This window comes from Defluviitalea raffinosedens, from assembly GCF_016908775.1.
Lineage (GTDB): Bacteria > Bacillota > Clostridia > Lachnospirales > Defluviitaleaceae > Defluviitalea > Defluviitalea raffinosedens.
Window position 1 is genome coordinate 1 of record NZ_JAFBEP010000019.1, and the last position, 57,671, is coordinate 57,671.

Here is a 57,671-nt window from a genome sequence, read left to right on the forward strand (position 1 = left end):
TAGTTTACTTATCGTTTACTTTTATATAATTGGGATTTAACATACCTCCTGTATATTTACAGGTGTGAAATGACTAATACATTTAGGAGGTATGAGTTTAAGCGATTACTACATAGAGACAATGGATTTTTCAGAGGAAATTAATAAAGGCATAGCTGGAATCTTTAAAGTGCCTTGACAAATCAGAGTTTATTTTTTAAAATGCTGTTGTAAACATTAGAATATTTACTATCATTTAACAAAACAGAGCTTAGGTAAAGTGTTTAAAAAACCTTTTACTTTTGTGATAAATATTTATAACGTAAGCCGTTATCAATATTTTATCCTGAAATATAAAAGGATTTTGAACACTTTTTTCTTTATGGGCAAATGGAATAATGAAAATAAAATGATGTTGCTTATGTAAAAGGAGTGAAAACTGATGGCAAGAAGATTTGAAACAAAACTTGTGGGTCCTGACAAGCATTTATACAGGGAGCTTTTTAAAAGAGCTTCCAATAACCCGATTCTCACAGTAAGGGATTGGCCTTATCCTGCAAACTCAGTTTTTAATCCTGCAGCAACAATGTACAAGGGAAAAGTACTGCTTTTGGCAAGGGTTGAGGACAGGAGAGGCTTTTCCCACCTGACAAAGGCTGTCAGCGATGACGGCATAAGTAATTGGGTTATAGACGAAAAACCCACACTTGAACCTGATCCGGACAGATTCCCTGAAGAAGAATGGGGAATTGAAGATCCGAGGATTACCTGGGTAGAGGAACTCGGAAAGTATGTTATTGTATATACCTCTTACTCTAAGGGTGGTCCTCTGGTATCAATGGCTCTGACAGAGGACTTTGAAAACTTTGAAAAACTTGGACCAATCATGCCGCCAGAAGATAAGGACGCTGCATTGTTTCCAAGAAAAATTAACGGTAAATGGCTGCTGATTCATAGACCTATTCCGGCGCATTCAGTGCCGGGAGCCCATATATGGATTTCAATGTCAGAAGATCTGAAATATTGGGGGCAACACCAAATACTCATTAATGCCAGAAAGGGCGGCTGGTGGGATGCAAACAAAGTAGGACTTAATGCTCCACCGCTGGAAACTCCTGAAGGTTGGCTGATCCTCTATCACGGTGTTAAACAAACTGCTGCCGGAGCTATATACAGACTTGGACTTGCTCTTTTGGACCTGGAAAATCCATTCAGAGTCTTGAGAAGAAGTGATGAGTGGGTATTTGGACCCTCTGAACTTTATGAAAGAGAAGGGGACGTTGATGATGTAGTATTCCCCTGCGGTTGGGTCCATAACGAAAAAACAGGAGAGATTAAGATGTACTATGGGGCGGCGGATACATGTATTGCCATGGCAACTACCAATATAAAGGATTTGCTGGAATATATCAAAAGATGCCCCGAACCTAAAATGAATTAAAAAAGACAGACAATGCTATGCGGAAGCTGGTAGCTTTATTACAGGTTGATAAAAAGTGAGCCAAAAAGCCTGCAGAAAAAAGAATCCGAGAATTCTGCTCATTTTGAGTAGTTTCTTCGGATTCTTTTTTGGTTTAATATAAATAAATGTTGTAACACAGGTCATACTATCTGGAAAATATAAAATTTAAGATAGTCCGTCTCAGGAACATTCCACAGGATAGGATGGTCTGGCGCTTGTTGACGGGCTTCAATCTGTCTGAGGGATACGGCTGCATCCTGTGCGGCGCTTGCCAGCATTTTGCGGAACAATTCATCCGTCATGAAGTGGCTGCAGCTGCAGGTAGCGAGATACCCTCCCCGAGGCAGTAGTTTCATGGCTTTTAAATTGATCTCCTTATATCCTCTGGCAGCAGACTGCACTGTTTTGCGTGATTTGGTGAAGGCAGGAGGATCAAGGATGATAAAGTCATAGTCCTTACATTTTTGATCTGCCAGTTTCGTCAGCAGATCAAACACATCTTCACATAGAAAATCCATTTTTCCATCCAATCCATTGCGTACAGCATTTGCTTTTGCCATTTCAATGGCTGATTCAGAGATATCTACTGAGGTCACATGCTCTGCTCCACCCAATGCTGCATTAAGACCGAAGGAACCGGTATGGGTAAAGCAGTCCAGCACCCTCTTGTCTTTGGAAATTCGGGCTACTGCGGCACGGTTATATTTTTGGTCAAGGAAAAAGCCGGTTTTTTGACCGTTTTCTACATCTACCAAATATTTTACACTGTTTTCGCATATTTCTGTCACGGCAGATTCCGGTACAGGGATACCATCGGATTGATACCAACCTTTATATTGTGGCAAGCCTTCTTTTGCACGCAGGGCAATATCATTGCGCTCATAAATACCGCTGATTGATTCGCCCATTTCAGTAAGTACATCCCATAGAGCCCGGTAAATCATTTCTTTGACAAATTCCATGCCAAGACTGGTAATTTGTACGGACAGAATACTGCCATAACGGTCCACTGTCAGTCCAGGCATCTGATCGGCTTCACCATGAATCAGGCGGCAACAAGAAAAGTCTATGCCGGGCATGACGGTTTTTCGGTAACGAACGGCATATTCCACACGGCGGCGCCAAAAGCGAATATCAAATACATCGTTGGCGTTGCGTGAAATAAGTCGAACGGTAATCTTACTGGCATTATTATAAAAACCCGTACCCATAAAAGCGTTTCCGGCAAATACATCTACCAGTTCGCCATTTTGAGGTACGCCTTCCGTTTTTAGAATTTCTTCTCCGTATATCCAAGGATGGCCATTTTGGATGCTGCGTTTTGCCTTGGGGGAGATCATGACTTTTGGATACTGCCGTTCTTGTTTCATCTGTGTCTTCCTTTCAAAATAGATTGAGTTATGCGTTGATTGTAGCATATTTATCTTTTGCCTTCAACAAGGGGATCACACCACCAGATCAGAGTAAAAGGAGTATTAACAGACTTTTCACAATATAATAAAATATATAAAAACAAAATTATTTAATGATTAAATAATTTTGTTCGTTATATAATATTCATTATAATTTATTTAATTATTGAATAATAAGCGAAAGCAACATTACAGCAAATCTACGCATTATGGAAGGGGTTGTGTTCATGAACATTTCACTATTAAAAAATCAGGAAAAGTACGCAAACACTATATCATTCTATAGTACTCTGTTTGGCAGTATATCTGTCGGATTAGGCTTTTTATTGTTGTTTAATAATCAGTTTGTTAATATGACCTTACTGACATGTGTTTTAGTTACGATAGCAGCAAGAGTTCTGGAAAAGAAAACGGCTTGGTTTGCTAATATTTCTAAATTTATTTATATGATCGTATTTTCTGTAGCTCCTTTTGCGTCTTTTTACTTGCTGGAGACAGCAGGGGCTTTTGGGGTCCCTTCGATTGCTTACTGTTTTACATATATATTTATCGCGAACATGTACTATAATTCCAAAATAGTTTGGTTATACTCAGGTACTACAATACTGATATATACCCTTGCGATTTTGATCTTTCCAAAGCAGTTTTTCGAAGGTCCCGGTAAGAGTCCCATTGCTTGGGTAACTTTTGGAACAGCCTTTCTCATTTCTGGGTTAGTTTCTGTTATTTTATCCAAACGATCAAAGAAAATGATTTTGGATATAGAAAATCAAAAAAATGAAAGCGAAAAGCTTACTCAATTATTGAATCAGTCTATAAATGATGCATTTGTTAACTCTGAAAATCTATATAATGTAGCAAAAAATTTAACTGAGGCTATCAGTGGATTTAATGAGTCTTCAGAGCAAACGATGTCATCTATTATTAACATTGCCAAAAGTACTTCTCTGCAACATGATTTGACGGTAAAATCTTATGATCATGTCAGTAGTATTTCCAATAAGCTGATGAATATTTCTGAAAGTATCTCGACGGTTTCTGGCTATGCTAAGGATTGTTCAAATCTGACAAGCGAAGGAAATCAGATTATATCTTCTGCTATAGAACAGATAGAATTGATCAACACAAATGCAGTCAGACTTACAAATGCAATAAATCTGCTGGCTGAAAAATCTGCTGAAATAGGCCAGATAACGGCCATGATCAGTTCGATTGCACAGCAAACCAATATGCTTTCGGTGAATGCTTCAATTGAAGCTGCAAAGGCTGGGGAAGTTGGTAAGGGATTTTCTGTTGTAGCATCAGAAATACGCTCATTGGCAGAACAGTCAAAGAATGCTACAGAAAAAATTAACGCTTTGATACATCAGGTTCAAAGTGAAATTGAGCATACAACGTCCATTACAAATGAAAGCAACCATTCTGTCAGCGAAGGCATTGACATCATTAAATCAGCCGGAGAAATCTTTGGAAGGATACATGCATCGGTCAGCGAGATTTCAACTTACTCAAATACTGTTTCTGAAAGTGTTCAGAACATTTATAGCAATTCTCAGGATGTTGTTTTATCCATCAGCGATATCAAACAGGCTTCTGAAGAAATCTCCCAATTCTCTACGCGTGTGGCAGCTGCTTCAGAACATCAAAATGCAAGACTGGGAGATATTCATTCTATTGCTGAAAAACTTTATCATATGTCTTCACAATTAAAGGATTCTATGAACTTGTCATCTTCCAAACAACTAAATTAAAAATTTAACCCTTCGATAGGTATTATGAGAGCTATCGAAGGGTTTTTTTTCGAGAAAAGGACAGGCAGAATTTAATTATGCAAAGTTGAAAAAATAAAAATGCATAAAGATTGAATATATTTTGAAATATTGATAATATTGGTATATAATGCTATTAAATTACTATATGAAAACGGTATGTGCTGCTTTTTATTCTATAGATTAAAATTGAATGAAAGGAGCAGAGATATGCATTATACGAAAATTGATATGGACGACTATTACAGAAAAGATGTATTCAGGCATTTTTCTGAGGATTGCAGATGTTCTGTTTCCATCACCAATAAAGTGGATGTTACGGAGTTATATAACTTTTCTAAAAAAACGGGTACTAAATTTTATATCAACTTTTTATATATTCTGGCGAAGGTTCTTAATTCCAGAGACGATTATAAACTGGCATGGCATGAAGGGGAATTGATCGTATATGATAAAATCCATCCAACACAGTACATTTTTCATGATGACACAGAAACATTCACTATAGCTTATACCGAGTATAATGAAAAATATGATGTGTTTTATAACAATGCTTTAAAAGATCTGTTAAATGCGAAAGAAACGAGAGAATACGGACTGGATCTGAAAAATCACCCAAATTGGTTTGATGCATCATATATTCCATGGATTTCCTATGAATCATTGCATATAGAATTACCTGACGGGCATTTGTATTTTAATCCTATTATTAACTGGGGAAAATTCAAAGAATCAGAGAGCAGGCTTTGGATGCCTGTAACAGTGAGACTTAATCATGCGGCGGCAGATGGATATTTGGTGGCACTTGTTTATAAATTAATGGAAAAGGAAATTAATTTGTTATGCAAATAATTGATTCACATACACATATAGGATGTTTTGAGAAATGGGATTGCAAACCTAGGTTTTGAGTAAAGAATAAAGAATTTTTAATATAGTGATATTTAGTCACATGATTATGGGAGATAAAATATGAAATATCTAGTGATCAATGGTAGTCCGCATAAGGGGAACACATGGAAAGTGGCAGAATCTTCCATGAAGAATATAAAGAAACTGGATTCGGATTCTACTTTTGAGGAAATACAATTACTGGATCTAAAGCTTCCTTTTTGCTTAGGATGTAGTAGGTGTTTTAGAAAAGGAGAACAGCATTATTAAAAAATTTCCTTGATCATTTAAATTATTTATTACATAGACGCGTTTGGTTTACGAAGAAAGCATTGGTAATAACCACTGTTGGAGGCGTTGGTGGCAATTCCACAATAAATAGTATTTCAGGAACACTAAAGGGGATGGGATTCAATAAATGTTATGGCTTATCCATTCGTTCTCTCAGTTGGAATTCATACAATATAACATCTGTAGATCAAAAGAAGATTGATCAGGTATCGTCTAAATTCTGTAAAGATGTTTTATCTGGTAAACTGCACTATCCCAGCACAGATGTTTTGATTCCATACAATCTTTTTCGTGGTATGGCATGGAATTATACAAAAGGAAGCGAGTTTGAAACAAAGGATGGAGAGTATTATAGCAATGCGTACAGGAAAAAGTATGTTTATGAGCGAAGCGTTCCTTTGTTATTTCATCAAAGAGTGATTGGCAGTATTTTTTATTTGATTGGGAAAATAGCATCAAAATATATTGTAGTAACTTATAAAAAATGAATTCAATTTTATGGAATGGTATATCTGGAGAACTTCGAAAAATTTTTTTGATCAAAAAGTATCTGACTTATGAATCTTTGAAAGAATATGTAAGAGTGATTTTATGGATCACAAGAAAGCAGTTTCATATTAGATGGAAAAGTATACGCCCATTGAATGCAACTATAAAGATGGAAAGTTCTGGCTGTTCTTCGGAAGGAGGGATGTAATATTAGAAAACCATGAAAGTCAGTAGCTATTCGATGTTAAAAAACCGGAAAAAACAGAAAGGGGAAAAAGTTATGAATTTAGAAATCAGAAGACTTAATGATAATGAAATTCCTGAAGCCTTATCGCTTGTATGGGAGGTTTTTGTCAGTTCGAAGCACCGGACTACTCTCAGGAAGGAATTGATGAATTCAGAAGGACAATTGATAGTCCTGAATTTATAGATGAATTGAAGTTTTATGGTGCTTTAGAAAATGATCAGATTGTTGGTGTTCTTGCAATGAGAGCTCCTCAGCATGTTAGTTTGTTTTTTGTAAAAGAAGGATATCATGGCAGAGGCATAGGGAAAACGCTGTTTAATACAATGAGGCAGGATTATGCATCTCAGAATTTCACTGTGAATTCATCGCCTTATGCGGTAGATATATACAGACACCTAGGCTTCATTCCTACTGATACGGAGCAGGTTACAAACGGTATTAGGTACACACCTATGGTATTTCGCCCATAATAAGACAGCAAAAGAGACATAAAAGTCCTCTGATGATTTGTTTGCTCTGAAATCATCATTAAGTAAGAATTTTGCCAAAATGACATATACCCTTGATATGTACTCATGGAAACATATCGAGGGTGTTTTTTTGGCTACTTCGCACATTTATTCATTCCATTACGTTATACATAGTAGAAAGGGGGAGATTATGTCTATAAGCATAGAAGATCAGTATGATCAAATATACAGATACTGTTATTTTAAAGTAAAAAACAAAGAAATAGCAGAAGACTTGACACAAGAAACCTTTCTTAAATATTTCAAGCAATCATCTTACATTAATAGAGGAAAACCCCTGGCTTATCTTTATACTATAGCCAAAAATCTTTGTATTGATTTTTATAGAAAAAGCAGTAGAGAGGAAGGACTTAGGGAGGAAATGGGGGAGAGTGATCATATTTCCCAGTTTGAAACTAATTTTGCTATAAAGCAGGCAGTGTCTAAATTACCAATCGACTTGCAAGAATTACTTTTACTTCGATTTGCAAATGAGCTAGGTATTAATGAAATAGCAAGTATCATGAAAATTTCGCGTTTTTCAGTTTATCGGAAGTTAAATAAGGCACTTGGTTTACTTAAGGCCAGTCTAGGAGAGGAGGATTTATTATGAGAAATAATTTAAAAGATTTAAAAAGAGAATTAAAAGCAGCCTTTGAAGCACCAACACCTACAAGAAAAAATGAATTTATAAACCAATTAAATGATCCCAAAGCAAGACAAATAGATTTTTTTATATCTCAGATAGGGTATATAAGAAAACGTGTTTGGATTTTATCGTCATTATTATTTTTAGGTACACTTGCAGGATTATATTTTTATAAAGTCTCAACTTCGTTTGTTTGGGTTCTGTCTTCAGTTTTGCCTTTTATTGCTCTTGTGAGTATAAGTGAAATTGTCAGAAGCATCACATATAACATGGAGGAGCTCGAAATGAGCTGTAAATATAACCTTTTGGAGATTAGCCTTGCTCGCTTGGGGATATTAGGAATAACGAATTTTACTGTTTTGATTGGGATTTTACTTGTATTCAATGGTAAAACGGATTTTGGCTGGATCCGATTAGGAATATACTTGATTACACCATATTTACTCAATTGCTATGGATCATTATTTGCAATTAATCGTTTAAAAAGCAGGGAAGCAATGTATATCTGTGGTGGTGTTACAGCACTTGTCTGTATTTTGAGTACTCTGCTTAAAGTAGGAATCAATGATATCTATACTGAAAGGTATTTGCTTTTCTGGGGTTTAACGTTTATTGTTTTAGCTGTTTTAAGTGCAAAAGAGATTGTGAAACTGATTAGAAGAACGGAGGAACTGGAATGGAACTCGTCATTGACCGCTTAACTAAGCAATATAAAAATAAGATTGCTGTTGACCGTATTTCATTGACACTAAAAGAAGGAGTCTATGGATTATTAGGGGCCAATGGCTCAGGAAAGACAAGCCTGATGAGAATGATCTGCGGCGTTTTAAAGCCCACAAGTGGTGAGGTAAAATTCAATGGCATTGATGTAAGTGAAGAAGAATACAGAGATTCATTAGGTTATTTACCACAGAATTTTGGATATTATCCTGAGTTTTCAGCTTATGATTTTTTACTCTATCTTGCAAGCTTAAAAGGTCTTACTAAGCATCAGGCAAAGCTTAAAGCAACTGAGCTGTTAGAGTTGGTGGGACTTTCAGAGTCAGCAAAAAAGAAAATCAAGACATTTTCTGGAGGGATGAAACAACGTTTAGGTATTGCCCAGGCAATGTTAAATGATCCAAAGATTTTGGTTTTGGATGAACCCACAGCAGGTCTTGATCCCAATGAACGTATACGTTTTCGCAATCTAATTTCCCGTTTGGGTAAAGATAAAATTGTTCTACTCTCTACCCATATTGTTTCAGATGTCGAATATATCGCTTCTACAATTTTGATGATGAAAGATGGACAGATTATACATAAAGGACGTCTTGATGAAATTATTGGCGTAATAGAAGGAAAAGTTTTTGAATGTTCAGTGGACAGTAAAAGAGTAAATTATTTAATTGACAATTATCCGATTATCAATATACGGGAAGAATCAGACAAAACATTTTTACGCCTTGTAGCAGAAAAACCTCCCTGTGAGACTGCTGTTACTGTACCAGCTGTATTAGAAGATTTATACTTATATTATTTTAACGAGGGGGGTAAGAAAAGGTGAGTAGTTATTGTGAATTAATTAAGTTTGAATACAGAAAAATTTTGTGTAAACGCAGTACGCTCATCACTTTACTGCTGGGCATTTTGCTGACTGCTCTTAGCTGTGTAGGACCCTTAATGGGTAATGACTACATCAATGGGGAAGTATTTGAAAGTAATTACGAAGCTATGAAAAAGGACAGGGAATATAATAGAAGGTTGTCAGGCAGAGAATTAAACAGTGAGCTTCTTTCGGAAACCATCAAAGCATATCGTCATATTCCATTGACGGAAGGGCAGTATTCAGATACGAATGAGTATCAGAAATATGCCCGTCCATATAGCGAAATTTTCTACCATATCAGAAAAGCATATAACATCAATAGTTTAAAGGAAATATCATCGATTACCAAAGAGAACCTGGATGATTTTTACACAATACGTCAAAGCAGGGTAGAAAATAACATAGACGATACTACAATGAGTTTTAAAGAAAAAGCAAACTCCATAAAATTAAGCAGAGCAGTAAAAACACCATTTATTTATTCATATATGGGTGGTTATTGGAGATTTTTTTCACAGATGCAAGTAACAGCTTTTTTAATCTGTTTTATCTGTTCTATATGTATTTCTCCTTTATTTGCAGGGGAATATATCGATGGAATGGATAGCCTGATCTTTTCGTCCAAATACGGTAAAAATAAAATCATTCGTGCAAAATTATTTACAGGCATCACATTTACTGTTTTATTAAGTATCTTACTTACAATTATTTCTTACGTTACAGTGATGATGTTTTACGGATGGGATGGAAGCAACGCTCCGATTCAGCTTTATATCCCATTGTCAATCATTCCATTAACTTTGGGACAAGTTGCAATGCTGTACTTTATTATAGTTTTATGTGGCAATATATTATCATCTGCATTAACAATGCTGCTATCCGCAAAATTAAAATCTCCATTCATAGTGCTTGTAATTATGACAGTAATTACGATTCTTCCGGTATTTGTGCGTGTGTCAGAAGATGTATTGTGGATCTATCATTTGATTAATCTTATTCCTGTAAAAATGTTTGATTTCTCAAATATCATAAGTATTTTTTCTATTGATTTGCTTGGGATAATCATGCAACCTTATGAACTTTTTATTTCTTTTTCAATTGTAGTAAGCATAATATTACTGCCACTAGCCTACAAAAGTTTTAAAAATCATAATTAAATAGCTTATTTAAGGGTTTATACACAATTTTTGATATTAATGATTGAAATATGAGTTCATCTGATCATAGAATTGTGGAAGAATGGTTATTGGACAACATATCATCTTCAATACTTTCTTTGACTCAAAACCAAAGGGTTTCCTGGCATTGATTTTTATTTGGCAGTTTATTCTGCCTAAAATTCAATGTCAGGAAACCCTTATTATATGCTTTCTATGCCAGTTATTTTTATATAAGACATAACATAGGAAACGAGACTTTCAGCGCCCATGTTTTTGTTCAATCCATGAGGTGTAAGGCCATCGTAGCAGCCTCCTGTCTCGTTATCGATCAGGCTGATGCCATGGGAATTTGACCCTATGTACCATTTATGGCATTGCTTTGCTTTTTGCAAGTAGTTGATATTTCCTGTTGCTTCATAGGCTGCCAGGTAAGTGAATACTCCTTCACAGGCTTCCACTGTTTGCTCATCAAATTCAGCCGGATTATTTCTTTTCACAAACCAGCCATTGCATCCGACAGGTTTGAAATATCCTCTTTTGAAGGTTATTTCACTTAGAAAATCAAGACTTTCTTTGGCGATATCAAAGAAGCTTTTTGTACCAGTAACCCTATAAGCTTCGATTAAAGCCCAGGGAATCACATAGTTGCAGTATGCCACGATATTCTCAAACCATTTCCATTCCCCGTCTTTGTAATCGTTATACTGGCTGCACAGGGAGTTGGATATTTCAGAAACAATTCTTTTGGCATCCTCATTATCAAGCTGGGCAAGACCCAGGATGGAATATGCCTTGGATCTGGGATAATGAAGAGCAGACACATGGGGTATTGCCTTTTGCAGCATATAGGAAAGGGCTCCTTTGATTCCAGCGGGAGTGATCTGATGGGAAAGGGCAAATCCCAAAGCCCACAGGCATCGTCCGAAACAGTCTTCCGAACCCTCATCTTCAAGCCATACCCTGTCGTATCGCATAAAGTTTCGAAACTTGCCATTTTCATTTTGCGCGTTCAGCAAAAAGGAAGCATAGCGGCAAGCAAGATTGAGATATTCTTTCTTTCTGTATCGTTCGTAAAGCATCAACGCCATGATCAAAGCCCTGGCATTGTCGTCTGTGGTATAGCCGTGGTTTGGATCAGGCAGACCATATTTTGAATGCTGCAACATCCCTGTATCGTCTGTCAGCAGGAAGATATAGTCGTCTCTGAATGGATTATTGCAGTAGGATGCAGCCGTTGACATTATATCACCATACTGTCTGTGATATGTATTTTGTCTAATATATTGATGAACAACTTTGTGTATTGCTTAGCAATATTTTCCCATGTCATTGTCCTGCCGACGCGTAAAGTTCTGTTTTCCATCTCTTTTTTTGCTTTGGGGTTTTCCAGGATATATTCGATATGTTTTGCGAGGGAATCAGCATCGGAAAACTCTGCTAAAAGTCCTCTGCCATCGGCGAGCATTTCTTTGGCATAGCTGTATGGTGTTGAGACGATTGCCTTGCCATATCCCACAGCATAGGCCAGTGTTCCGCTGACTGCCTGATCTTTTCCAAGATAGGGCGTCATGTAGATGTCTGATAATTGCAGATAGTATATGATTTCATCTTTAGAAAGATATTTATTCACAAACTGTACATGATCTCTGATGCCAAGGGCATCCACCATATTAACAAGCTTTTCCCTGTATGCTTCCCCAGATTCTTTTTTGACACATGGATGTGTCTGACCAAGGATCAGATAAACGACTTCTTTATGCTTCTTTGCAACTTTTGCAATAGCTTCTATACCATATTCCAGACCTTTTCCCGGACTTAAGAGACCAAAAGTACTCACAACACTTTTCCCTGTAAGTCCATGTTTTTTCTTAAGCACATTTTGAGATTCGAATGCTTTGGAGGGAACTCCGTGATGAATTACTTCGATTTTTGAAGCGTCTATTCCGTAAACTGTCTGAAGAATAGGTTTTGTATTTTCTGCCATCGTGACAATTTTTGCGCTCTTGCTCCCCAATTGCCTTAATATCTCCTTCTGTTTTGGTAAAGGATTTGGGAGTACGGTATGTAATGTAGTGATCAACGGGATTTGTAAGTGATTTATAAAGTCCAGAATGTATTCCCCTGATTCTCCTCCAAATATGCCATACTCATGCTCTATCACAAGGAGATCTATATCAGAACCATTGATGGCTTCTGCTGTGTTGATATAGCTTTCCCTGTCATGCTGAGAAAGTTCCATGATGACTCTGCTGCTGTAAGAATATTTGTCATTGCTCACAGCAATTACTTTTGGCTTATCCAGCAATTTTACCTTATCGAGAGCCCTTACCAGATCCTGAGTAAAGGTCGCAAGACCACACTCTCTTGAAGGATAAGTACTTAAAAACGCCACGTTTCGCATTTTTTACAAAACCTCCCCATTTACATACTCAACAACGTAGAAAAATACGTTGAAAGTTCGTGAAGAATGAAAAAAGCGTTTTAATCCTTTTAGTTTCAGATAGATATCGATAACACCGGTGTTAAAGATATATATCTCAACAATAAAAGAAAAAAACGCATTATTAGCACTCGATATAAATGAGTGCTGATATTATTTTATAAAAGAAATATTGATTTGTCAAGGAGTATTTTACCATAAAAAGGATGAAGCCAGGGAAGTTACGATGTATTTATAATTTCTGTGGCGCTATCCTGCTTAAAGCGAAAAAGTACTTGAGATGAAATTATTCGGACATGGAACAGAACATAAAGATTTTCGCAGCTTGACAAAAAAATGAGATAAGTTTATTATGAACACAAACTCAATGAGTAAGGAGTCAATCATGGGAAATTCAATACGACAGATTCAAAAATTAAATACTCGAAAAAGAATCATAGAAACCGCTTACAAAATTTTTTCTGAAAAAGGCTTCTCAGTGCCTTCAACCATGATTGCAAAGGAAGCAGGTGTTGCACATGGTTCGATATTTTCTCATTTCCCAACTATGAATGAGCTGATCGTTTGCTTACTCTCAGACTTTGGAGAGCAAATAGGCGTGAGGCTTCATGAACTTGCCAAAAAATGTGACAGCGTTGAGAATCTTTTGAAAGAGCATTTAATGGCCCTGGAAGAATACGAAGCATTTTATACCAGATTAATTTTAGAAAAAGACAGATTGCCGGATGAAGCAAAAAACACATATGCAATGATTCAGTCTATTTTGGCCTTTCATTTCAGCAGTGTTATTGAACGTGAAATAAAAAAAGGAACGGTTAAAAATCTTCCAATACATATGCTGTTTAATACATGGCTTGGCCTGGTTCATTATTATCTGATGAATAAAGACTTTTTTGCGGATTCTAATGAATCAGTTATAAAGAGGTATGGAACTGAATTACTGAGTATATACCTCAACTTAATTAAAAATGAAAGTAAGGTATAAGCATGAAAGGCTATATTTCGATTAAAACATGGATCTAATTATTCACGGGTAGAAAGTAAGTGAAACAGGCATATTAGAGGATTTTTTATATGAGATAACTTTCGTTCCAGAAGGAACACCACCACGGAGGAGAAGTTATGAAAAAATGGTATGATGAAGAATATGAATTTAAAGTGGAAGTTGTAGGTTATTTACGAGGAGATCGTACGGAAAATTATTGTAGAAACGGAGAAGAAATTGGTGATCAATATACTTGTACTTATGGTTGTCCTGTTAACCAGGATGGATATGGAATCTGTTCTAAAACCATGATGATGTTATATCCGTTAATGGAAGCAGTTAGAAGCGGTGGAGACTTGGAAAATCTGGGCGGCGAAGGGAAGTATACTAAAACTATTGTCTGTCCTGATGGTTGTGTTATATTTCGCCTAACAGCCAAACCCCTTGGCAATCAGAACTTCCATAAAGGTGGGTTTTGGAAAGAACTTTGAATTGAAGACTAATTATAAATTTAGGAAAGATCGCTTACACTTTTTCGACATAAAGTGATATAATGTGCCTATGCGACTTTTTATACATTACTGATTGGAGGCTAGATGTTGATGCAGCAAGATAATTACAATACCCAAAGAGTCCATAGGGTAAACATTCTGTTAACGATCATTTTAGTTTTCTTAATTTGCGTACCGGTGGTAATGTCCAAAGGCATTTTGGAAGCTAGGATGACTATAATAGCGGGTCTGGTGGTTTTAGCAATATCCATAACAACTTATTTTTTACCAATTAAAAACTATGTAAAAGGACTTTGCCTGTCATTATTGCCTTGCATTGTGATCATTGCTCTTTTCGTAACAGATGGGTATGCGCTGAATAAGCATTATATGGTCCTTTTGTCTATAGCTATGGTGACACTTTATTTTAAGAAAGAGCTCATTTTAGTCCTGGTGACATTTATTGATATGGCATACATAATTTTGTTTTTTGCAGTTCCTGCTCACTTATTAGGAAGCGATAATGGCCTTAAAGCATTTATTACAGTCTTTTTTATGATTAATGGAGTGAGTATTTTGCTGTACTTACTCACAAGGTGGGGGCGACAGCTTATAGATGATGCCTATCATAAAGAGCTTGAAGCTCAAAATCTCGTAAAAAAGTTATCATCAGCGTTTAAATCCATTGAAGAAGCATCAGATTTGCTTGATGAACATATCACAGGGTTTAAGCATGATATCAGTACAATATATCATTCAAGCAAGGATATTTTAGAATCTGTTGAGCAAATGGGCATTGGCATACAGGAAGAAGCAGAGAGCGGAAACATTATCAATCATTCCATGAGCCAATCTATGGCTAAAATGGATGAAGCCATTCATATTAGTAAAACCGTTGTAGAGGAATCCAGGAACATGAAAGCCAAAGTTGAGGAAGGTTGGTATAAAATCAGCCAAGTTACGGACTATATGGATACGGTTGGTTCCACTATTAGTACGACGACACAGACAGTTTCTGAACTCTATAATAGTCTGGAAAGAGTAAACACATTGCTTAGTAGTATCCAGGACATTGCTCATCAGACAAATTTATTAGCCCTCAATGCAGCCATTGAATCTGCCCGGGCAGGGGAACAAGGAAAGGGTTTTGCAGTAGTAGCCGAAGAGGTAAGAAAACTGGCAGAACAGAGTTCTCATATTGCTTCAGATATAGCTGAAGTAACAGCAGAACTATCAAACAAGTCTAAAGAAGCGCAAGATCAATCCATCCAGGGTGAAGCTTCTGTTACAAAGGGAAGTGAGCTGCTGAAAGAAATCTCTGCATACTTTGAAGAGATTAAGAATACTTATACCATGATTAATGAAGAATTATCAAACGGAATGGGAGAAATAGCCTTATCAGTGAAAAACTTTGGTACAATTCAAGAGCAAATTGAAAACTTATCTGCAATTTCACAGCAAAATGCAACCTCTACTGAGGAAATCATATCCACTATAGAGAACGAACATACATTGATTACTTCCATCAATGGAGCAGTTGCTGAGATCAACGCGTTAAGCAAAAAGCTTCGGGAAATGACAAAAGAATAGGGATGAAACAGAGATAACAGGTCTAAAGCCCATTGCGGTTTTAGATCTGTTTTTTATAACATAGAAAATTTTGATCTGTTTAGAAATTAGCTTTTAAGGATGCTGGAATACTGGATAGATTGTATGTTTTCGATGAAAAGAGAGTGAAAGATAGGAGTAAGAGGATCAATGAAAGATGTTGGATTTTACTGTCGAAAAAGTTATGTAATGTAAATAGTGAAAAACATTGACTTATACAGTATTGCAGTGTTAAAATCACAATATTACTGTGATTTGGAGTATAATGCATTATAAATTATGCATAATTATTCAAGCCAATGAGTAATTGTAATTACTTTGAGTTGTTATTATAAAGAGAGATGAGAATAATGAGTATAGGAGCCATAATATGTTTGATGCTTGCAGTGCTCTTTGGAATAATCTCAATTGTTTTTGCTCTGCTAAAGGAAAAAGGTGCAATATTAATTAGTGGATTTAATACGATGCCCAAAGAGGAACGAGAAAAATATGATAAAAAGAAAATGAGCATAGATATGAGGAATTCTCTTTTTCTTTGGTCTGTCATTTTATTTTCAGGAGCAATTTCAGGAAAATTTATCAGTAAGTATTGTGCAATGATAGCAATTGTTATTTGGGCAATTATTTTTTTCAAAGATGTTCATATAGATCCGGAAAAAGCATTTGAAAAATATAGAAAACAACAATAGTTTAAAGCATAATCTAAAAAAATAGCGATAAGGAGGTGGGAAATATGTTAAGAAAATCGCCAAGTGGTGCTCTTAGCCCATATTATTATAAGGGCGGATATTTTCATGGGATTCACTATGGAAGTTATTTTGAGGATTCGGACGCTTTATTTGATATGATGGATAAAGAAGAAGAATTTATTTTAAAATCTCCGGAGCAGAGAAGAATTAATATTGATCTTTACGAAACATTTTTGACACCGACTGTGATTGAACGTTTTCTGACACATATAGAAAACATTAAGCCCAGAATCGTTAAACTTGCAATATGCACGGATAAAAAGAGCTTACAGGTATTAAAGAAAGCAATCTCTAAAAATAAAGAACTAAGTGATCTATGCTGCTTTTTTACCACGGATATGGAAGAAGGAAAGACATGGCTTGTAAGTGATCATTAAGTTTTTATATTTTCCCTCTGAAAGATGAAAAAAATGTTCTAATTTTGACCTCGAATTTTAATTCGAGGTTTATTTATTTTGCGAACCTGTTTAAAAGTTATTACGATATTATTGGTGAAGGGCAAGAAATAAGGCCCTTTAATCTTAAACTCGCGCGAGTAAGAAAAGGATAAAGGCACATGACGATTCAGGAATTGGAAATGTTTATTAATGAATATGGCAAAGGGATCTATTCGTTTTGTAAAAAACTTTGCAAAAACAGTGATTTAACAGAGGAGCTCTATCAAGATCTTTGGCTTAAAGCTTGCAGAAACATCGATGAACTTGAAACGAATCAAAATGTGAAAAGCTATCTTTTATCACTTGCAATTGGCATCTGGAGAAATAAAAAAAGAAAATTTGCCTGGAGAAACAGAATCGCGCCACAAAAAGAACTGATTCATGAAACGGATATAGACCAGGAGAATGCAGTAGGAGAAGGAGACATTCTATCAGACATAATAGAGGACGAGCGAAAAGCTGCTGTTCTTGAAGCTGTCAACAGCCTGAAAGATCATTACCGTCTTCCTGTTCTTCTGTATTATATGGAGGAACAGTCTATAAAAGACATTGCCAAGCTTCTTAATGTTCCGGAGGGAACAATCAAACGAAGATTATGGACTGCCAGAGAAAAGTTAAAGAAAAAATTGGAGGCTTACATCGATGAGTAAAAATATTGATGAATTATTATATGAAGTATTGAAGGAAGAAGAAGCACCTTCATTGAGGTTGAATCGCCAGATTTTAAGAAAAGCATGTCTGGAGGGAAATAATATGAATATGAGGAAAGTGAACAGGGTCGCTGCTGCGGCAATTGCTCTAAGTATTGCTATGGTTGGAACAGTTACAACATATGCTACATACAGATACTTGCATCCATCCCAGATTGCCAGCCAGGTTTCTGATAACAATGCATTGGCGAAAGCTTTTGAAAGTGAAGATGCCATAGAAGTAAATGAAACCCAGAGATCCAATGGATATGAAATTACCTTACTTGGTATAGTGACGGGGAAGGGGCTTGAACCCTATATTCCAAAAGAAAAGATAGAAAAAATACAACCAAAATATACCTATGCTGCTTTTTCAATTAGAAAAATTGATGGTTCAGCTATAGAAAACAGAAACTTCTGCATTGCACCACTTATTGGTGGAGTGCCATTTATCGAAGGAAATGCAGCAACCCTTGACGTATTTTCAACATGTTTTGTCCAGGATGGAATATTGTATGAATTAGTGCAGTGCGATAATTTGCAAATCTTTGCAGATCGTGGTGTATGGATGAGTGTCGTGGATTTTTTTGGTGAAGAAAGAGCAGCATTTCAAATGGACGCTGCAACTGGAGCGTATAGTAAAGTGGAAAATTATGATGGCACTTCTGCATTGTTCAGGTTGCCCCTGAATGTATCTAAAGCCGACAAAAGTGCAACAGAAGCTTATCTTGATACGATCCGTAAAAAAGTAAAAGACGAAGCTAAGGAAGGCCGTAATGGTAATACTGAGTTTATCAATGAAAAGGATAAAATAGATGATTTCTTAAAGACCATCACAGCAGAGAATATTGATCAGTATTTTACCAGAGATGAAAACACCGTATTCACAGCAAAGCCCGATGCGAATAACTGGATTGATTTTGGCTCAAGATACGTAAAAGAAGAAGATACGACTTACTATGGTATTTCCGGCTATCTGGAATATTTGATTCCTGACGGAGAAGACTTTGCGATTACCTCTATTTCTACCTCAGAAGGAGGAGATAATTCAGGAACGACATTATACATTGACGTGATTTTCAGAAATAACGACGGAAGCTTTACCGAAGCAATTTACACCTCAAAAAAGAGTCTGGAAGAACTTGTGAAATAGAGAAGATAAAATGATGTGAGCCCAAAAGGTAAAATCAAAGGGGAGTTTGCATCAGCAAATATAATTTGCCGATGCAAAGTCCCTTTTTCTATTACTTTTTAGATCATTTAGATTGATTTTCTAGGTGTTTTTTGTAGCTCATCTCATCACTGGCCATCAAAGTATCCACTGAAACAGAAAAATTGACAAATAAAAAAGCTGTTCTGAAATAAGAAATCGTGTTCTGGTAATAAAAGAGATGAATTTAATTGAGCAATGGGGAACAGGAATTTAAAGAATTTATGCAGTATAGAGAAAGACAGCTCAAAGAAGCCTTGATAGAAGAAGGAGGATTAGGATTTCGAATAGCAATTTATAAAAAGGTAGCGATAAGTAGCAATAAATGATAATGAAAAAATAATACTGGAATATATCAAAGAACACGGTTCAATTAATAATAAAGAAGCAAGAGAAATATTAAATCTTTCAGCACCTGAAGTTAGAAAAATATTTAAGAGGTTATAAAATAAAAATATAATCAGTTGGCAGTAATAGAGTTAAAAGTATTTAAACTTTGGTGCATTTCTTTAGAAACATGTCGAGGGTATATTCTATGAAAATTGATTTTTATTTCAGGCAATAGTAAATGTATTAGGTATAAGTAAAATACCAATACCTTTTAATCTGTTGTGATTTACATGTATCTTAAATTTCAAACTTAATAATTTTTAAATCTATAATTCTAGTATTGAAATACTAAAAAATAGTGCTATAATATCATTAATTAAATAGTATTATTCATAGAAAGAAAGGAGGAGAATTATGAATACATCCATAGATATTTTTATCAATTTGTTTGCCATCCGTGGGATAACTTCCAGAGAGCAATTACTTAATGAAATGTTACGTGTCAAATTTACAGAAAAAGTTATAAAAGCACAGAAGATATCTTTGTTGGATGAAGAACAGCTTTTTGAACTAATGAAGCAGTTCACTGAAAATACAATCTTAGGATATTTTCCGGGAGACAGAGAATTCTTTTTTTCCATTTATAAAGTTGCAGAAAATCTGGATCTTATTGAATTCACTCTGGAACTTTATAAAAATGATCGCTTTGGTCAGATATTTTCACCGGCGTATTTGACTGAATATATTTGTAATCTGGCAGATGAAACTAAAGCCCAGACGATACTTATTACCGAAGCTGAAAAAAGTTTGCCAGGGCTAAAAAATTTTATGAATAAGCATTCAACAAAGAAAGTAACATTCACAACTTCTAATCCATTAATGTTTATGCTGCTGAAACTTGGTTTTGAAAAATACGAGAACGTCAGCATTCTCAATCAATCTATATATCAGGAGTTTCTCATGGGCGAACGATTTGACTTTATCTATGCACTGCCTGATTTTGGTGGAAAAGTTGAGAGTGTTAACGATAAATTCATCTCTTCAAGAACGGACATCGTAGCAACGCAGAATTTACTTGGACACTTATCAGATGAAGGTATACTTTTGACTGTGCTTCCTGCCAAAATTGCATTTGCCAGTGGTCCAGAAGCTAAGTTACGCAAATATATTGCATCTAATTATCAGTTGGAGGCTATTTATAGCCTTCCGGAAGGTACTTTTAAGCCGTATTCGTCCATAAAAACTTATATGCTCAAAATAAGTTCGGAGAAAAAGAAGAATATAAGTGTAGGGTACTTGGGTTATGACAATGGCTTATATATTGATAAAAATATGGTAGTGGATAATGAAGATTTTGCTGCTTATGAAGATTGGCGTATAGAATTATTGTTTGAGGATGATGACGAAAATATCAAAAAATATAAGACATCAACCATTAAAAAAGTTAAACTGCATGAGGTTGCAGAAGTTTTTAGGGGAAAATCAATTTTAAAGAAAGATGTGAAACCGGGGAAAATCTTGGTACTGAATGTTTCAAATATCATCGACACCGACATTGATTATTCCAATATGGACAGCATTGATGAGGAAGAACGAAAAATCAAACGCTATGAGCTGATTGACGGAGATATTGTTTTATCATGCAGAGGTTCGGTTATTAAAACAGCTGTATATCGTAATAAGCAACAAGGTATCGTTATCGCCTCGGCCAATATTATTGTTATTAGACCTAATGACAGAATTTTAAGTGATTATCTTAAGATTTTCCTTGAAAGTCCAGTAGGAATAGCGCTAGTAAAAAGTTTTCAGCGAGGAACAACAGTTGTAAATATAAATCATACTGACATTATGGAAATGGAAATCCCTTTATTGAGTATGGAAGAACAGAAAGTATTAGTAGAAAAGTATACAAGGGAAGCTGAATTATATAAAAAAACGATAGCTAAAGCTGAGAAACGTTTTTTAGAAGAAAAAGAAAAGATTTATAACAAGTTAGTATAAGGAGGCGTTGTGAATGGTCAAGAAGATTGATTATTACTGTGGAGCTTTTTTATCCTATCTTATTTCCAATAGTATTACACCAGCTTTGTTTGAGGCAGCAGAAAGAAGTAAAATTGTAAAATTCAGCACAGATCTTGGGGATTATAAAGCGTATATCAAGTACTCAACCATTCCCAAGTTGAGTGAACGAAAGAATACTAGAAAGTGGGACGTGGTTTTTACTCGAAAAGAAATGGAAATACTTAAAGAATTTCCTGAACAGAACAGAAAACATTTCTTCATAATGGTATGTACTGATTCTGATATGAAAGAAACTGAAATTGCAGTTTTAGATTTTGAAAGTGGTATGGAATGTTTAGGAGATGATTCTGTAAACAAAGAACGTAGAATCTCTGTTGTACATAAAAAAGGAAGCCATTATATGAAATGTTACGGAACTGCGAAAAGTGAAAATCAAGGAATACAGATCTATAAAGATTTCAATAAATATTTTATGAATAAAGAAAGGGAATGTATATGACGAAGAGGTTCTGTTTTTTACATTTCTCAACTCAAAATTGAACAAGAATTAAATTTGAATGCTTTATACTTTTAAATTCTTCTATAAAAGTTTTATCTGAATATATATTAATACAACTGATTTGTTTAATTTATGAAAGCTTAATTATTTTTCGGAAAATTAAAAATTAGGAAGTGGTTCACTTACTAACAACACGAGCTGCTTCTTTTTTATTACTTTTCTTTTGAGGCCTCTCCAAAAGGAATTTAATTTATCTAATTAATTCTGCTACATTTTTAAAAGATTCTTTTTTGACTAGATTTTAATGAAGGCAGTTTATTTCTAGTATACAATTAGCCATTAGTATTGGATGTAATCTTTTAGTCTAACCGTTTCTGTCAGTTATTTTTTAAAATAACAATTCTTGTATAAAGTTTATTGGAAATTCTATTTTCAGATGTTAAGTTTTTAAGACAAAATATACGTTAAAAATCAAAAATATTACAATTCTTGCGATTGTTTTTACGTTGGAATATAATTAATTCATAAACTTTTGAAGGAGAAGTGTGAATTATGTAATATTTTAAGATGGAGAGTTTAGATACTTTATGGTAGAAGATAGTTTATAAGGAATTAATAAATTTAGTGATGTTTGAGTCATCATCCCAAAACTGAAGAATGACGAATGACTAAGGAAGAGCTATAGATAAATTAATTCCGGAGGATTGATTATATGAGACCACCTAAGGTTTTGGATAATAAAAAATATAGAGTTATAGATGAGTTAAAGGCGGAATTACGTAAAGGTTCAAAGTTATCAATCATATCAGCTTACTTTACCATCTATGCTTATGAAGAACTTAAAAAGGAACTTAGTAAGATAGATAGTATGAGGTTCATTTTTACCGAGCCTACTTTTGTACGTAAGGACCAGGAGCTTTATAGGGAATATTTCATAGTTCGTCACCCTGAAAAAAAGATATCTGGCAATGAGTTTGAAATAAAGCTAAGGAATGAAATGAAGCAGGCGGCCATAGCCAAGGAATGTGTCGAGTGGCTGGAAAAGAAAGCAGAAATAAAATCTCTAAGACGGCCAAATCCTGCTCAGCCAAGACTGGTTTATATAGATAATCCTGAAGATAATGTTTTAATACATGGAACTGTTGACTTTACTACTGATGGTTTGGGTATCACTCCTTCTAATAGATTAGACTATAACATGTGTATGTATGGTAAGGAATATACTATTGATTTTTTACAGTCCTTCAATGAACTATGGGAGGATGATACTGCTGTTCAAGATGTTAAAGAAAAAGTTCTTGAGCAAATACGAATTCTTTATAAAGAAAATACTCCTGAGTTCATCTACTTTGTTACTCTTTACAATATTTTCTATGATTATCTTGACGAGCTTACCGAAGATAACATTGTTAAAAGCCGTACAGGCTTTAAGGAGACCCTAATCTGGAATAAGCTTTATAAGTTCCAGAAAGACGCCGTTATGGGGGCAATTGATAAGCTTGAGAAGTACAATGGCTGCATTATAGCTGACAGTGTGGGATTAGGAAAAACTTTTACTGCACTGGCTGTAATTAAATACTACGAACTCAGAAACGATAGGGTTCTTGTACTCGTACCCAAGAAACTTCGTGAAAACTGGACCATTTATACCCAAAATGATAAACGCAATATTTTTGCTGCGGACAGGTTTAATTACGATGTTCTAAACCACACTGACCTTAGTAGGACAAATGGCTATTCTGGTGAGATTAATCTTGCCACATTAAACTGGTCAAACTATGACCTTGTCGTAATAGATGAGAGCCACAACTTTAGGAATAATCCACCGGTGAAAGGACGTGTGACTCGGTATCAGCGCTTGATGAATGATATTATAAAATCCGGTGTTAAAACAAAGGTGCTTATGTTGTCAGCAACCCCTGTGAACAACCGGATGAATGATATCAAGAACCAAATCGCTTTTATAACTGAGGGCAGGGATGATGCCTTCAAGGACGTGGGTCTGGATAGTATTGAATTTATTTTAAGAAAAGCACAAACCGTATTCAATAGATGGTCTGAGCTGCCTGAACACGAAAGAACAACTGAAACATTTGTCAATATGATGGATACTGATTATTTTAAGCTTTTAGATACGGTAACTATTGCCCGTTCCAGAAAGCATATAGAAAAATATTATAACTTAGAGGAGATAGGCAAGTTTCCAACCAGACTACCCCCTGAGAACAGATATCCGGCAATTGATGCAAAAGGCGAGTTCCCACCTATTGAAGATATCAATAGACTTATAAAAAAACTTACCTTATGTATCTATTCACCTTTGGCTTATGTGCTTCCTGAAAAAAGAGCTGCTTATGAAGATAAATACGATATGGTAGTAGGCTCAAGCAAAAGTATCTTTAGGCAGATAGATAGGGAGCAAAGTTTAGTCGGACTTATGCGTGTAAATATTTTAAAAAGATTGGAAAGCTCCATCAATTCCTTTGCGATAACTGTTGAGAATATTCTCCACAAAATAGATAAGGCTCTCGAAGCCATAGAACAAAGGCAATTTGATTATGATGCAGAACTAGATATCAATGATATTGATATAGACGACCCAGAGCTTGAAAGCCTCATGTTCGGCAACAATGTAAAGGTATTGCTCCAAGATATGGACCTTATCAAGTGGAAACAAGACCTACTGGCCGATAAGGACAAGCTGGAAACCATTTTATTGGAAGCTATGATTGTTACTCCAGAAAGGGACGCCAAGTTAATTGAACTTAGAACCCTCATAGAAAGCAAAATACGAAATCCAATAAACCCTGGAAACAAAAAGGTTATTGTATTTACTGCATTTGCTGATACAGCCAGATATTTATATGAGAATTTGGCCGATTATTTTGCTAAAAAAGGTATCTATTCCGCAATTGTAACAGGAAGTGGTGATAATCATTCCAATTTACCTATATCAAAAGAATTGAGAAAATCGATTAAAATATCAGATATAAATACTATATTGACCTTGTTCTCTCCTATCTCGAAGGAGTGTTCTAAGATATATCCCGAAGTTAATGAATATATAGATATACTTATTGCTACCGATTGTGTATCTGAAGGCCAGAACCTTCAAGACTGCGATTATTTGATGAATTACGATATTCATTGGAATCCGGTCAGAATTATACAACGATTCGGGCGTATAGACCGTATTGGTTCAATTAACCAATCTGTCAAATTAGTAAACTTTTGGGCTACCAAGGACTTGGACGAGTACATAAACCTCCAGCAGCGTGTCAGAGGCAGGATGGTTTTATTGGATGTGTCTGCCACAGGTGAGGAAAATATTATAGAAACAGACTCTGGCAAAGAGATGAGAGACCTCGAATACCGTAAGAAGCAGCTTGAAAGGCTTCAGAAAGAGGTTGTGGACTTAGAAGATATATCGGGAGGCATATCGATAACAGATCTGACCTTTAATGATTTTAAGATTGAGCTTATGGAATATATGAAAGCCAATAGAAAGCTTTTAGATGAGGCGCCAAATGGAATGTATGCTGTTGCAAAGATAGACGAAAGCGTAAAAGATACTATAAAGCCAGGAGTGATTTTTACCCTTAGACAAGTCAAAGGGAAACAACAAAGCAAAGAGCAGAACCCTCTATTTCCCTATTATATGGTTTATATCGCAGATGATGGGGAAGTAAAGCTATCTTTCCTGCATGCTAAGAAGATACTGGATTTTTATAAAAAACTATGCTCTGGTAAGAATGAAGTGTTAAAAGAGTTGGTAGAGGAATTCAACAAAGAGACCAATGATGGTCGTAAAATGAATCATTATTCAGATTTGTTGGAAGCTTCCATTGAAAACATATTAGGCAAGAAGCAGGAGATTGGGGTGGCCAGCCTCTTTAGTAAAGGCGGCACCACCATGCCGAAAAGAACCTTTGATGGTATTGAGGATTTTGAACTGATTACATTTTTGGTCATAAAGGGATAGGGGTAGTAGCTATGGATGATTATCGTTTTTTAAACATCCCTGATAGCTGCTTTGTCGGTAGTACGATTTACAAGAAGTTATTTTATGAAAATGCCCATTTATCATCCAGTGATAAATCATTGTTTACAGATACCATAAACAAGGTAGTATGGCTCTACTGCCTTAAACCTGAAACAATAAATATACCGGCATATAAGGATGAAGTAAGAGAATATCCGGAAATTGAAGTTATAGAAGTTATTTTAAATAAAGAATATGGGCTTAACAGAATAGCTGAGATTATTATGAGGACTATCCCCTACCCTATGCTGCTGATTTTTAAGCTGGAAGATAAAATACGGTTTTATATGGCTCACCAGAGGACAAGCCAAAGTGACAGCAGCAAGAATACCATTGAGGAATTTATCTCTACTGACTGGTTAAGTAATGATAGTGCTTTATTCGCTAAGCTTGATATAAAGCAAATGAGGTTTACAAACTTCTATACACTTTATAGTGATATAGTTGACGCTATCAGTATTTATAACCTATCAGCCATTATGCCAACAGATGACACTGTAACTGGTGCCAAGGCAAGAGAACTCTCAGCAAAGATAGAAGATATAGAGCAAAGAATTGCAAATCTGCGATCTAAGCTCAAGAAGGAAAGCCAGTTTAACCGCAAAATGGAGCTAAATATAGAGATTAAGAAATTAGAACAGAGAAAAAATAAATTGCTTGGAGGCGATAACGAATGATAGAAACAACTCTTACGGGCAAAACCCCGGACATAGGGGAAGAAAATATCAAGAAGTTAATGACTATGTTTCCTGAAGTTGTTACAGAGGGAAAGGTAGATTTTGAAAAGCTGAAACAGGTTTTAGGTGAATATGTAGATGATAGTAACGAACGCTATAACTTCACCTGGAACGGTAAAGGGCGAGCTTTGCGTTTATCCCAAACACCTTCACTGGGAACGTTAAGACCATGTAAAGAAGAAAGTAAAAACTGGGATACAACCCAGAACCTTTACATAGAAGGCGATAACCTAGAGGTATTGAAGCTTTTGCAAAAGAGCTACTATGGCAAGATTAAAATGATTTACATAGACCCGCCTTACAACACGGGGAAAGACTTTGTATATAGGGATGATTTCCATGATAGTCTTGAAAACTATAAGAGAATTACAGGGCAAGTAGATGGCAATGGCAAAGCAATAAGCACAAATACTGAAACCAGTGGTCGATACCACACCGACTGGCTTAATATGATGTATCCAAGGTTGAGGCTGGCAAGGAATTTACTTAAAGATGATGGTGTTATTTTTATTAGTATTGATGATAATGAGGTGCATAATTTAATTAAAATATGTGATGAAGTGTTTGGTGAAGCAAACCGTATAGCTTTAATTTGTCACAAAGCAAGAGCATCTGTATCGAATGATAAAATAATATCTAATAATCATAACATAATATTATTCTATGCGAAAAATGTTAATGTTATAGAATCTATAAGAAAAGATATTGGTTTGGATCCAGAATTAAACGGTTTTGATTTAGATGATAATGATGGTAGAGGAGCATATCGTTTGGTTCCAGTTGATGGACCAGGTGGAGCGAAGAAAGGTAACCCATATTATGAATTTATGGGTGTTGAAGGATATTTCAGGTTTTCGAAAGAGACTATGCAAGAAAAATATAACATGGGTCAAATTGTCAAGAAAGGGAATAGCCTATATCAAAAATATTATCTTGCTACTGCTAGACAAACTAGAAAAACAGATACTACTTGGTGGGAAGATGGAGGGTTCACCTCATCAGCGACATCCAAGCTTAAGGAATTGATGGGAGGATCTTATTTTGATAATCCCAAACCAATTGAATTAATTATGCGAATGTTGAAATTGATGACTAATTCAGATAAAGATGCACTTATTCTTGACTTTTTCTCAGGCTCTGCTACTACAGCTCATGCTGTAATGCAACTTAATGCCGAAGACGGTGGTAATCGCAAATTTATTATGGTTCAGCTTCCTGAGCCAACTGAGGAAAATAGCGAAGCCTACAAGGCAGGCTATAAAAACATTTGTGAGATAGGCATAGAGCGTATCCGCCGTGCAGGAGAAAAAATCAAAGAAGAATATAAAGATAAAGAAAATATAGAAAACCTTGATATTGGCTTTAAGGTGTTTAAGCTTGATACCTCTAATATCAGAAAGTGGCAGCCGGATTATGATAATTTAGAGCAATCTTTAATGGACTATGTGGACAATTTTGTGGAAGGCAGGACGGAATTTGATGTTGTCTATGAGATAATGCTTAAATACGGTCTTGACCTGACTTATCCAGTTGATGAGTTTACAATTGCACAGAAAAAGGTTTATTCAATTGGCTTTGGTATGCTTATGATTTGTCTTGATGATGAAATTACAACAGAGGTTGCTAAGGGTATTTTAGCAAAAATAAAAGAATTATCACCTGAAAGCAGCAGAGTTGTATTTAAGGATAATGGATTTAAGTCAGACAGTAACAAGACCAATATCAAGGAAATTCTTAAATCTGGCGGAATTGAAGAATTTATAACTATATAGGGAGGTATGGTCTAAAATGAAGCTGAAATTTGATAAAAACCTAGAATACCAACAGCAGGCCATAGCTTCCGTTGTGGATTTGTTTAGAGGCCAAACGCCTATGCATACTAATTTTACCGTATCAGCTTATAATGGACAAATAGGCCTGTTTGATACAGAAAACGGTATAGGCAACAGGCTTGAACTGGATGAAGAAGAAATACTTAAGAATTTACAAGAAGTTCAGCTTAGAAATGGCCTGCCACAAACAAAGTATCTAAAAGCCGGCGAGTATGATTTTGATATAGAGATGGAAACCGGTACAGGTAAGACCTATGTTTATTTAAGGACAATTTTTGAACTCCATAAAAACTATGGGTTTTCCAAGTTTATTATTGTTGTTCCCAGCATTGCCATTAAAGAAGGTGTGTATAAAACCTTACAGATTACAGAGGAACATTTTAAGGAATTATATGATAATACAATTTACCACTACTTCATATATGACAGCAGCAAGCTGGAACAGGTAAGAAGCTTTGCGGTGAGCGATAATATTGAGATTATGGTTATAAACATTGACGCTTTTAGGAAGAGTTTTACAGACCCTACTAAGGAAAATAAGGCCAATATTATTCATAGGACAAATGACAGGTTAAACGGTATGAAGCCTATTGAGCTTATTCAGGAGACCAGACCCATCGTTATTATAGACGAGCCACAATCTGTAGACACGACTCCTAAAGCCAAAGAGGCTATTAAATCTCTAAATCCTTTATGTATATTACGTTACTCAGCAACCCATGTGGAAAGGCACAACCTGGTTTATAAGCTGGATGCAGTAGATAGTTATAATTTGGGTTTGGTTAAACAGATAGAAGTTGCTGGGTTTACAACTAAAGACTACCACAATAAAGCCTACTTGAAGCTTTTATCTGTAGACAATAAAAAATCTCCTATAACAGCCAAAATAGAGATGGATGTCAAAGATAGAAAAGGTGTGGTTAAACGGAAAGCGGTAACAGTTAAGCGTGGAGATGACCTTTATGAAAAATCCGGAGGGCGTGATGTCTATGAAGGATACATTATTAGCGAAATTTATTGCGAAGTTGGGAATGAATATGTTGCCTTTACAAGTAAGCCGGATATTTTACGTATAGGTAAACCTATAGGAGATGTGGACGACCTGGCCATAAAAGAACAGCAGATTAGAAAGACAATAGAGGAGCACTTAGATAAAGAACTGGTATTAAACAAGCTGGGAATAAAAGTGCTGAGCCTGTTCTTTATAGACCGTGTGGCAAATTATCGCTACTATGATGAAAATGGGAATCCTCAAAAGGGTATCTATGCAAAGCTCTTTGAAAAACACTATAACGACCTCATAAGACTGCCTAAGTATAATACGCTGTTTAAAGATATTGATTTAGATACCGCCGCTGAAGAAGTCCACAATGGATACTTTTCAGCAGATAGAAAAGGTGTTTTAAAAGACACTAATGGTTCTACGCGAGATGATGAGGATACTTATAACTTGATTATGAAAGACAAGGAGCGCCTTTTATCCTTTGATACTAAACTTAGATTTATTTTCTCACACTCAGCATTACGTGAAGGTTGGGATAACCCCAATGTGTTTCAGATATGTACCCTAAATGAAACACAGAGCGAGGTTAAAAAGCGTCAAGAGATTGGTCGTGGTTTGCGTCTTTGTGTTAATCAGGAAGGAGAACGCCAGTATGGTTCTTTTATAAACACATTGACGGTTATCGCTAATGAAAGCTATGAGGAATTTGCAGCTAAACTCCAGAAAGAATACGAAACTGAAAGCGGCATACGATTTGGCATTATTGAAACACATTTATTTGCCAATATCCTAGTAAAACAAGAGGATGGAAGCATAAAGTATTTAGGACAGGAAGCTTCGGAAGCCATATTCAAAGCATTTTTAGATAATGGCTATATTGATGAAACAGGTAAAGTGCAGGACAAGCTGAAAATTGATATAAAAGACAACAAGCTAAATATACCAGAAGATTATGAATATGTAAAAGCAGAGATTACGGCTCTTGCCAGAAAAGTATGTAGCGGACTTAATATCAAGAACAATAACGATAAAAAAGCTATTAAGCTTAATAAGCAGGTATATCTTGACCCTGAGTTTAAAGAGTTATGGGATAGGATTAAATACAAAACTACCTATTCTGTAGATTTTGATAGTGAAAAGCTAATAGATGAATGTTGTAGAGAGATGCAGAAAAGCTTATTTATAAGTTCTCCAAAGCTTATATATACGAAAGCAGGGCTTGATATTAGTGCCGGTGGCGTTGTGGCGGAAGAATCAGATAGATATGCTGTTGCTTTGGATAACAAACAGGAAAATCTACCTGATATCATTGCCTATCTTCAGAATGAAACCAATTTAACAAGAAAAACTATTGTGGAGATACTGATAAGAAGTAATACTCTCCACCTTTTTAAGAAGAACCCTCAAAAGTATATGGAGCAGGTAGCACAAATCATCATTGCTAAAATGAGGTTAATGATAGTTGATGGTATTAAATACACTAAGCTAGGTGATGACGAATATTACGCACAAGAACTATTTGAAAGTAAGGACAAAGAACTTATCGGCTATTTGTCCAAAAATATGATGGAAAGTAAAAAATCGGTATACGAATATGTAGTATATGATAGTGCCAACGAAGAGAAATTTGCCAGAAGCTTTGAAAACAATAGCAAAGTTAAGTTGTATGCAAAACTTCCCGGCTGGTTTACCATCCCCACTCCCTTAGGCAGCTATAATCCTGACTGGGCTGTACTAATCGATACGGATGGCAAGGATAAACTGTACTTTGTACTGGAAACCAAAGCTGATACGATGTTTGATGCCTTAAGACCAACAGAAAGAGCTAAAATTGAATGCGGGAAGAAACACTTTGAGGCTTTAGGTACTGAAGTAGAATTTGAAGAAATTGATAGTTTTGAAGAATTCATAGAGGAAACAGTAGTAGTAAGTTAGAATTATTAATTCAATAGAAACTTTGCAGATTGATAGAAATATAGAAAATTATAAGGAACATGGTATATCTAAAGTTTAATGATATGCCATGTTTTTATTTGATTCTACATGTAATTTTACCTTTGCATAGTTGAGATTCCATATGTAAATATAGGTTTTTATTTTTAACGCCCTATATATACAAAAGGTTTATAGAAGTTGCTATGAAATGGCATAGCAAGAGTATTTGAAAAGAATGTAGTTTTAAATTATGAATGAAAAATGAAATGGGATGGAAGGAATATTAAAATAATAAATAACAAGTTAAAAAATAACAATTAATGATAATCGAATATCTGGTGTTAGTATATAACAGTGGATACGAAAAGTTTAACACGATACAATAAGCACAATAAAGGTTGTTAAGCAATGTCCAAAAATGGTAATCGTTATTCAGAAGAATTTAAACAACAGATAGTTGTTGATCTGTACAAAGCAGGTAATTTAGTTTCTTACCTGAGTTGTGAGTATGGCGTAGCAAATGTAACGATATATAAATGAATTGAAGAGTTATCTCCAATCAAATTATCTAATAAGGAAGAAATCACTTCTAAGGAATACGATAAATTAAAAAATGTATTGTTGAGCTTGAAATGGAAAATAAAATATTAAAAAAAGCTACCGCCATATTCGCAAGAAAACGATAAAAGAAATCGTTACCTTCATCGAAAAATACAAATCAAAATATACATAAAGCTTATATGCAAAGCCTTAGAATTTCCCATAAATACTTATTATATGGCTCTTCTTGCTGTACCGTCAAAACGACATATGGAAGCCGATAACCTAAAGGCAGAAATCTGCAAGATTTATATGGACAACAAATGTCACTACGGAGCCCCAAAGAGATATAAAGCACTTAAAGTAAGCGGTAAAAATATAAATTTAAAATGAGTACAACGTTATATGTCTTCTAAGGGATTACGTTCAATCGTTGTAAAAAAGTATCGTCCAAATTCTTCAAAATCAAGTGCAGAAGAAAAAGAAAACCTTTTAAACAGAGATTTTAAAGCTAAAGGGATAAACCAAAAGTGGTGTACTGACATTCTTTTATTTATTTTATCAAAAATGGATGGACTTATCTGGCTTCAGTCATGGATTTTTATAGTAGAAAAATTATTAGTTATGCATATAACACTTCAATGACTACCGAATTAGCAATTAAGTCATTAGAAAATGCCTGTTTGAATACTAAAAATGCAAAAGGAATTATTTCACACAGAGATCTGGGAACGTAGTACACCAGCTAAAATTTCAAGAGTTAATCTTAAAGAAGGAAATCATACATTCCTTTAGTCGTAAAGGAAATCTTTATGATAATGTATGTATTGAATTTTTCCATTCTATCCTCAAGAAAGAAGAAATTAACCATAATAAATACTATGATATAATGCTGCACGTAAGAAAATTTTTGAATTTATCGAATCTTGGTATAACCGTAAAAGGATTCATAGTTCAATTAATGATGTAACTCCTCAGGCTATACATGAAGTTGTTATCTAACAAATTAAACTTTTTGTGTCTACTCTATTGAAACAAGTCCAGCTCAAAATAAAACAAAAAGTCTTATTTCAATTCAAAAAAAACATAAGTTATTTATTATAATGAGTAGAGTATCTACGACAAATTTAACTAATTATTGTAATTTATTTTATTATATTGTATATTATTGTTAATTATTTGTAATGGGGGAGATAATTTGTCAGTTGCTTTTGGGAAAATAGAGTATAGGATTAATAATCCTAAAGTTATTGCATTAGGTGTATCTCATACTATAGAAGAAATGAGGAATGCTTTGACTAATGAGGTATACAATAAAGTTTATGATATTCATGGTATTAATGATTTAATAGATTCAATTTTACAAGGTTTATCTGATACAGGTTTTAATAAAGAATCTTTATTGTCTGTTTTCTCATGTAATGATAAAATTACTAATTGGGAAATTGGGGAAGCTTATGCCCAAACATATATTGAAGATAATTATCATTCTTATTTACCATGGAATATTAATAGAGATACAAAAAAGCCAGGATCAAGTTTGCCTGGAGCTGATATTGTAGGACTACACAGTCATAATAATTCTGTATTTTTTTTATTTGGAGAAATTAAAACTTCTTCACAAAAAAAATATCCACCTAGTGTAACGTATGGTCCAGACGGTTTGAAAAAACAATTAGAAGAACTTTGTACAGAAGAAGAAACTATCATTACACTAATAAAATATTTGGGATTTAGACTAAAGAATACTAAGTATTGGGATATGTATCAAAAAGCTTTTTATAATTATCATATTAACAATTTCAATGTACATATATTTGGAGTACTTGTAAGAGATGTGGATCCGAATAAAAAAGATCTATCTGAAAGAGCTAAATCTTTAGCTTCTTATTGTATAAATGGTCGGCAAGTATATCTTACAGCAATATATTTGCCTCAAGATGCAATTTCAAAATTTGTATCTGTAATGGAAAACGAACATGAAAGGAGGGTTAGATTTAGTGCTAAAAAATGAAGATTTATATCGACTTGAGCAGCATTGGGCGGTATCTGCAATACCTAAAAATGTTCGGGATCATTGCTTTTCTGAGATTGAAAAAATTATTGTACAAAAATCTGTTGGAAAGCAGCTAGGGTTTAATTATGTTACTTCTAATCAATTAAAAATGCAAATTCGTAAGATTATTAGTGCTTACGAGATAGCAGCTATCGAAAATATTGGTAGTATAATTAATCCTACAGAAGCAAATTTGGATCGAGGATTATTTATTGCTGCATCATGGAAGGCCTATGAGTTATATCGTGCAATGGAAATTCCAGATAACTATCAGCAAAAAATATTTTTTGTATTGCATATTTCATCAATAGCATATTGTGGTGAGCGTTGGAGTGATTTGAGAAGATGGTATGCAGAGAATAATGAGATGATTATGAAAAATAACTACAATCCTCAAGGACAAGAGTGGGATATTTATTTACTTTCTTCTTTATATAAATGTTGGGTGCTATTGTTCACTAAAAAGAATTGGGAAGAGATGCATGAGATACAGTCGCATATAATTAAATTAAGAAATGAACAAGCACTATTTGAAAGAAATTTTTTAGAGTCTAAAGATAAGTTTAAGCAGTCTTATGCTTTACGGCTTATTTCAATCTATCATTGGGCGAAATGTACAGAGTTACTTTCTTTATATATAACGCAGGGAGAACCTTCAAATATTACGACTCAATTGGATAAACATTTTGAGGCTGCAATTGAAAGCGCATCTTTGAGCGGCGATTCTGAATTAGAAATGATTTTAAATTGGTTATATTGTGCTTCAAAGCAGATGATTGAAAGTTCAATATGGTGGATTTCTCGTACCATTAATTCGAGAACTACAGATTTTGTAAGATATGTAACAAGAAATCGTTCTTTATTTGAAATGTTACCTCCTCAAAAAGCTGCAATTCGCGAGCAAGGATTACTTGACCAAGCTTCAACTGCTATTGCTGTTGAAATGCCGACATCAGGTGGTAAGACTTTGTTAGCCGAATTTAAAATGCTTCAAGCACTTAATCAGTTTGAGGCTGATAAAGGGTGGGTTGCTTATGTTGTTCCTACAAAGGCATTGGTGTCACAAATTACACGTAAACTAAGAAAAGATTTTGATTCAAAAATTAGAGTAGAACAATTGTCAGCAGCAGTTGAAATAGATACATTTGAAGAGAATATGTTATCAGATAAAGACCGTTCATTTGATGTATTAGTAGCTACACCAGAAAAGCTGAATTTAATTATTCGAAATAAAAAAGTACCTAGACCTTTAGCTTTAATAGTGATGGATGAGGCGCATAATATAGAAGATGATGAAAGAGGTTTAAGGATAGAGTTTCTTCTTGCAACTGTAAAATCTGATTGTCCTACAGCAAATTTTTTATTACTAATGCCTTATGTTGAAAATGCCGCAACTTTATCAAAATGGTTGTCTTCAGATATTAGTTCTGGAAAGTCTATTAGTATAGGAAGTACACCATGGCAACCCAATGAACGAATAATTGGAATGTATAAAAAGTCAATTATTAATGATGGAGTTAAAGGGAATTGGATAATTAATTTTAAGACATTAACTACCACTCCTAAGACAATAAATTTAAATGGGGAATATTCAATTCCTGGGAATAAACATTTTGGGATACCACAATCAAAAGTTAATAAGACTATGTTAACAGCAGCTATGGCAAAAACGATGTGCGAAAGAGGAACTAGCTTGGCTATAGGCAGAACAATTGAGGATTCTTGGAAAATGGCTAGAAAAATTAGTGATGAGTTTGATATTTTAAACCCGATACCAGAAGAGATAGTACTAGTCCAAAACTACTTAAAGTCAGAAATAAGTCCCGATTTTGAATTGGTAGAAATGTTATCTAAAGGTGTTGGAGTTCATAATGCTGGACTTCCAGATGAAGCAAAGCAGTTAATAGAATGGCTTGCCGAAGAAGGATTATTGAAGGTGTTGTGTGCAACAACGACAGTGGCGCAAGGTATAAATTTCCCGGTTTCATCTGTTTTTATGCAAAGCATCTACCTTTCCACAAATCGCTATAGCAGAGAAATGAAACCAAGAGAGTTTTGGAATTTAGCTGGAAGAGTAGGAAGAGTTGGACATAGTAGTGTAGGTGTAGTAGGTATCGCATGTGAAAATGATGAAGCCAAGATAGAGACTTTTGTAAGTATGAAAACAGGAGAACTAATTTCCAGATTAGTATCAATGATCAATGAGTTATATGATGCAGGTAAGCTTTTTGATTTGAAGACTGCAATATATAATGAAGAATGGACAGATTTTCGTTGTTATATAGCACATATGTGTAATGAAAAAGCGTCTCTTGATGAGGTTATTTCTGATACAGAACAATTATTACGCAATACGTATGGCTATAATATGATGAAATCATCAAAAGATGGAGAAATAAAAGCCAAGGTTTTACTTGATGTAACACGAGAATATGCAGCAAAGCTAAAAGGATATCCTTCGTACATTGTATCAATGGCAGATCAAACGGGTTTTTCGCCAGAAAGTATTTATGCTACTCTAAATGAGGTGAAAAACCTAAAAAAAGAATTAACTTTTGATCGTTTGAAGTCACAAAGTATTTTTGGGAATGAGGGGGAATTAGCAACGTTATATGGGATAATGCTAAAATTACCACAATTAAAACAATTAACAGAAATTACAGGAGATGGGGTGGATCATAAAAGGATTGCTGCAATTACAACTGATTGGGTTTTAGGAAAATCAATTAAAGAAATAGCAATTAATTATTTTAGAGGTGAAGGTGATACTCAAAAAATAACAAATGCTTGTAAAGCAATAAATAAGCATATTGCTAATTGTGGAACATGGGGATTATCAGTTATAACTAAACTATCAGGGATTGATTTTGATGCACTCTCAGATGAGCAGAAACGCGAATTAAATTCTCTTCCTGCTATGATTTATCATGGGGTTAAAACTTCAGAGGCAGTTTTAATGAGAATGAATGCTGTACCGAGAAGTATCTCACACCAAATAGGAGAAGAATATTCCAAGGTAGCTAAAAAGTATACTGTTCAAGAAGCGCGTGAATTTATTAAGTCTTTATCAATAAAAGATTGGGATAATTTACGACATAAAGATTCATTTCTCACTGGGAAGGATTATAAAGCTGTTTGGAAGCTGCTTGCTGGGGAATAATGTATGAAGATAGTATGCTATAGCTTATAATGATATAGGGTTAGATTAGAATTATTAAAATATGGAAAAATTTTCTGAAGGAGAAGTATGATACTAATCAGAATTAAGGGGTTGTCGCATTAGCGATTATAAAAATCGCTAATCGACAGCTCCTTTTTATGAGTCTATGAAATTTTTTCTGCAAATAAAGAATTATTAGGTCTTCTATGATAAAATATAAAATCATAAGGAGGCCTAATTTTATGGCAAGAGAAAAAAAACCTATACACAAAGTACAGATGATAGAAGGGAAACGAAACATAATTTATCAACTCCTATAGGAGTACGATATTAAGACTGCTTAAAGTATTCGGGAAGCGCTTAAGGATCTACACGGTGGTACCATAAAAGAAATGATGGAAGCAGAAATGGAACATCATCTTGGTTATTAAAAAACAGAATGTTCAGACAATGATGGTTGTTGTAATGGCTACAAATCAAAGAGAATTAACAGTAGTTATGGAAGCATGGATATTTAGGTTCCTCAGGACCGTAAGTCTGCTTTTGAAGCACAAATCGTTAAAAAACGCCAAAAAGATATATTTGATTATTTGATATTGATTAAAAAAGTATGTCCATGTATGCAAAGGCATGACTACAAGGCAGATTTCCGATACTTTAGAAGACATATACGGGTTTGAGGTCTCCGAAGGCTTTAAGATGTTATTGATAAAATCATGCCACAAATTGAAGAATGGTAGAATCGGCCCATTTCAGAGACATATCCAGTACTATTCCTTGATGCAATTTATTACTCTGTTCGTGACAATGGTAGTATTCGTAAACTTGCAGCATATGTGATTTTTGGTATTAACCTGGATGAGTACAAAGAAGTGTTAACCATTAAAGTAGGCGAAAACGAAAGCTCAAAGTACTGGCTGACAGTTCTTAATGGGTTAAAGAATCGAGGAGTTCAGGATATTTTGATTATCTGTGCAGATGGATTAACAGGAATTAAGGAAGCTATAGTCACAGCATTCCCCAAAACAGAGTATCAGCGTTTATTGTTCATCAAGTAAGAAATACTATGAAATATGTTGCTGAAAAGTACAGAAAACCATTTTGCACAGATTTAAAGACCATTTATCAAGCTCCGACTGAAGAAAAGGCACTGGTTGCATTAGATAAGGTTACAGAGAAATGGGAAGGAAAATATCCAAACTCTATGAAAGGCTGGAAACAGCATTGGGATGCTATTAGTCCTATTTTTAAGTTTTCTGTAGAAGTCCATACCACAAATGCAATAGAAAGCCTGAAAGCTACTTACCGAAAACTCAATCGTCAAAGAAGTGTATTTCCAAGTGATACGACGCTATTAAAAGCCCTGTATCTATCAACGTTTGAAGCTACTAAGAAATGGACTAAACCCTTAAGGAACTGGGGGCAGGTTTATGGCGAGTTAAGCATTATGTATGAAGGACGTTTGCTTTAATTGATTACAACATATTCCTAAATTTTACAGGTAAGATATTCGCCTGTTGTTGACATGCAATAATTTAAATGCTATAAATAAAAAACAGTGCCTGAAAGCCTTTGGAAGCCTTCAGGCTCATTAATTATCATAGAAGATCTACATTTACAGACTTTTCTTCATACACTCAAAATTAATCCTATTCATGCATATGATAAGATAATTTTGGCAATATTAAGAGTATAAAACATATATAGATTTAAATTAAATTCTTGCCCAAGTTTGAGATGATGAATCTCAAAAACAGAAAATTATTTACACCCTCTAAAATTTATTACAGACTCAAAACTTATATATTTTTGGGATTACTGTGAATTTACTTAAGACTATTGGTTAGACAAAAAACTATAAAACAAAGGAATCTCACACTTTTATGTGCCTAACTTATTTATTAGAATAGTTCATTTTTTATATACCTGCATTTTTCACTATAAATTTAGTTGTATAATTTTTCACAAACTCCTGTCTTTGTAAGCTACATGCTTCTAACAACTTATTAATGTTAGCTGGATTTCTATAATTTCCATTCTGTACTACATTTTTGGCGAAAATTTCAATATTTTGTTTTAATTTACTTAGCAAACACTCATTCATAATACGTATTCGATCATCAGGCGAACAAGAGTATTCAAATACATTGCCTTTGTGCACAATTATCGGTGTTTGTTGACAACTAACTTCGTCATAAAGACTTTTAAACCAATTTATTGATCCGTTCATTTGATTACAGTCATGTTTAGATATTACGTCAGTTGTAACGCCATTTTTACACTCAATAACTAAAAATTCAAGTTCTCCAACTCTCCACAATACATCTGGTCCTTTACCAACTTCATTTTCAGGTCGTCTCCCTGTAAATCCTATATAGAATCCAATTTCTTTTAAAGCTTCTTCAAAGATGTTTGCTGTATCAGGTTTAAAAATAAGTTTATCAAGTAAATCCTTGATTTTTAGAATAAACTTATTTTCATCAAGCTTTCTTTCATCCATGTTAATTATGAATTGTTCCCCTTGTGCTTTATATCTTTTTAATTTTTTATCATATTGTATGCCTTCTATAGGTTTAATAATTTGAACATTATATTTAAGTGCAGATTTAAGAATATTTTGGGATTCAACTTTATCGATAAAATGATAATATTCTGCTGTTTGCTGTAATAACCATCCTTTCACATAATCGTCAGATTGTTGATGTGCTAAATTGTTAAGTATATTAGCAGCCTCTTTATAATTACCTATTTGGCATAAATTAAAACTGTCTCTGATACCTAAAATAATAGGATCAATTGTACCTCTTTTTTCATATTTTATATTATATAAAGCACTTTTGCTTGCATTAACCCAATCAGGATTTCTAGTTAAACAATAATTTGCTACAGAAATAATATCATCTATACTTCTATTTCTGACTTGCTTCGCAATTTCTTCTGATAGCTCTATTTGCTTTCTAGTCGCAATACTAAATTTTTCGAGAGCCTTATCAGCATATATTATATTAGTTAAAGTTCTCCCCATCATAAATATAACACAATAATCTGTGTTAGAACGTACTCCTCTACCCATACCTTGCTCTATTTTCTGAATACATTGGTTTAAAAGTCGTCTGCTTCCGTGAAGAATGGAATGCTCAAGTTTATCATAACTTCTTCTTACATCAGGAAAACCATCTATAACTAAAATTCTACAAGCTTCCTCTGGTAAATCAATCCCATCGTATCTATTAACAAAAACAACTAGTCCTACATGCTTTGCTTTTAAGGCATGAACTCCTTCCGCTATAGTCTCAGAATCAAATATTTTATCTGCAACATCTTCCCAGTATTGAGCTCTATGTTTTGATGGAACAATAACTACAGTATTATATGTTGCTGATAATTCTTTGAATTTTACTTTTAACTCATCATCTGTAATTTCAGGATTAATCTCCTGTGGTACAAGTATTAATCTATCTCCAATATCTTCAGCAGTATGCGGAGTAATAATAGTTTTAATATTTTTAGGATTGACATCGAAATGTGAAATTAAAGGACTGTCTTCTGCTAGTGTAGCACTCATAAATATTCTTCTTTTTGCATCTACAAAAGAAGTAATCTTACGAATTGGTATACTTTTTGGAGATATTTCTATCTTCCTTGTAGAAATAACACAATTGCAAAACTTTAATGAGTCTTTTAGAAGTGGCCAACTAAATAAAATTTTTGCATTCTCCCTATCATTATGTAAAATTTTCAATACATCATCATTTTTATCTATCCATGCCCAGTAGGGTACTAGCATATCTACTTCCGATATGCCGTCTTTCATTTCTAAAGCCTTAATATTTGATTGTTTATATAATTCTTCTTCAAAAAGAGAAAATATTAGATCATATTTTGGATCATTTCGCTCTATTTCAATTGTAAATTGTTTTTCAGTCGTATTCAAACAAGCATGAACATCATCGATTAATATACTTCCAATAGAAATATTTTCTCCTGGTCGTCGCATTCCGAATATGGATTTCCCATTAACCAGTTTAAAAATATTTATAACTAATATAGCTTTTCCTCTCACAAAATTAAGATCAGCTTCATTAGTTGTCACATCTATCCCTAAACTTTTTCCCTCTTCAATAACCTGTTCAATTAAGTAAGAGTCTGGTACTACATAAACTGCAGGACTAATTCCCTCATTTAGACAACTTTTTAGTATTAATAATCCTACAACAGTTTTTCCACTTCCCGTATTCATCTTAATAACTATATCTTTCTGATTTCTTAATTCATACCATTGTTTCCATACATCAGTTTGCACGTCTCTTGGAAATTCATATTTTTTATTTTTGCAGGGAAGTACTCTAAATATGTCTTGTGGAGGCAAAATATCTGCCATATTGTTAGTTTTAATTTTATTAAAGTCAATGTTAAACATAACACTTTCCTTTCTATGGATTTTAACAATATATATATATAATTTAACAAATAATAGGCTATTTTCCAACACTTTTTAACATTATTTTTAGATTAAAAAAATTTTTATAATAAATATTGGAGTACATGATTAATATATGCTCCTTTATGATCAATGTCATTTAGTTAAGTAATATTTTATTAGGAAAATATTTTTTAATGGAATAACAAATGTTGGACGCTATCGTAGGTAGCTACTGTTTTACTCTTTTTAACATGGAGTGTCAACATTTTTCTAGATAATTTAATGGTAATCATTCGGTATTCTCGTGGAGTTAAACAGAGAAGAAAAAATTCGACGATTGCTATACTATTTAACATAATTTGCTAGTTTATATTTTAATTCATATAGATTTGAAAATGCATGATTACAATCAAACTCAGTTTTTGTGATTTTATAAGTCGCTTCAACGACAGCATTATCATATGGGTATTCTTTATGATTTACTGATCAAGTTATATCAAAAGATTTGAGTGTTTTCTCAATTACCTGTTTTTTGAATTCGGTTCCATAGCGTGTATGAAAAATTTGGATATCCTTCAGATTGTCAATAACAGTTTGAAAGGTTTGTTTTACTAGTAATGCTGTTTTATTAGGTCCGGCACGATAACCGATGATTTCCTTATTAAAGAGGTCAATAAAACACATATATAGTTCCAGCTCATACCGACTCAGACATATGTTAAATCACTTACGACTATATTTCTAAATGGCTGTTGGTTAAAATTTATGTTAACGATATTTTCTGTATTTGACTCGTTACAGGTATCTTTCTCTGGGTGGAATTGAACTTTAGTGTACTTTGAAACCATCCTTCCTGTTTCATTATTTTGCCTATCTGGCGGAGAGACGCAATAATGCCCTGGTGTTAGTATATAACAGTGGACACGAAAAATTTAACACGATACAATAGGCAAAAGAAAGGTGTGTTAAACAATGTCCAAAAACGGTAATCGTTATTCAGAAGAATTTAAACAACAGATAGTTGATCTACATAATGCAGGTAATTTTGTTTCTTACCTGAGTCGTGAGTATGGTGTAGTTAATGTAACGATATATAAAAGGGTTGGACTTGTGTCTACTCTATTGACACAAGTCCAATCCTTTTGATTTTAAAAGAATACTTAACAGATTATAATTCTGCCTGTATCATTGCAGATTTGAGCAGTTCTTTTGTATAGTCATGCTGAGGATAGTAAAATAATTCCCTGGCTTCCTTCATTTCTACAATTTTACCTTTATAAATCACGCAAACCCGGTCGCACATTTGAAAGATCACGTTTAGATCGTGGGAAATGAATAGATAGGTCAAGTTGTACTTTTTTTGTAAGTCTTTTAGCAATTGCAGTATTTGTGCCTGGATGGTAACATCCAGAGAGGATACAGGTTCATCCAGAATAACCAGTTTAGGATTTACAATGAGTGCAGCTGCGATGGCTACCCGTTGTCTTTGGCCGCCGCTTAATTGAGAGGGGTAGCGTTCCAGATGTTTCGTTGTTAGTCCTACCTGTTCGATGATTTCATGGACTTTCGCCATTCGTTCTGTTTTACTTAGTTTCGTTTGAAGTCTTAGGGGCTCTTCTAGAATCCAGCTGATTTTTTTAGTAGGATTTAGGCTTCCATACGGGTCCTGAAACACCATCTGAGGCTTGGATACAGATGATGCATCCCCTATAAAGGCAACATCATTGATTTTAATTGTCCCCTCAATTTCTTTGTTCAATCCCACAATGGCCTTTACCAGGGTGGATTTTCCGCTTCCACTTTCTCCGACAATACCGAAGGTTTCTCCCTGGCTCACGGAAAGAGAGACATCGTGAATGACTTGTTTTCTGGTCTTTTTCCCAAAGAGTCCAAGGGCTTTTTCGGAGTAAAAAACATTGAGATTCTGAATAGTGAGGATTCCTGGTTGTTCTTTTTTATGATTTACAGGGAGAGTCCTGTTCTTGCTATTTGCATTGTTATTTTTTTTTGAACCCATAAAGAAAGTTTCAGATGGTTTTCTATCGGATTCTGAAAATGGCATGGGAATTGCTGATATCAGCATCTTTGTATAGTCCGTATCAGGATGGGTAAATAATTTTTTTACTGTTCCAGATTCTTCAATTTTACCGTCCTTCATGACAATTGCTCTGGTGCAAATGCTTTGGATCACTTTTAAATTATGGGAAATCAGGATAATACTTGTTCCATGTTGCGCATTCATTTTTTTTAGCAACCTAAGTATTTTGTCCTGTGTGGTAACGTCAAGGGCTGTTGTAGGTTCATCCGCAATGATTAGTTTCGATCCGGCAATCATCGCCATGGCGATCATTGCTCGTTGTCGCATACCGCCGGAGAGCTGGTGAGGATACATATGATAAATTTCGTGAGGATTTGACAACCCCACTTTTTTTAATGCCTCTAATGTTAAGGCTTTACACTTCTCTTTCACATAATTTGAATGAAGCCTTAATGTTTCTTCTATCTGAGTACCTACGGTAAGCAGGGGATTAAAAGATGTCATAGAATCCTGAAAAACCATGGATATTTCGCTGCCACGAAGTTTGCGAAATTCCTTTTCTTTCATAGCTAAAAGATTATTTCCAAGGAAATAGATTCCGCCGCTTAGGATCTTTGCAGAGTCAGGAAGGAGTCCCATCGTTGCCAGAGCAGTTATGCTTTTTCCTGAACCGGATTCTCCTACGATTCCAAGAATTTCACCTTTCTTAACTCCCAGGGAGACAGAATCCACTACAGTATTCACTTTTCCCCGTTTCGCAAATCCAATGGATAGATTATTTATGTTTAAAAGTGTTTCATTCGTATTCATTCTCAATACCTCCACTGATGAGGCTGAAGCCGAGTACGGTCAGTACGATCATTACACCGGGGGCTATGGCATACCATGGGGAATCCAGAAGATAGCTTTGGGCTTCTGACAGCATACGTCCAAGACTTGCCTGGGGTGGCTGGACGCCAAGACCTAAGTAACTTAGTCCTGCTTCGGCAAGGACAGCATTGTTAAATCCAATCAAAAGGGAAGGAATCAGAACCCTTTTTATATTTGGCAAGATATGGACAAACATAATGCGAAAACTATTTGCTCCCATTAATTTTGCATTTCTGATAAAATCTCTTTCTTTCAGAACAATAAATTCACTTCGCACCACACGGGCAAAACTTGGAACAAATATGATTCCTAAGGCAAAGATAATATTATAGCTTCCCGGGCCAAATAAACTTACAAAGACCAGTGCCAGTAAAATGCTTGGGAAGGAGATGAGAACATCATTTACTCTCATTAGTATTTCATCCAGCCATCCTCCGAAATATCCTGTAAAAGCTCCAAGGATGGTTCCTAAGCTTGCCCCAATACATACGATGGCTACAGCTATGATATAGGTGGTGCCAGCTCCTTTCATGACACGGCTTAAGATATCCCTGCCAAAGTTATCGGTACCCAATAGATGGGTGAGACTTGGGGGACTGTTTTTTAATGCGGCATTCATCTTGTTCGGGTCATATGGGGTATAAAAAAATCCAATCAATACAACCAAAAGGATGAATGTTGTAATCGCAAGACCGAGTATGTAATTAAAATGATCGTTTTTTCTGTTAAGTTTCATCATTTCCTCCAGCATATTTTGGTTTAATTGCTTCTGAGTCTTGGATCAATCCATTGGTAAATCAGGTCGACCAGGAAATTAATTATGATGACTACCGATACAATATAAAGAATAATTGCCTGAACAACAGCATAATCTCTGTTTGCAATGGATGCGACGAGCAATCTGCCCAACCCAGGCAGGTTGAATACCTGTTCCACAAGAATAGTTCCTGCCAGAATATCGGCAAGTACCATGGCTAAAAACGTTATTACCGGAATTAGTGCATTCTTTAATACATGTTGAAAAAGGATTCTTATGTTAGTCATACCCTTGCTTTTTGCTGTTCTTACATAATCAAGCTGCATTTCTTTTAATAAAGCACTTTTTAAGAATTTAACCATCATGGCGATTTTAGGAATGGCTATTGCAATGGCCGGAAAGATCATGAACCGTAAGAAGTTTCCAAAATTCTCATCCAAAGGGGTATAATTTCCCGGAGTAAACCATTTTAAAAGGATGCCAAAGACCAGTGTAAGGATCATGGCCAAAAAAAAGGAAGGTACGGACATAAAAACCTGAGTCACCAGTGTAATAAAAGAATCCAGGATACTATCCTTTTTTCTGGCAGATAAGATGCCAAGGGGGATGGAAACAACCACAATAAGGAGAAAAGATAATCCCGCCAGCCAGAGCGTAACGGTTAACCGATCCTTTATTAAAGTACTGACTTTTATCTGCATCTGGTATTGGGATGAGTAGCCAAAGTCACCTTTTAATGCACCCTTTAACCAATTGATGTAACGGGTGGGGAGGCTATCATTTAGCCCGAAGTGTTCCCGGTATGCTTTAAGCTGTTCTTCTGTAGCATCCATGCCAAGGGCATTTAGAGCACTGTCCCCCGGGATGATCTGAAAAGCAGTGAAGGTCAGAACAGAAGCCAAAAAGAGGGACAGGATGAGTGTGATGCATTTTTTTACGGTATATTTCATCTGAACCTTCACCTCCTGAAAACATAAAATGGATTCATAGTGCATGCAGAATGTTTTAGTTGATTAATTGGATTGAGATCCTTTTTTGTAATAAACCAGTGACATGTCCTGAACATAAATGGGATAATAAGTATACCCACCTAGTTTGTCACTTATTGCAGTCATCTGATAGGGATCCTGAATAAATACGGCAACAGCATCGTTGGTAAGCATAGATTCCATTTTCTTGTATAATTGTATCTTCTTTTCTTCATTTGTTTCTGTTTCACCCTGTTTATAAAGGGCATCAAATTCTGGGTTAGTATAGTTCATAAAATTGTTTGCTGCGTCCGAACGGAACCGATCTAAAGCCTTTCTGGGCGCCAGTTCTGCTGCCAGTCCTACGAGGGTTGTCTCATAGTTGCGGCCTTTATAGACGTCAGATTTCCAGCTGGACCATTCCATCAGCTGGATTTGAGCTGTGATACCAACCTGTTTTAACTGTTCTGCAATCACCTGGGCAGTATCAATATGATACTGATAATTGGAAGGAACGATAATCGTAAACTGAAAACCGTTCGGATATCCTGCTTCTTTTAGTAATTCCTTAGCCTTTTGGGGGTCATAGGGATAAACATTTACAAGGCTTTCGTCATAATACTTTTTAAATTCCGGGTACATATTGGTACCAATGACATTGCCTCGTCCTCCGGCAACCATATCAATGACAGCCTGCCTATCCACTGCGTAGCATAGGGCTTGTCTTACCAGTTTATTATCAAATGGTTTAATCTTATTATTAATAAATAGTCCCTGAATCAGATTCATGGGACCCGATTCCAGATGATAGCCTTCTGGAAGCTGAGAAGCCTGGGCGTCAGTAATGTATGGCAGAATGTCTATGGTTCCTGCCTGAAGCTCCATGAATGCAGCATCTGTATTGGAGGATATTTTGAAAGTAACCTGGTCAAGATAGGGCAATTCTTTTTTGTAGTATTCTGTGTTCTTTTCTAAGATTATGCTCTGTAATGGTGTATAGGATACAAACCTAAAGGGACCTGTACCGATAGGGTGTGTATTCAATGCATCATAATCCTTTGGTACAATAGCACAGGTTAAGTATGGAAGCAGTTCGGTATCGACCTGCTTTAGGCGAACTTCGATTGTCTTTTCACTGGTTGCAATCACATCAGAAATAACAGAAAGCGCCGATTCTGCTAAAACCGTTGGATCTTTTGGTTCAAGCATACCGGCGCTTCTTTTTATGGAATATACAACATCATCAGCTGTAACAGGGCTGCCATCATGAAATTTTACACCTTCCCGTAAGGTAAAGGTATAAACCATTCCATCATTTGAAATCTGATAGCTTTCCGCCACAGCCGGAATTAAGTTTCCGTTGGAATCAAACTTCACCAAGCCTTCAAAAATGTTGAATAAAACCTCTTTGGTTCCTGCCGATAATGCTTTGTGCGGGTCAAGACCATCCAAATCCTGAGTTATTCCTATTGTGATTGAACCTCCATAGGTAGACTCCCATTGAGTAGCCTCCACAGGTTCAGCAAAAGACGAATCTTCATTCGCGGGAGTTTTGCTCTTATCTGTATTTTCCTTGTTGCCACTACATCCGTAGAGTGCAACAGTAAATACAATGATAAGAAGCAGAGCTTTAGTTAGTTTTGATTTCAGCATAAACTCACTCCTCACTTTTGATTCTCTTTCATTATTAAGTTGTAAATAAAATTATAAAATATTTTGTTAATATTTGCAAGAAAAAAATAACATTTATAGGTGTAAAACAAAATTATTTTAAAAAATACCGATTCAGGATGAAGCATCCGGATTGACGTTCTACCTTTTAAGTGGCTGTTATGTTATAGAAAAGTATTGTATAATGATTACTATATGAATCATTGTAGCTGTTTGAATGATCACTAAATTTTACCTAATGTTGAAGTTAAAAATATTATCAATGGCCATTTAATGTTTTATACAGTTAACTAATATCATCTATTTAAGGAGGTAAAGGTATGAAAGTGATTATGATTAATGGCAGTCCGAACGCTAATGGATGTACTTTTACTGCTCTTAGTATTCTCAAAGAACAACTGGCTTTAAATCGAGTAGACTCTGAGATATTCCAGATTGGGAAAAAGCCAGTCAGAGGATGTATCGACTGCAGAGTATGTAAACAACCCGATACATATGGCAAATGTGCCTTTAATGATGATCTGGTCAATAAAGTAGCAGAAAGTTTAGCTCAAGCTGACGGACTTATTATAGGCTCACCGGTGCATTATGCTTCTGCAAGTGGTGCTGTGACATCATTTTGTGACAGATTGTTTTTTAGCACAGATTCTAAAGTGAAAAGGCTGAAGTTTGGCGCAGCTATTGTATGTTGCAGGCGTTCCGGAAATACTACTGCTTTAGATCAGCTCAATAAATACTTTACAATTTCACAAATGCCTGTTGTGTCTTCGAGTTATTGGAATGGTATTTATGCAACGACTCCTGAAGATGTTTACAAAGATGTTGAAGGAGTTCTTACTTTGAAGAACCTTGCCAATAACATGGCTTATTTAATTAAATGTAAATACGCAGGCAATGTTGAACCTCCAGTGGATGAGCTTGCAAATTTCACACGAAATTTAAAACCAGAGGAAATAGAACGTTTCATGCGAGGGCGAAAACTTAACAGAGATTAAGGATTAAATAGTTATGTGAGAATTTTCTGTTTGGAGTGATGCAAATGGCTGATGTTATTCAGATAAATGATATGACCTGGAGGATTGAAGATGGCGGTGTTCGCTTCTTTTTGCTTGCTGGAAAAGAAAAAGCGTTGCTTATTGACAGTGGCATGAATACACCGAATGCAAAAGAAATTGGGGAGAGTACCACAAAGTTGCCTATCATGCTTCTCAATACACATGCCGACCCGGATCATATTTCGGGGAACGGTAGCTTTGAATCTTTTTATATGTCTCCTGATGAAGATGAGAATTACAGGGCACATGGAGGAACAGGTTCTATTTTGCCTGTAAAAGATAATGAAATCATCGATCTTGGGAACAGAACTTTAAAGATCATTACAATTCCTGGACATACACCTGGCAGTATAGCGGTACTGGATATAAATAACAGAGTACTCATTGGAGGAGATAGTATTCAGGATGGAAATATTTTCATGTTTAAAGAACGCAGAAACATGGCGAGGTATATTGAGAGCCTGAAGAAGTTGTTGCTGTATAGAGATGAGTTTGACGCTATATATCCATCCCATGGTTCGTTTCCGGTTGGTCCGGAATTAATAACAAAGCTGATTGAAGGTGCTGAGCAGACTATTGCTGGAAGAGCAGAAGGAAAAATAGTAGATGTATTTGGTACAACGGTTATGCTGTATAAATTTCCTTATGCCGGATTCTTGTGTGATCTTCCGGAAAATATGAAGTGAGCTAAATGAATTGACAATTTTATAAATGAAAGTCCTGTTTTAAAAAGCAGGACTTTTAATATTGCCTAATTGGGTTGGATTATTTTTTATATTTTTGTTGAGAGAAATTAAAATTACAGTGCGTAGTAATAAGTGAAAGACCAATTTGACACAGGAGGTGATGAAATTGGAATATTCACAAAGTGCACTTGTGAAAGCAATTAAAGAAAAAGACGTATCCGCTTATAGCTATATGATTGAAAAATATACAAAAACCATTTATTGCTTAGCCTATCATATCTTGTCACCATCTATGGGTAAGGAAGATATTGAAGAATGTGTGGCTGATGTATTTTATGATGCATGGGTTAAAATCGGCCAATTTGATGAAGAACGAGGAAGTTTCAGAACTTGGCTTTTGACTTTAACAAAGTATAAAGCACTTACATACAGGCGCAAAAAGCCATTTCTAAACAGTATTGCCCTGGAAGATGTGAAAGATGAGGCGAGCTACAGCATTGAAAATCAATTCTTATTAAGGCAGGATCAGGAGAAGGTTATTGAAATCATTAATTCTTTTAATCCAGTTGATAAGGAATTGTTTTTCAGGAGATATTTTTTTGGCGAGAAAATAAGCGATTTAGCCAAATCATTTAATCTATCCAGATCAGCTATAGATAACAGGCTTTTAAGGGGTAGAAAAATAATTAAGGAGGCGTTAGGGTATGAATGAAGAGAAACTCATGAACCTGCTCAATAGTTTAGACGATGATCTGGTAGAAAAAGAAATCGACAAATTATTGGAAGGAGTAGAGATAGATATGGAAAGTATAAATAAAAAAGCTCATGATAAACTAAATTCTGAGTCTAAAAAGATAAGAAGGAGAAAGAAAGGCTTATATGTGGCAGCAGCTTGTCTGGCAGCAGTCAGTGTTTCAAGTTTATATGCCAAAGATATTTCAAAGGCTGTTTTATCATTTTTAGGCAAAACACCTGTATATGATACTATTGTGAATGGAGAGGCTTATTATCTGAAAGACAGCCGAAAACTGGATGAACACTTTATTATAGATAGCTTTATGGTGTCAAAAGGAAAGCTGGAAATGGAATTGGTTACAGATTTACCTTTTGAGGAACTGGGAGACATTTATATAATTCCTAAAGATAATCCGGACATAGTTTATTTCCCTGCGGGTTATTCTGTTGACGAGAACAACAAGTATTTCTTAAGCTTTGCCAATAAAACAGAAGAAAATTATCATATTGAGCCTTTTAAAGAATTTAAGTTTGAAATTGCAGGAAATACCTATGAAGTTTCATTGGATACAGCAGCAAGCTTTGATTCAGAGAGCGAAATTTATGCAGCTGATGAAACAGACAACAATGATTTAGGAGTGAACATGGGTGCTAAGTTTGTTGAAAAAGATGGAAAACGCATGTTGCAAATCATTACTGCATTTGAGGATAGTAAATTGCAATTAGATAAGCTTGGTAAACCTAAAAATACAGATGTTTCTTCGGAGTATGAGAATTTAGAGAAAGGTGGCATAAGAAGTTCTTCGACAGGTGTAGATACAGAGACACTTTATGTGCAAGATCAATCTGGAAAGCGTTACTCATTGGATATTCCAAAAGATGCGAAAGGTCGCCCGGTAACTCTATTTGAAACAAAAGCACCAAAAGATGCAGAACTTACCCTTAAAGTGCCAGCTATCGTTGCTTCAAATCCTGCTGTACAAGAGCAGTTAAAATTAGCTGTTCCAGAAGAAGGAGAAATATCTATAGATCAAGAAATTGATTTTGGAATCCAAAAAGTTAAAGCTAAAAGTATCAAAAGATTGTCTTCAACATCAGCAAGTATTGAATTTGAATTAGATACGCTCTCAAATGATAAGGTGCATGTAAGATCATTTGGTTTTTACAGCAGTGATATTAAAAAAGCAGAAGGCAAATTCGACGCAAGTAAAGCCGTCATAACTTTAGAATTTAAAGAAGGAACTGATGCAGTCAACCTTTTAATAGACTATCCAGAGTTTGTAATTGATGGAGATTGGGCGATCAACATGTATTAAGATAAGCCCTATCTCATTAAACCATCTTATATAGATCCTATTCCCCGGCTGCTTGTTGTGATACTCAGGGTATCACAACAAGCAGCTTTATTATATTTTATAATACTTCCTGGATATATGCTGTGTCATTAGTCTATGTATAAAAGTAAAATATTCCAGATGATTAAATAGAATATGTGATGAAAAAATAATATAAACAGATGAAATCATGAATATGTGATATAATAATGTTAAGAAATGGAGATTTAAATCATTTTTACGGAGGACGAAGGATATGAATAATAATTTTTCAGGCAGTTCAAGACAAATATTGATTATCGGAGGTGGAGCCGCAGGACTTTCAGCAGCAAAGGCAGCTAGAGCTCAGGACCCGGAGGCTAATATCATTATGTTTGGGGAAGAGAACCTGTTACCATACTATAGGCTCCGTTTATGTGAGTACATTGGCAAGAATGCAGACTATGATGAGCTTAAAGTCAACAAAGAAGACTGGTTTGAGAAGAACAGAATTCAGGTGGAGACCTCCTCAAAAGTTACAGCAATAGATGTTGAAGGCAAGAAAATCACTGTTGAAGGCAAAGAATACAGCTATGACAGCTTGGTGCTGGCTACGGGCAGTACACCCATCATGCCTTCTTTTAAAGGGAAAGAACTTTCAGGTGTCCATACCTTATGGACCTGGGAGGATCTTGTGGGAATCAATAAGAGTCTAAAGGGTGCCAAAAAGGCAGTTGTGATCGGAGGAGGACTGCTTGGACTTGAAGCTGCACACAAAATTTCTGAAATGGGTATTGGAGTATCATTGATAGAGGGTATGCCAAGACTTTTACCTAAGCAACTGGATGAGGAAGGTTCAGAAATATTTAAGGATAAAGTGGAGAGCTTAGGTATTAGGGTGCTTTGCGGAAAATGTGTGACAGGTTTTGAAGGGGATCAGAATGGACAGGTTATGCGAGTGCATATGGATGATCATACATCCCTTGAAACGGATGCTGTTATTGTAGCGGTTGGCGTTGCGCCTAATACAGAAATATTCCAGGGAACAGGCATAAGTATAGATCGATTCGTGAATGTCAATGAGAAAATGGAGACCAGTATTGAAGATATTTATGCGGCAGGGGATGTAGCAAGTGTCAACGGCAGATGGTTCGGGCTCTGGGCAGTAGCTGGCAAACAGGGACAGGTTGCAGGGACCAATGCTGCAGGAGGAAATGCTGTTTACAAAATAACGGATACACCTTATATACTTGCCACTATGGGAACAAGAGTTGTTTGCTTAGGTGATACAGGCACTCTTCCCGAAGCAACTTATGAAATAGATCAAAAGATTGATAACGAACACTTTAGCTATTCTAAACTTGTATTTCGTAACGGAGCATTTGTTGGATATATCCTTGTTGGTGAACCGGCAAAAGCTTTCAATAAACTTCAGTCTATGATTAACACCAATGCAAGTGTTGAATCTATTAATAAAATTTTATATAATAATTGAAAATGTTTTTAAATTAAGATATTTTTTTAGGGGGAATAGAAAAGATGATGTTTAAGTTTATCTGGCCACTTGCAGATCATACTGTCAAATGTGTTTTATCAAATCAGCGCAAAATCAGCACCAGATGAAATGAATCCTTTTGCTTCCTTAACAGTTACTTATGTCATTGGTGCGGTAGCGTCTTTGATTTTTTATTATGTGTTGAATAAGGAGGCAAACATCATTCATGAATACAGTAAAGTAAACTGGGCGCCATCTGTACTTGGTTTTGCTATTGTTGGTCTGGAAGTCGGATATATTTATGCTTATAAAGCTGGATGGCCGGTAAGTGTAGCCCAGATTGTTCAGGCATCGGTGCTGGCAGTAATTTTGATTTTCGTTGGCTACCTGCTTTATCATGAGTCAATAACATGGAATAAAATCGCCGGAATTATTGTTTGCTTAACGGGTCTTGCACTGATCAATATTAATTAAGCGATCAATTCAATTTTAATCTGATTTGAGTTAGAAATAGGGGCTCCCAGATGTTGGATAGTTTCTTAGGCAGTTTGCCTGAGATAGCAATGTCAGGAAGCCTTATTTTCATTAAGGTTTTTTGTTGAAATTTTCTTCCAAATGTTTATAATATTTTATATTATATTCAGCTGTAATACAGGGCGTGCGGAACAGGTTAATGAATTAAAGCTGATTAACAAGTAATAAGTAATGATCACAAAGGGGTGCTTCAACTGATGCATCCCTTTTGTCAAAATAAATTCAAATTCAATGGAGTGAGTTATTCATTTTTTGCAGATCATCAGGGAAGAACTCTGGAAGATGCTATTAAGTGCTGGAAATACAAGAAATCGTTAAAAGGGCATAATCGATATGAAAAATCGGATTTCATAGCATTGGAAGTATAAGGTAAGCTAAGAATTTATGTAATAAGGAGTAAACATATGAATATCAGATATTTGCAGGATATCTTATCCCGTATAGATGAGATTAAAGTAATAGGGAAAAGTGCTACAGTAGACGGTGTCGTCTGCAATGTCATGGGATTGATACGCCATGGTATGGAGATGGAGCTTTTGATTTTGCAATATGATGAGAATTTTGAGCAAATGATTGAGGAAAGTGAAGAGGCAGAGATGTCTGATGCTGCGGATGTACCCGAGAGTAACAGGATGTTGATGCGTGCTGACAGAAGGAATGATGCCATAAATTCAATCTTCCCAGTTGAAAAAGTGTTTATTGGAGAAGGAGAATTTAAAGTATATGTTTCGGAATCCGGACAGATGAGTACAGAAAATAGGGAGGATATATTACTCCTTGTCCAGTTTCTAAATAACGGATGGCAACCAAATGGGATCGATTATCAGAATATAAATACCTTATTTTTGACCAGGGCAAAATTGGAAGGGGACTATATATCTATTCCAGATTTTGATTCAAGTACAGAAATACGCTTTGTAACGGGAATCCGAAGTGTCTCGCATCAGGTGGAAAAGCCTGTCACTTTGATTGTTGGGGGAGAATATTCAGATAGATTATGGTTTCAGGATGCAGACACCGGTGAAGAACATTGGGCACAGATTAATAGGGTATATTTGTTAGACATGTGGGCGGAAATGGAAAAAACTTTCAGCAACCCTAAAATTCAAGAGAAGATGACTTCTGAAGAGTTTACTCGTGCAAAGTCAGATTTTGAAAAACATTTTTTGGAGATTTGCCCCAGAGGGATGTATTTTCCTATTGTTGAATATGAGTGTGAAGAAGATATCTCTTTACAGTTTTATTCCAAAGCTTATTTGGATTCAAAGCCTTTACACAGAGGAAGTAGTATGGGATTTATTGTTGCACCGGATCAGTCTACAGGTATTCTGGGTCTTAAACTCAAAGCTGCTGTAATCCAGGAACCAGTTTCTCCTGATACCAGTTCAATCGAAGTAGAATTATTTCAATATATTCGTACTATTAGTGGCCGTGAAATTGTGTTGAAGTAGTCAGGGATATGTGAGAACCATAAGCAAAGAGGTTAATGTAAGGAGTGGAGTTATGATAAAAACGCGTTCTATAGCTGCTGGTCATCTGGCGGCTGTATTCAGTATTTTGATTTGGGGAACAACCTTTGTTTCTACCAAAGTTCTTTTGGAAGATTTTTCGGCTTATGAAATACTGTTTTTCCGTTTTATTCTATGTTATATTGCCTTGTTTCTGGCCCATCCCCATTTTATAAAAACTAAAAATTTGAAGGAAGAAATTCTTTTCCTTGCTGCGGGTTTTAGCGGAGTGACGATGTACTTCCTGCTTCAAACCGTAGCACTTACCTATACCTTATCTTCCAATGTGGGCATTATTGTTTCTGTTGCTCCATTTTTTACAGCGGTATTGGCACATTTCTTTTTAAAAGGGGAACCTCTGAGGCCTCAAGTATTTTTTGGATTTATCGTTGCAATGGCAGGAATCACTCTGATCATTTTTAATGGCAGCTTTATATTAAAATTAAATCCTAAAGGAGATATCCTTGCTGTATTAGCTTGCCTATTTTGGGCGGTTTACTCCATTTTGATGCGAAAAGTAAGCGAACTGGATTATAACAATACGGATTGCACACGGCGAGTATTTTTCTATGGAACTTTGTTTTTAATCCCTGCTTTGATGTTTTCAGATTTTCATTTGGGGCTTGTACGTTTTTCTAAACCTGCCAATGTACTGAATCTTTTATTCCTTGGCCTTGGAGCTTCTGCATTGTGTTTTGTTATATGGAACTGGAGTATAAGTGTACTTGGTGCAGCCAAAACAAGTATCTATATTTACTTAATACCGGTTATTAATATTCTGGTATCGTATCTTATTCTCCATGAAAAACTTACGGGAACATCTCTGATTGGTACTTTATTAACATTGGCTGGACTGTCTCTGTCAGAGATAAATGTAAGAAAAAAGCCAAATGTTGAGAAAGTAAATATTTAGTCCTAACTATTGGACTAAGCCCTTGGTATGTAAATAAAAAATGGACCGACAAAAAGACGGTCCTTTATTTTTGCTGGGAAAAGTCAATATTGTAGATATTATGCTATAATGTAATAATAAATAATACATTTTGGATAAAATGGTTTGTTTTTGTAAATGGTAATAGAAGTATGGCGAAAATTCTAATTGTAGAAGATGACAGGTCAATAAATAATCTGATCGCAATGAATCTTTCTGTCATTGGTTATGAGTGTAAAAAAGCACTTGATGGTTACCGGGCTGTGGAAATGATTAGGAATTCAAAGTATGATTTAATATTACTTGACATTATGCTCCCGGGGATGAGCGGTATGGATTTGTTAAAACATACTATATCTGAAAACACAAAAGTGATTTTAATTACTGCCAGGGGAGGCCTAACTGATAAGTTGGAGACCTTTAACCTTGCCTATTATGACTGCTGGAGTGATTGTAGCAGTATTCGCCATGGCTTTCCCGGTATTGGCAGAGAAATTTCAGGAAAGTGGCCTGGAGAAAGGCGTTGAAACTGTGGAAGTAAGCCCATCAGAAATTCCAAATCTGGCGGCAGACAAAAATCAAAATGAACTTTCAGCTCAAGAAATGATAAGTATGACAAAGGAAGGAAAGATAGTGAGTTTAATTTCATGGAATAACTCTTTTAATGAGGTACCTGATTATTGTCGGGTACCTTTTTTAATTATGTAAGAAACTCCTTTGGATTTCCTGTGCAATGGTAAGAAAAACTCTTTCTTGGTGTGAATTATCTTAATTAAACAAGTTTTGAAAGTTGTTTGTGTTATTTTAAATACATTTTACTCCTTTTAGCTCAATAAATAGATATTTTTTACGATATAATGAATAACAGCTATATATTTTATCAAGATGTGATTGTTTAGAACAAAGCTAAAAATAGAAAACCTGAATGCCGAGACTTTCATTTGTCTACTTTCACTCACATAAGAGAAAAATGTTTTTTACGGTGTTTGTTTTAACTGTGATGATGAGAAATGAAAGGAGAGTAGAAAATGGGTATGAATAATATAAATAATGTTTTAGCAATATCACAGTATGGAGCAGTCAGATGGGCTGGCAAAGCGCAGAACGTAGCAGCAACCAGATTAAGTTTTGCACAGATCTTACAAAACATAGCTGGAGCAAATATGACAAAGCTTGATACCTATACGGACTATTTAAGATTATGCTATGGAAATGTGATCGTTAAAAATGTAGGAAAAGACCAAAGTGATGTAGATGCTATGGGGGCAGGAACTACAGGGACAAGAAATGTTGTCATTGCACCATATATTTTAAATCAGATGGCAAGCGATCCGGATCAAGCCTCTTATTTTGAGAGTAAGATACAGAATTATTTGAATTCCATATTAAGGTATCAGGCAGAATTGTCTGCTATGGGACATGAAATACATTCATCCGGCATTATTATTCACTCAGATGGAACGGTTACACACTATG

50 protein-coding genes and 1 pseudogene (1 of these 51 running past the window's edge) are annotated in these 57,671 nt (G+C 35.2%); 43 read left to right on the plus strand and 8 right to left on the minus strand.

All coding sequences use genetic code 11. The features are described from left to right. Positions 1-421 precede the first annotated feature (421 nt). Entirely contained in the window at positions 422-1,420 is a 999-nt protein-coding gene (locus JOD07_RS12015; protein WP_158741599.1) for a glycoside hydrolase family 130 protein, read from the plus strand. A 161-nt stretch (positions 1,421-1,581) separates the two neighbouring features. On the opposite strand, the gene JOD07_RS12020 is transcribed toward JOD07_RS12015, so the two are convergent. After that, positions 1,582-2,811, minus strand: a complete 1,230-nt coding sequence (locus tag JOD07_RS12020) for a class I SAM-dependent rRNA methyltransferase (protein ID WP_204614119.1) — start codon at positions 2,809-2,811, stop codon at positions 1,582-1,584. Between the two features lie 269 nt (positions 2,812-3,080). Here JOD07_RS12020 and JOD07_RS12025 point away from each other — a divergent pair, with 269 nt between their 5' ends. The 10 genes from JOD07_RS12025 (at position 3,081) to JOD07_RS12070 (ending at position 10,443) form a co-directional block, all read left to right on the plus strand. Next, positions 3,081-4,604, plus strand: a complete 1,524-nt coding sequence (locus tag JOD07_RS12025; protein ID WP_204614121.1) for a methyl-accepting chemotaxis protein — start codon at positions 3,081-3,083, stop codon at positions 4,602-4,604. 228 nt (positions 4,605-4,832) lie between these two features. Then, positions 4,833-5,474 (plus strand): CatA-like O-acetyltransferase, family 3, encoded by a 642-nt coding sequence (locus JOD07_RS12030; protein ID WP_204614122.1) that lies wholly within the window; start codon positions 4,833-4,835, stop codon positions 5,472-5,474. Positions 5,475-5,594: 120 nt separating this feature from the next. Beyond that, positions 5,595-5,783 carry a flavodoxin family protein gene (locus tag JOD07_RS12035; RefSeq protein ID WP_158741603.1) on the plus strand — a complete coding sequence of 63 codons (189 nt, stop codon included), beginning with the start codon at positions 5,595-5,597 and terminating at the stop codon, positions 5,781-5,783. Between the two features lie 62 nt (positions 5,784-5,845). Beyond that, positions 5,846-6,292 carry a hypothetical protein gene (locus JOD07_RS12040; protein WP_158741604.1) on the plus strand — a complete coding sequence of 149 codons (447 nt, stop codon included), beginning with the start codon at positions 5,846-5,848 and terminating at the stop codon, positions 6,290-6,292. Next, entirely contained in the window at positions 6,289-6,501 is a 213-nt protein-coding gene (locus JOD07_RS12045) for a hypothetical protein (protein WP_158741605.1), read from the plus strand. Before JOD07_RS12040 ends, JOD07_RS12045 begins: the two co-directional genes overlap by 4 nt. A gap of 131 nt (positions 6,502-6,632) precedes the next feature. After that, positions 6,633-7,010 (plus strand): GNAT family N-acetyltransferase, encoded by a 378-nt coding sequence (locus JOD07_RS12050; protein ID WP_243144634.1) that lies wholly within the window; start codon positions 6,633-6,635, stop codon positions 7,008-7,010. Positions 7,011-7,200: 190 nt separating this feature from the next. Continuing rightward, positions 7,201-7,662, plus strand: coding sequence for an RNA polymerase sigma factor (locus JOD07_RS12055; protein ID WP_158741606.1), 462 nt, complete (start codon positions 7,201-7,203; stop codon positions 7,660-7,662). Further along, positions 7,659-8,399, plus strand: coding sequence for a hypothetical protein (locus JOD07_RS12060; protein WP_158741607.1), 741 nt, complete (start codon positions 7,659-7,661; stop codon positions 8,397-8,399). Before JOD07_RS12055 ends, JOD07_RS12060 begins: the two co-directional genes overlap by 4 nt. Continuing rightward, positions 8,375-9,244: an ABC transporter ATP-binding protein gene (locus tag JOD07_RS12065; protein ID WP_158741608.1), complete on the plus strand. Its 870-nt coding sequence runs from the start codon at positions 8,375-8,377 to the stop codon at positions 9,242-9,244. The genes JOD07_RS12060 and JOD07_RS12065 overlap by 25 nt, the downstream gene beginning before the upstream one ends. After that, on the plus strand, positions 9,241-10,443 hold the full coding sequence (locus JOD07_RS12070; protein ID WP_204614123.1) for an ABC-2 family transporter permease: 1,203 nt from the start codon (positions 9,241-9,243) through the stop codon (positions 10,441-10,443). The genes JOD07_RS12065 and JOD07_RS12070 overlap by 4 nt, the downstream gene beginning before the upstream one ends. Before the next feature lie 203 nt (positions 10,444-10,646). On the opposite strand, the gene JOD07_RS12075 is transcribed toward JOD07_RS12070, so the two are convergent. Then, positions 10,647-11,687: a prenyltransferase/squalene oxidase repeat-containing protein gene (locus JOD07_RS12075; protein WP_158741610.1), complete on the minus strand. Its 1,041-nt coding sequence runs from the start codon at positions 11,685-11,687 to the stop codon at positions 10,647-10,649. Continuing rightward, positions 11,687-12,847: a glycosyltransferase family 4 protein gene (locus JOD07_RS12080; protein ID WP_158741611.1), complete on the minus strand. Its 1,161-nt coding sequence runs from the start codon at positions 12,845-12,847 to the stop codon at positions 11,687-11,689. The genes JOD07_RS12075 and JOD07_RS12080 overlap by 1 nt, the downstream gene beginning before the upstream one ends. A gap of 424 nt (positions 12,848-13,271) precedes the next feature. On the opposite strand from JOD07_RS12080, the gene JOD07_RS12085 reads away from it, so the two are divergent. The 20 genes and pseudogenes from JOD07_RS12085 (at position 13,272) to JOD07_RS15495 (ending at position 38,682) form a co-directional block, all read left to right on the plus strand. Beyond that, a complete protein-coding gene (locus JOD07_RS12085) occupies positions 13,272-13,871 on the plus strand; it encodes a TetR/AcrR family transcriptional regulator (RefSeq protein WP_158741612.1) in 600 nt (199 codons plus the stop codon). Positions 13,872-14,008: 137 nt separating this feature from the next. After that, a complete protein-coding gene (locus JOD07_RS12090; protein WP_158741613.1) occupies positions 14,009-14,362 on the plus strand; it encodes a TIGR04076 family protein in 354 nt (117 codons plus the stop codon). Positions 14,363-14,473: 111 nt separating this feature from the next. Beyond that, complete coding sequence (locus JOD07_RS12095; protein WP_158741614.1) at positions 14,474-15,952, plus strand: methyl-accepting chemotaxis protein; 1,479 nt, start codon at positions 14,474-14,476, stop codon at positions 15,950-15,952. Positions 15,953-16,347: 395 nt separating this feature from the next. Then, positions 16,348-16,659, plus strand: coding sequence for a DUF3784 domain-containing protein (locus JOD07_RS12100; RefSeq protein WP_330636311.1), 312 nt, complete (start codon positions 16,348-16,350; stop codon positions 16,657-16,659). A gap of 44 nt (positions 16,660-16,703) precedes the next feature. Next, positions 16,704-17,096, plus strand: coding sequence for a hypothetical protein (locus JOD07_RS12105; RefSeq protein ID WP_158741616.1), 393 nt, complete (start codon positions 16,704-16,706; stop codon positions 17,094-17,096). A 179-nt stretch (positions 17,097-17,275) separates the two neighbouring features. Next, positions 17,276-17,806 carry an RNA polymerase sigma factor gene (locus tag JOD07_RS12110; RefSeq protein ID WP_158741617.1) on the plus strand — a complete coding sequence of 177 codons (531 nt, stop codon included), beginning with the start codon at positions 17,276-17,278 and terminating at the stop codon, positions 17,804-17,806. After that, positions 17,799-18,998: a hypothetical protein gene (locus tag JOD07_RS12115; protein ID WP_204614124.1), complete on the plus strand. Its 1,200-nt coding sequence runs from the start codon at positions 17,799-17,801 to the stop codon at positions 18,996-18,998. Before JOD07_RS12110 ends, JOD07_RS12115 begins: the two co-directional genes overlap by 8 nt. Positions 18,999-19,246: 248 nt before the next feature. Next, positions 19,247-19,384 carry a hypothetical protein gene (locus JOD07_RS12120; protein ID WP_204614125.1) on the plus strand — a complete coding sequence of 46 codons (138 nt, stop codon included), beginning with the start codon at positions 19,247-19,249 and terminating at the stop codon, positions 19,382-19,384. Positions 19,385-19,427: 43 nt separating this feature from the next. Beyond that, a complete protein-coding gene (locus tag JOD07_RS16030; protein ID WP_416387175.1) occupies positions 19,428-19,502 on the plus strand; it encodes a hypothetical protein in 75 nt (24 codons plus the stop codon). 297 nt (positions 19,503-19,799) lie between these two features. Beyond that, positions 19,800-21,386 carry a restriction endonuclease subunit S gene (locus JOD07_RS12130; RefSeq protein ID WP_204614127.1) on the plus strand — a complete coding sequence of 529 codons (1,587 nt, stop codon included), beginning with the start codon at positions 19,800-19,802 and terminating at the stop codon, positions 21,384-21,386. Positions 21,387-21,399: 13 nt separating this feature from the next. Next, positions 21,400-21,906, plus strand: a complete 507-nt coding sequence (locus JOD07_RS12135) for a hypothetical protein (protein WP_204614129.1) — start codon at positions 21,400-21,402, stop codon at positions 21,904-21,906. Between the two features lie 712 nt (positions 21,907-22,618). Next, on the plus strand, positions 22,619-25,888 hold the full coding sequence (locus JOD07_RS12140) for a helicase-related protein (protein WP_204614131.1): 3,270 nt from the start codon (positions 22,619-22,621) through the stop codon (positions 25,886-25,888). A gap of 11 nt (positions 25,889-25,899) precedes the next feature. Further along, on the plus strand, positions 25,900-26,625 hold the full coding sequence (locus JOD07_RS12145) for a DUF4391 domain-containing protein (protein ID WP_204614133.1): 726 nt from the start codon (positions 25,900-25,902) through the stop codon (positions 26,623-26,625). Further along, a complete protein-coding gene (locus tag JOD07_RS12150) occupies positions 26,622-28,457 on the plus strand; it encodes a site-specific DNA-methyltransferase (protein ID WP_204614135.1) in 1,836 nt (611 codons plus the stop codon). Before JOD07_RS12145 ends, JOD07_RS12150 begins: the two co-directional genes overlap by 4 nt. 16 nt (positions 28,458-28,473) lie before the next feature. Further along, positions 28,474-31,455, plus strand: coding sequence for a type III restriction-modification system endonuclease (locus JOD07_RS12155; protein WP_204614137.1), 2,982 nt, complete (start codon positions 28,474-28,476; stop codon positions 31,453-31,455). A 945-nt stretch (positions 31,456-32,400) separates the two neighbouring features. Then, positions 32,401-32,640 carry a hypothetical protein gene (locus JOD07_RS15490; RefSeq protein WP_243429318.1) on the plus strand — a complete coding sequence of 80 codons (240 nt, stop codon included), beginning with the start codon at positions 32,401-32,403 and terminating at the stop codon, positions 32,638-32,640. Beyond that, on the plus strand, positions 32,589-32,732 hold the full coding sequence (locus tag JOD07_RS15930) for a hypothetical protein (RefSeq protein ID WP_334299662.1): 144 nt from the start codon (positions 32,589-32,591) through the stop codon (positions 32,730-32,732). Before JOD07_RS15490 ends, JOD07_RS15930 begins: the two co-directional genes overlap by 52 nt. A gap of 461 nt (positions 32,733-33,193) precedes the next feature. Continuing rightward, positions 33,194-34,009, plus strand: coding sequence for a hypothetical protein (locus JOD07_RS12165; protein ID WP_204614138.1), 816 nt, complete (start codon positions 33,194-33,196; stop codon positions 34,007-34,009). Continuing rightward, positions 33,996-37,211 carry a DEAD/DEAH box helicase gene (locus tag JOD07_RS12170; protein WP_204614142.1) on the plus strand — a complete coding sequence of 1,072 codons (3,216 nt, stop codon included), beginning with the start codon at positions 33,996-33,998 and terminating at the stop codon, positions 37,209-37,211. Before JOD07_RS12165 ends, JOD07_RS12170 begins: the two co-directional genes overlap by 14 nt. A 785-nt stretch (positions 37,212-37,996) precedes the next feature. Further along, a pseudogene (locus tag JOD07_RS15495) lies at positions 37,997-38,682 on the plus strand (IS256 family transposase). 447 nt (positions 38,683-39,129) lie between these two features. Here JOD07_RS15495 and JOD07_RS12180 read toward each other — a convergent pair. The 5 genes from JOD07_RS12180 to JOD07_RS12205 form a co-directional block, all read right to left on the minus strand. Beyond that, positions 39,130-41,631, minus strand: a complete 2,502-nt coding sequence (locus tag JOD07_RS12180; RefSeq protein WP_204614143.1) for a DEAD/DEAH box helicase family protein — start codon at positions 41,629-41,631, stop codon at positions 39,130-39,132. A 1,171-nt stretch (positions 41,632-42,802) separates the two neighbouring features. Beyond that, positions 42,803-44,482 (minus strand): dipeptide ABC transporter ATP-binding protein, encoded by a 1,680-nt coding sequence (locus tag JOD07_RS12190; protein WP_204614146.1) that lies wholly within the window; start codon positions 44,480-44,482, stop codon positions 42,803-42,805. Then, the gene (locus tag JOD07_RS12195; protein WP_204614147.1) at positions 44,469-45,278 is read right to left on the minus strand and encodes an ABC transporter permease; all 810 of its coding nucleotides are present in this window, start codon (positions 45,276-45,278) and stop codon (positions 44,469-44,471) included. Before JOD07_RS12195 ends, JOD07_RS12190 begins: the two co-directional genes overlap by 14 nt. A 23-nt stretch (positions 45,279-45,301) precedes the next feature. Next, positions 45,302-46,249 (minus strand): ABC transporter permease, encoded by a 948-nt coding sequence (locus JOD07_RS12200; protein WP_204614148.1) that lies wholly within the window; start codon positions 46,247-46,249, stop codon positions 45,302-45,304. Positions 46,250-46,312: 63 nt separating this feature from the next. Next, positions 46,313-47,920, minus strand: coding sequence for an ABC transporter substrate-binding protein (locus tag JOD07_RS12205; protein WP_243429319.1), 1,608 nt, complete (start codon positions 47,918-47,920; stop codon positions 46,313-46,315). Between the two features lie 338 nt (positions 47,921-48,258). Here JOD07_RS12205 and JOD07_RS12210 point away from each other — a divergent pair, with 338 nt between their 5' ends. The 12 genes from JOD07_RS12210 to JOD07_RS12260 form a co-directional block, all read left to right on the plus strand. Further along, on the plus strand, positions 48,259-48,933 hold the full coding sequence (locus JOD07_RS12210; protein WP_158741623.1) for a flavodoxin family protein: 675 nt from the start codon (positions 48,259-48,261) through the stop codon (positions 48,931-48,933). A gap of 44 nt (positions 48,934-48,977) precedes the next feature. Beyond that, on the plus strand, positions 48,978-49,679 hold the full coding sequence (locus tag JOD07_RS12215; protein ID WP_204614149.1) for an MBL fold metallo-hydrolase: 702 nt from the start codon (positions 48,978-48,980) through the stop codon (positions 49,677-49,679). Positions 49,680-49,869: 190 nt separating this feature from the next. Then, entirely contained in the window at positions 49,870-50,391 is a 522-nt protein-coding gene (locus tag JOD07_RS12220) for a sigma-70 family RNA polymerase sigma factor (protein ID WP_330636308.1), read from the plus strand. Continuing rightward, positions 50,384-51,730, plus strand: a complete 1,347-nt coding sequence (locus JOD07_RS12225; RefSeq protein ID WP_204614150.1) for a hypothetical protein — start codon at positions 50,384-50,386, stop codon at positions 51,728-51,730. Before JOD07_RS12220 ends, JOD07_RS12225 begins: the two co-directional genes overlap by 8 nt. Positions 51,731-52,004: 274 nt before the next feature. After that, a complete protein-coding gene (locus JOD07_RS12230; RefSeq protein ID WP_204614151.1) occupies positions 52,005-53,222 on the plus strand; it encodes an NAD(P)/FAD-dependent oxidoreductase in 1,218 nt (405 codons plus the stop codon). Between the two features lie 90 nt (positions 53,223-53,312). Then, positions 53,313-53,696 carry an EamA family transporter gene (locus JOD07_RS12235; protein ID WP_330636309.1) on the plus strand — a complete coding sequence of 128 codons (384 nt, stop codon included), beginning with the start codon at positions 53,313-53,315 and terminating at the stop codon, positions 53,694-53,696. A gap of 296 nt (positions 53,697-53,992) precedes the next feature. Beyond that, positions 53,993-54,124, plus strand: a complete 132-nt coding sequence (locus tag JOD07_RS15705) for a hypothetical protein (protein ID WP_279380863.1) — start codon at positions 53,993-53,995, stop codon at positions 54,122-54,124. A gap of 36 nt (positions 54,125-54,160) precedes the next feature. After that, positions 54,161-55,207, plus strand: a complete 1,047-nt coding sequence (locus JOD07_RS12240; protein ID WP_204614152.1) for a hypothetical protein — start codon at positions 54,161-54,163, stop codon at positions 55,205-55,207. A gap of 55 nt (positions 55,208-55,262) precedes the next feature. Continuing rightward, entirely contained in the window at positions 55,263-56,177 is a 915-nt protein-coding gene (locus JOD07_RS12245; protein WP_408609354.1) for a DMT family transporter, read from the plus strand. A gap of 170 nt (positions 56,178-56,347) precedes the next feature. Further along, positions 56,348-56,722, plus strand: a complete 375-nt coding sequence (locus tag JOD07_RS12250; RefSeq protein ID WP_158741630.1) for a response regulator — start codon at positions 56,348-56,350, stop codon at positions 56,720-56,722. 4 nt (positions 56,723-56,726) lie between these two features. After that, complete coding sequence (locus JOD07_RS12255; protein WP_204614153.1) at positions 56,727-56,903, plus strand: hypothetical protein; 177 nt, start codon at positions 56,727-56,729, stop codon at positions 56,901-56,903. 320 nt (positions 56,904-57,223) lie between these two features. Next, a protein-coding gene (locus JOD07_RS12260) for a DUF6033 family protein (protein WP_204614154.1) crosses the window boundary here: on the plus strand, positions 57,224-57,671 show its 5' portion. Its footprint extends 260 nt past the window's final position; 448 of the gene's 708 nt are visible here — the first part of the coding sequence; its start codon is at positions 57,224-57,226; its stop codon lies off the right edge, out of view.

Excerpts from the sequence above, each read along its gene's own strand:
- JOD07_RS12015 (WP_158741599.1), top strand. The coding sequence starts at position 422 with ATGGCAAGAAGATTTGAAACAAAACTTGTGGGTCCTGACAAGCATTTA.
- JOD07_RS12020 (WP_204614119.1), bottom strand. The coding sequence starts at position 2,811 with ATGAAACAAGAACGGCAGTATCCAAAAGTCATGATCTCCCCCAAGGCA.
- JOD07_RS12025 (WP_204614121.1), top strand. The coding sequence starts at position 3,081 with ATGAACATTTCACTATTAAAAAATCAGGAAAAGTACGCAAACACTATA.
- JOD07_RS12030 (WP_204614122.1), top strand. The coding sequence starts at position 4,833 with ATGCATTATACGAAAATTGATATGGACGACTATTACAGAAAAGATGTA.
- JOD07_RS12035 (WP_158741603.1), top strand. The coding sequence starts at position 5,595 with ATGAAATATCTAGTGATCAATGGTAGTCCGCATAAGGGGAACACATGG.
- JOD07_RS12045 (WP_158741605.1), top strand. The coding sequence starts at position 6,289 with ATGAATTCAATTTTATGGAATGGTATATCTGGAGAACTTCGAAAAATT.
- JOD07_RS12050 (WP_243144634.1), top strand. The coding sequence starts at position 6,633 with ATGGGAGGTTTTTGTCAGTTCGAAGCACCGGACTACTCTCAGGAAGGA.
- JOD07_RS12055 (WP_158741606.1), top strand. The coding sequence starts at position 7,201 with ATGTCTATAAGCATAGAAGATCAGTATGATCAAATATACAGATACTGT.
- JOD07_RS12060 (WP_158741607.1), top strand. The coding sequence starts at position 7,659 with ATGAGAAATAATTTAAAAGATTTAAAAAGAGAATTAAAAGCAGCCTTT.
- JOD07_RS12065 (WP_158741608.1), top strand. The coding sequence starts at position 8,375 with ATGGAACTCGTCATTGACCGCTTAACTAAGCAATATAAAAATAAGATT.
- JOD07_RS12075 (WP_158741610.1), bottom strand. The coding sequence starts at position 11,687 with ATGTCAACGGCTGCATCCTACTGCAATAATCCATTCAGAGACGACTAT.
- JOD07_RS12080 (WP_158741611.1), bottom strand. The coding sequence starts at position 12,847 with ATGCGAAACGTGGCGTTTTTAAGTACTTATCCTTCAAGAGAGTGTGGT.
- JOD07_RS12085 (WP_158741612.1), top strand. The coding sequence starts at position 13,272 with ATGGGAAATTCAATACGACAGATTCAAAAATTAAATACTCGAAAAAGA.
- JOD07_RS12090 (WP_158741613.1), top strand. The coding sequence starts at position 14,009 with ATGAAAAAATGGTATGATGAAGAATATGAATTTAAAGTGGAAGTTGTA.
- JOD07_RS12095 (WP_158741614.1), top strand. The coding sequence starts at position 14,474 with ATGCAGCAAGATAATTACAATACCCAAAGAGTCCATAGGGTAAACATT.
- JOD07_RS12100 (WP_330636311.1), top strand. The coding sequence starts at position 16,348 with ATGCTTGCAGTGCTCTTTGGAATAATCTCAATTGTTTTTGCTCTGCTA.
- JOD07_RS12105 (WP_158741616.1), top strand. The coding sequence starts at position 16,704 with ATGTTAAGAAAATCGCCAAGTGGTGCTCTTAGCCCATATTATTATAAG.
- JOD07_RS12110 (WP_158741617.1), top strand. The coding sequence starts at position 17,276 with ATGACGATTCAGGAATTGGAAATGTTTATTAATGAATATGGCAAAGGG.
- JOD07_RS12115 (WP_204614124.1), top strand. The coding sequence starts at position 17,799 with ATGAGTAAAAATATTGATGAATTATTATATGAAGTATTGAAGGAAGAA.
- JOD07_RS12130 (WP_204614127.1), top strand. The coding sequence starts at position 19,800 with ATGAATACATCCATAGATATTTTTATCAATTTGTTTGCCATCCGTGGG.
- JOD07_RS12135 (WP_204614129.1), top strand. The coding sequence starts at position 21,400 with ATGGTCAAGAAGATTGATTATTACTGTGGAGCTTTTTTATCCTATCTT.
- JOD07_RS12140 (WP_204614131.1), top strand. The coding sequence starts at position 22,619 with ATGAGACCACCTAAGGTTTTGGATAATAAAAAATATAGAGTTATAGAT.
- JOD07_RS12145 (WP_204614133.1), top strand. The coding sequence starts at position 25,900 with ATGGATGATTATCGTTTTTTAAACATCCCTGATAGCTGCTTTGTCGGT.
- JOD07_RS12150 (WP_204614135.1), top strand. The coding sequence starts at position 26,622 with ATGATAGAAACAACTCTTACGGGCAAAACCCCGGACATAGGGGAAGAA.
- JOD07_RS12155 (WP_204614137.1), top strand. The coding sequence starts at position 28,474 with ATGAAGCTGAAATTTGATAAAAACCTAGAATACCAACAGCAGGCCATA.
- JOD07_RS15490 (WP_243429318.1), top strand. The coding sequence starts at position 32,401 with ATGTCTTCTAAGGGATTACGTTCAATCGTTGTAAAAAAGTATCGTCCA.
- JOD07_RS15930 (WP_334299662.1), top strand. The coding sequence starts at position 32,589 with ATGGATTTTTATAGTAGAAAAATTATTAGTTATGCATATAACACTTCA.
- JOD07_RS12180 (WP_204614143.1), bottom strand. The coding sequence starts at position 41,631 with ATGTTTAACATTGACTTTAATAAAATTAAAACTAACAATATGGCAGAT.
- JOD07_RS12190 (WP_204614146.1), bottom strand. The coding sequence starts at position 44,482 with ATGAATACGAATGAAACACTTTTAAACATAAATAATCTATCCATTGGA.
- JOD07_RS12195 (WP_204614147.1), bottom strand. The coding sequence starts at position 45,278 with ATGAAACTTAACAGAAAAAACGATCATTTTAATTACATACTCGGTCTT.
- JOD07_RS12200 (WP_204614148.1), bottom strand. The coding sequence starts at position 46,249 with ATGAAATATACCGTAAAAAAATGCATCACACTCATCCTGTCCCTCTTT.
- JOD07_RS12205 (WP_243429319.1), bottom strand. The coding sequence starts at position 47,920 with ATGCTGAAATCAAAACTAACTAAAGCTCTGCTTCTTATCATTGTATTT.
- JOD07_RS12210 (WP_158741623.1), top strand. The coding sequence starts at position 48,259 with ATGAAAGTGATTATGATTAATGGCAGTCCGAACGCTAATGGATGTACT.
- JOD07_RS12215 (WP_204614149.1), top strand. The coding sequence starts at position 48,978 with ATGGCTGATGTTATTCAGATAAATGATATGACCTGGAGGATTGAAGAT.
- JOD07_RS12225 (WP_204614150.1), top strand. The coding sequence starts at position 50,384 with ATGAATGAAGAGAAACTCATGAACCTGCTCAATAGTTTAGACGATGAT.
- JOD07_RS12230 (WP_204614151.1), top strand. The coding sequence starts at position 52,005 with ATGAATAATAATTTTTCAGGCAGTTCAAGACAAATATTGATTATCGGA.
- JOD07_RS12240 (WP_204614152.1), top strand. The coding sequence starts at position 54,161 with ATGAATATCAGATATTTGCAGGATATCTTATCCCGTATAGATGAGATT.
- JOD07_RS12250 (WP_158741630.1), top strand. The coding sequence starts at position 56,348 with ATGGCGAAAATTCTAATTGTAGAAGATGACAGGTCAATAAATAATCTG.